The sequence below is a fragment of the Methanobrevibacter sp. genome, assembly GCF_045114555.1.
Lineage (GTDB): Archaea > Methanobacteriota > Methanobacteria > Methanobacteriales > Methanobacteriaceae > Methanobrevibacter.
Window position 1 is genome coordinate 1 of the sequence record NZ_JBGUKT010000014.1, and the last position, 57671, is coordinate 57671.

Below are 57671 nucleotides of genomic sequence, written 5' to 3' on the forward strand. Positions count from 1 at the left end.
AGTTCATCAACGATTTCGTTGTTTTCATGATCGGGACTGTCTACAGTAAGCAAAGCTTCATGCTTGAATGGGTCGAACTTTTCTCCCACTGCAGGAATCTCTTCTACACCTTCCTTTTCTAAAGTATTTTTCATTTTAGAATAAATTAATTCCAAACCTTCTCTAAGTTCCTCTTCATTGTTTGAGTTTTCAAGAGCTCTTTCCATATCCTCATAGATATCCAAGAATTTTACAATAAGACCTTCATTTGCATATCTTATTAGGTCTTGCTTTTGTTTTTCCCCTTGTTTTCTAAAGTTATCAAAGTCTGCTTGAAGTCTTTGAATATGGGATTTAAGCTCTATGATTTCTTCATCTTTCCTCTCAAGGTCTTTGGTTAATTTATCTAATTCGCTGTCTTCACCTTCATCCTCTTGTGAAGACTCTTCTTTAGATTCAGAAGGGCTTTCTTCTTTTTCCTGAAGTTTGGATTGATCTTCCTCATCAATTTCTTCTTCAGATTTAGTTTTATTTTTCTTAGCCATTTATTCACCTTTAATGAATTTATCATAAAGTATTATAATAAGAGAAAGAGAGCGATAAGCTCCTTTAATATTTTGACTTTAATCAAAGAATTTAGATTTGTTTTTCTATCATATGGGTTAATAGAAAAGTGTTTTATGATTTTTAGATTTAGGGTGTGGACTTAAATCTAATTAAATCTTTGTTTATAGTGTGATTTTTTTAAGAGGATTTTGAAATGTTCTTTGATTTGTGTTTATCCAGTTTGTTATTATTTATTAGAATTTTATAGGTTTCTTATAATAACTTTTTGAGTTTAAGCTATTTATCAAGTGAACTTTGATTTTTTGATTTGTTTAAGCTCTATTTTTAATAAATAACCATTGGATTTAGATTTTATTTTGTCAATTTATATTAAAGTAACAAAATGTTATCTTTCTCTATACTTATTATAGTAACAAAATGTTATATAAAGATTTCGGTTTTTAGTAACAAAAAGTTAATATAATACTTATGCCCATATTTTAGTATAGAGAGATTAATATGAAAATATTAATCTGAATCTGTATAGAAATATCAATAAATATAATATTATATTACTTTTTTAAAATGATGGAGGTCAAAATATGGAATATAACCAAAATCAGCATGACGATGTTGATATGGAAGCGATTCTTGATGTTATGGGATGTAAGACTAGACGTGATATCATGGATCTCTTAAGGGAAGAGCCAAGATTTGTTAGTGAAATATCTCAAGAGCTCCAAATAGGTCAGAAAGCTATCATTGAGCATTTAAGGGCTATGGAAGATGTCGGTATTTTAACATCTTCAACAAAAAAAGTGGTTAGAGGTCGTCCTCGTAAGTATTATGATATGCCAAATGATGTGAATGTGCATATTACAATTACTAAAAACTCATTCAATGTATCTTTTTCTGAAGATTTATTAAATCCTCATAATGATATCAAACAATTGCCTTCTGGTGATGAATGGTCTAAGTTATTGGATATTGAAAAGAGAATAGATCAAGGTCATACAGAAGCTATTGAGGAATTGAAAGCCCAAATACGTTTATATGACAACTTAAAGGAAAGAGCAGAATACATTTTAGAAAGAACTTATAATAGATATTAGATTATTTTAAAAATATTGATAAAAAATAAGTATTATAATATCATATTATAATAATTTTTATAAAGATATTTTAATAATATAATGTTTATTATATTTTTATTGTCTTTCTCATTTCACTCTTTTTTACTCTTTTTATAAAAAAGAATAAATAGTAAAAAATAGAATTATAAATAAAATATTAGTTTATATTTTATTTTATCTTATTTTCAATCAGCTTATTTTCAAAGATTCTTTAAATTTACTCCAGCAACTATTGCTTGTCCTAAGGATACTGATCCGTCTCCAGGACATGAGTTGATGTGTTGGATAAATTCAAATCCTTCTTTTTCTATTGCATCCTTGATATGTGATGTGATTGCCTCGTTATAGAACACTCCACCAGTTGCACCAATTGTTTTGATTCCTTTTTCTCTAGCAGATTCTATAGCAAGCTTTGCAAGTCCAATGCTTACTGCCTTTTGCCCTGCGACAGCTATCTTATTAAGGTTTTCTCCCTCTTCAATCTTGTCTACAACATATCTCATTATTGCTGTAGTGTCAAGAATCATTCTTTTCCCGTTTTCATCTTCGTATTCCTTGATGATAATTGGGAAATCCTCGAGAGTGTCATCTTCCTTGTAATTGTATGCATAAGATTCCAATTTCATGGAAGCTTCTCCTTCGTAGCTGCGTTTGTCACATATGTGAAGTGCAGTTGAAACGGAGTCAAGAACTCTTCCAGTACTTGTATTAATTCCAACATTGAGATTGGTTTCCAATTGCCTGAACAGGCTTTTTATTTCAATTGCCCCATGCTGGAATGAGTCTATGTAGTTATTGTTCAATAGTTCCTTTACATAGTCTTCAGTGTACTTTTCACTTTCGTAGTCACTGTTAGGATTAGACAATATGGCGGCCATCATTCTCACAGGATATTTGGTACATAAGTCTCCGCCAGGCATCTTCTGAGGCATTAGGGAAGCTGTTCTTTCATATTCTCTAATGTTTGTGTATAGTATTTCTCCTCCCCAAGAGTTGCCGTCTCCACCATATCCTACTCCATCAGCAGCTATTATGATCATTTCATCATTTGTGCAGTCTTTATTATGATGGTCATTCAATAGTGATATTCCATGAGCATGATGATGCTGTACTGGAATAAGTGGGCAATCGTATTTTTCAGCGTATTCCTTTGCAAGTCTTGTAGTGAAGAATTGTGGATGCAAATCGCAAGCTATTGCATCAAAACTGTCTGTTTTTGTAATCCTCATCATATGCTTGATTGCTTCTTGCAGGAATTCATAGGTTCTGTACTTGTTTGTATTTCCAATATGCTGTGATACATATGCCTTTGAATTCTTAAGGATTGTAAATGTAACATCAAGTTCAGGGCCAAGTGCAAGAATATTGAGATTATCAAAATCAGGATTAAGATTTGTGTATTTTCCCTTCAAGTCGTAAGGTTCCGGTGTGTATCCTCTTGAACGTCTGATGAATGCAAGCTCATTGTTTCTGAATCTTGCTACAGAATCATCACATCTATTCAATATTCTTCTGTTGTGAATAAGGTAATAATCAGCTATTGTATCGAGGTTTTCGAGTATTTCCTCATTTGTAATCATCATTGGCTCTCCAGGAACGTTAGCTGAAGTCATGATGTAAGCTGGAGTTTCAGTATGATTGAATAAAAGATGATGTAATGGAGCATATGGCAACATCACTCCAATGTTATGCAATCCAGGTGAAACTGACTGTGCAAAATCATAGCTTTCACTCTTCTTAAGGATTACAATAGGTCTTTCTTTTGACAATAATGTTTCCTCTTCAGCATCTGATACAATTGCATATCCTTTAACTGTTTCAATGTCTGGGCTCATCACTGCAAATGCCTGATTTTCTCTCCCTAACCTTTCCCTTAAAAGGCTTACAGTATCCTCAAGCATTACATTTGCCACTAAATGTGTTCCTCCAATTCCCTTGATTGCAAATATCTTTCCTTCATCGAGTAGTTTTGCGGTTTCTTCCAATGGGTCTTCACAATCAACCTTAACTGGAGTTTGATTGTCATTCTTATACAATTCCAAAGATGGTCCACAGACTTCACAACAGCTTGCTTCTGCATGATAACGTCTGTCCAATGGGTTTTTATATTCCACTTCACATTCATCGCATAATGGGAAATCGTCCATTGTGGTTTTGTCCCTATCATAAGGAACGTTTTCAATAACTGTAAAACGAGGGCCGCAATCTGTACATGCATTGAATGGGTAATTGTATCTTCTGTTGCTTGGATCGTTTATCTCTTCCAAACACTTATCGCAGATTGCCAAATCAGGTGGAATGACAGATGTTCCTGAGAAACTGTCTGAACTTTCCTTGATTGTAAAATCAGCATATTTTTCATCATCTGCAAGCTCTTCAGTTTCCAAATTGTTTATTTTAGCTATTGGAGGAAGTTCATTTTGGAGTTTGAATATGAAATCAGCTATTTTGTCCTCTGAACCTTGGATAATAATCTCTACTACATTCCCCAAGTTTCTGACATAACCTGAGAGTTCCAATTCAGTAGCTATCCTATATACGAAGGGTCTGAATCCTACTCCTTGCACAATCCCTTCTACCAATACCTTTTCTGTTTTCATGGTCACCCTCTAAAATAAAATCATAAAAAAATAAATAATCCTAATCAAATAAAATATAATTTATAATCAATATATTAATTATATATTATAGTAATTATAAATCTTTTTAATATAATATTTTCTATTAGGATTAAGATTTAATAAAATTTAAAAAATTTATTTCAATAAATTTTATAATGTTTGTGATAAAATGAAAGAAATTCTTAAAAGTCTTGCTGAAGGTAAAATTTCAATTGAAGAATGTGAGACTCTTTTAAAGGCTGAAAGCATTCGCCAATTAGATGATGTGGCTCAAATTGACACTTCCCGTAAGGATAGAACCGGATTTCCAGAAGCTATTTTAGCAGATAGCAAGGATTATGATGATCTCTTGACTATTATCAAAAGATTTTTTGAAAAGCAGGAATCTGGCAATGATTCATTTGATTTTAAAAACAATATTATCATTACAAGATTATCTAAGGAAAGATATGAATCATTGGAAAAGGATTTGGATTATCTTTTTGAAAAGGGAATTAAGTTTGATTACAATAAGAGAGCTAAAATTCTAATTATCTATAAGGATTCTTTAGTAGACTTCAATCCGGAATATGGCAAGGTAGGGCTTTTGACTGCAGGAACCTCTGACATTCCAATTGCTGAGGAAGCGAAAGTCATCGTCGAACAGGGAGGATGTGAAGTCATCAGTTCCTATGATATCGGTGTTGCAGGAATCCATAGGCTGTTTCCACAGATTGCACATATGGTTGAAGAGGATGTCTGTGCATTCATTGTATGTGCAGGAATGGAGGGAGCATTGCCTTCAGTAGTTGCAGGATTGGTGGATGTTCCAGTCATTGCGGTTCCAACATCTGTAGGTTATGGAATTGGTGCAGATGGAAAGGCAGCATTGTATTCAATGTTGCAGTCCTGTGCTCCAGGATTATCTGTTGTCAATATAGACAATGGATTTGGTGCAGGAGTTTGCGCTTTGACCATTGCTAAAAATATTGCTAAGAAGGTAAGAATGTCTAAGGAATAGACATTTTTTATTTTATATTTTTTTAAATTATTTTTTATTATCAATTTTGATTATTCAAGTGATTATTTTAATATTTTAATTATATTAATTTTGTATATTGGTGTTTGTATTGATTTTTAGAGACTTCGATCCGGAAATTCATGATGTTTATAAAGTGGCTGAACTGATTTATGATGTTGATTATAGAACATTCAAGCATGTTTTCAAATCAAAGGAAGAAGGTGTGGAAGCCATTAAAAACAGATTGCTTTTGATTGATTTTGCAAAAGATGCTGAAGCGGATGAAAATGATTTGTTCTATGTCTTCTTTGATGATGAAGACACAGAGGAAAAGGAAATTATTGGAATGTTCAATGGTGGAAAAGGAGTGCAGCATTCTCTTTTTGGAGATATAAAAAATCAATTCAAAACTCTTAAGTTTTCTGAAGCATTAGGTCTTTCCAAAGTATCTTTCATGGACAATTTCGTTTTGGTTGATGTTGAGGATGATGACTTTTACATTTGTGAATTGGCCATTTGCTCTAATCAAAGGGGAAAAGGCTATGGAACTGAAGCTTTAGACCAATTGATTCAACTTGCAAGGGATTTGGATTGCAAAAGAGTTGTTTTGGATGCTGACTTTAGGAATGATGGTGCATTCAGGTTATACAGTTCTAAAGGATTCAAGATCTTCAACAGAAAATCATTTGGCGTTCCTGGTAAAAAAAGAGGGATGCGGAATATGGAATTGGTTTTAAAGTAATTATTATCCTTTTTTTAACTATTTTTTATTTTTTTTATTTTCATTTGCTCTTTAATAGATTTTATATAGTTTTAAATCTAAAATAAATATAGGACTATTTTTATAAAATTTTAAATTTAGGTGGATCATGTATACAGATATAGAGTTATTCGCAGGGGCTGGAGGTTTAGCTTTAGGGTTAGAAAAAGCTGGTTTTCAGCATAAATTGCTTGTTGAAATTGATAAAGATTGTGTTTCAACTTTAAATAGGAATAGGCCTAATTGGAAAGTTATACATGATGATATCAGTACTGTAGATTTTAAGAATATTAAAGCGGATGTTGTAAGTGGGGGTTTTCCATGTCAAGCATTCAGTTATGCGGGTAAAAAATTAGGATTTAATGATACTCGTGGAACATTATTTTTCGAGTTTGCTCGTTGTGTAAAAGAAGTACAACCAAAAATATGTGTTGCAGAAAATGTTCAAGGATTAGTACACCACGATAAAGGCAGAACACTTAAAACTATGATTTCCGTTTTAGAAGATTTAGGATATAATATCCAATATAAAGTGTTAAATGCTACTAATTATGGAGTGGCTCAAAAAAGAAAAAGAATGTTTTTAATTGGCACTCAAGATGGATATTATTTTGAATATCCCAAACCACAAAAACAAATTCCTACATTAAGAGATGCTCTTAAAGACGTTCCTAAATCTGAAGGTTCAAGTTATCCTGATCATAAGAAAAAAGTTTTAGATTTAGTTCCACCAGGTGGTTGTTGGATAGATTTGCCTGAGGATGTTGCTAAAGATTATATGGGTAAAAGTTATTATTCTGGTGGGGGTAGAAGAGGTATGGCTAGAAGAATCTCATGGGATGAGCCATGTTTAACATTGACCACTTCCCCTGCTCAAAAACAGACTGAAAGATGTCATCCTGATGAAACAAGACCTTTTACAGTAAGAGAGTATGCAAGAATTCAATCTTTTCCTGATGAATGGGAATTTGTTGGAAGTGTTTCATCCCAATATAAACAAATTGGAAATGCAGTTCCAGTAAAATTAGCAGAAGCCGTCGGAAAACAGATTATAAAAGCATTAAATGGTGAAACCTCTAAAAAAGAGGTTCAATCCAAATTATTTTAATCTTTTTTAAAAATAAAATCTCTAAAACGATTTAATAAATCTTCATCTTCAGAGGATAATTGTAATTTTTCTTCATCATAGCCATAATATTTAACTAATATATCTTTAATAGCTATAGGTAAAGCTTTATGAGTTTTTTCAAGAGATTCTGGGTCACCTGTAACTAGTTCATAAACTTTTTTTCCACCTATTCTCCTAATCCTTTCATCGGTATTTTCATGATATTGCCATAATCTATCTTCATTTTTATAATTTTTACTGACAATATATCCCCAGTAAGCTACTGCATTTGGATTCTCTTCAATAACTTTTTTTAATTTATTAAAAACAGTTTTTCCAGAACCACTATTTGTAGTATTTACCTTATTTTTAATTTCTATGAAAATTGTTCCTTCTTCATTCATCAAGTCTAATCCTGTTTTATGCCCTTGTTGTAAATCGATCCAACCATCAACATGCCCTAATATGTGTTGATGGAATTCGCCAATTGCCATTTCGGACTTTTTTCCTCTTTGTCTTATGATTTCAGCTTCTTTCCATTCACTTAAATTTAAATTGTTAATATAAACATCATATAGTAATTTGAATTCATCAGTTGTATTTTCAGAATGTTTTAATATCTCTTCATTACTTTCGTATTCTGGAACAAGCATATATTTTTCTATAACAATTTTCACTTCTTTTAAAAAATCTTCATCGGATATAAAATCTACATATTTATTTGCCATATTAACCCTCTAATAAATATTTAATATTTTTATTTTATTTATACATATTATTTTCATTTTCTATTTCAAATAATCTGTTTTTCAACTTTTTCAATTTTTTATCAAATTAAATTTATTCGTAATTAATCAAACTAGTTATTCTTTCATAAAAAAAAGAAGATGATTATTGAAAGAATTATTTTCTTCTTCTTTCAAACTCTTCTAGAATTTCATCAAATTCCACTCCTTTGTATGCTAAAAGGAGCAATGTATGAAATATCAAGTCAACAGATTCATAAACCAAATTCTCATCATTTTTAGAAGCGATGAGAGTTTCTCCACATTCTTCAGCTATTTTTTCAAGGATCTTGTCCTCTGCCTTCTTATCGCTGTCTTTCATAATGTTTGAAGTGTAAGAGTCTATTGGTGAATCTCTGCGACTTTCCAATACTTCGTAAACATCTCTTAAAATCTTGTCATTTGCCATCAATTCACTTCCTAAGTTATACTTAGTGCTTTTGTTGGGAATTTTTAATAGTTTCAGTTATTGCAATCAATGGATGTTGGTCATCATCAATGATTGTTATGTCATTAAATGAATCCAATCCTTGTTTTTCAGCGGTTTTTTCCATACCCAATTTAATGTCCTTATGGAAATCCACAACATAGGAATCGATTTTGTCCAATCCTAATTTTACAGAAGCCACTGCTCTATGGTGTCCATCCACTAAAATGTATCTGTCCCCAGTTTTAACTACAATTGTTGGTTCTGCCAATCCTTTTTCAAGTTCATAGGTTCTTCCTTGCAATTCATCTGCATAAACCCTATCCTGTGTAGGTCTTATTTTCTCTACAGGAACTTGCTCTCTTGTTAAAGTGGTTTTAATGTCATAGAGCTTTTCCATGGTTTCCTTAAATGCATTGACTTTAGTTGGAGTTGATCTTTCAATATGTGACCTTACAATATCTGTGTTGGTCATGATTCCTTTTACATGTCTTTCCTTATCAACAACTGGAAGTCTTGAAATACCATGTCTGAACATAACTCTTGATGCATCGTTGATATGCATATCCTCTCTTGCAACGATTACATCTGTGGACATTATTCCACTGACTTGATCAGTTACCCAATCCTTTAGCAACAAGTCGTATGCAGTGATAATTCCAACGATTTGTCCGCTTTCATCAACAACAGGATAACCGTCGTGCTTTGTTTGTTTCATTAATTTAATAACATCATTATTGAGAGTATCATATTTTACTGTAAATACGTCTTTTGTCATATAGTCTCTTACTGTTGCCTTTTCTGTATCCATATTCACCCTCCTATATTGTAATTAAATTTTGATAATATAAAGAAAAAATTGAAGAATATTTATTCTTCAAGCAATTCTTTTAAGATGTTTACAGTTTCTCTTGGGTCAGCTTTTCCTTTGGTTAATCTCATTACTTGACCCATCAAGAAGTTCAATGCACCTTTTTCACCATTGTGGTAATCATCTACAGCTTTAGGGTTTTCTTCAACCGCTTGTTTAGCTGCAGCTTGAACTTCATCATCTTTAACTACACCAATCAATCCTAACTCTTCAGCTATTTGTTTTGGAGTTTGCTTGTTGTTTGGCATTTGTTCAATGATTCTTTGACCTGCTTTGGTGGTGATTTCTTTATTTAAGAGCATATTCAAGAATTCAATCAAGTCATCTGCCAAGATTCCACTTTCTGCAAAGTCAAGTTTATTGTAAGTCAATACCCTTTTAAGTTCGTCTCTCATCCATTTAGCTGCGAATTTAGGGTCAACTTCTTTAGCCACTTCTTCGTAGCATTGAGCCAAATCAAGTTCTGAGGTAAGCACTTTTGCAGATTCCTCATCGATTCCATATTCACTAACGAATCTTTTCACTTTGTTGTGTGGTGCTTCAGGCATCACATCAAGAACCTTGTTGATTTGGTCGTCACTGATTTTCATTGGTGGCAAATCAGGATCTGGGATGAATCTGTAGTCATCTGCATTTTCCTTATCTCTCATTGAAACGGTAATCATTTGTGATTCTAAGAAAGCTCTGGTTTCCTGTTTGACTTCACGACCTCTTTTTAAGAGGTTTTTCTGTCTGATCACTTCAAAGTTCAAAGCTTTGTATGCACCTTTAATGGAGTTGATGTTTTTCATTTCCACTCTGTTTCCACCATTTATGGAAACGTTTACATCTGCTCTCATGGTACCTTCTCCACGAGCCCCTCCACTGTATTCCAATACTCTGATAAGTTCTTTTAAGAAGTTACGAGCTTCTTCTGGAGAGTGCATATCAGGTTCAGTTACGATCTCGATAAGTGGAATTCCAGAACGGTTGAAGTCTACAATACCTCTATCCGGTTTGTATTGTCCAGGGTCCTCTTCCATGTGAATTTCTCTGATTCTTACACCATTCAATTCCCCTTCGTAACCTATTGGAACGGAAGTTTTCTGATATCCGCAAGGCAAATCAGGGTAGTCATAGTGTTTTCTCATGAAATAAGTAAAGTTTTTATCAATTTTACAGTTAAGCATCAATGAAATCATTAAAGCGTTTTCAATAGCTTTTTCATTGGTTGGAAATGGTTTAGCACCTGGTTGGTTTAAACATACTGGGCAAACGTTTGTGTTTGCTGGTGCTTCTTGATAGTTTGTTGGACAGTTACAGAATAACTTTGAATCAGTTTCAAGTTGTACGTGAATCTCAAGTCCACACATCATATTTACGTCTATATTAATCCCTCCAAGGATTTTTAAATATTATGTTAATTGTTTTTTTAATTAAATAAGAATAAGTAGTTAATAGAAATAAGCAGTTAACTTAATAAAAGTTATTTAAAAGTTATGTTAATTAACTATAAATTCATATTATGTTAATTTATGTACTATTATATTTATAAAGATTTTCTTTATATAAAATATTATAATAAAAATTAGATTTTAAAAGTATTAAAAATAAGAATTATATAATTTGTTTATTATTTAAATTTATTTTTCAAGGAATCCTTAATGTATCTTTTTATGTATTGATCCAATTCTGGGTTGATTTCACTTTTTTCAGGACCTAATTTGCTTTTATCTGTAAATGTTCCCTTGAGAGTTCTTCCAGTCCATTTAACTTCTTCTTCAACTCTTTTACCATATTTGGTTCCAAACATTTTAAAGAGTGGGAACTTAGTGATTCCATTAGCTCCACTTAAGATAAGGATTCCTATATTCGCTAAGTTGTCAGTCCATGTTCCACAGATGATTTCCAAATCCGGAAATTCAAGTCTTATTGTAGAGACTACTTTAGCGTAGTATAATGATGCCGGTTGGGAACTGTTTACATACTCAGTTTCTGGATGAGGATTTAAGGAATAAAAGATCACTCTATCTATTTTATGTTCTCTGATGTAGTCCTTAAGGTATTCTATATCTTCAAAGCTTTCTCCAAGGCCTAAAATTATTGTAATTGCTTTTTTGAATCCTAAATCGCCTGCCTTATCCAACATATCACTGATTTGATCCAATGGCTTGCTTGGGCAGACAGTCTTCTGAAACTCTGGATTTGCAGCTTCAACAGCCCCTGTGATTCCTTTTATCTCAGATCCATATTCCTCCAATTCAGAGGTGATTCCGGTGTTTAACCAAACTCCGTCGCCAGTTATTGAATGTATGTTTTCAGCTATTGACTTGATTTCTGAGGTAGTGAATGATTTATATCCTCCAGATAGGAATTCTATATTCCAACCAAGTCTGCTGCACATTTCCGCTTCTGCCAATATATTGTTCACTCTGCGTTTTGCTTTAGTCGGATCCTTGATTTTGTTTTTTTGAGTGCTCATATAACAGAATTTGCAGTCTCCCTTATCACACCACCATGATAAAAAAACAGCTCTTTCTAAGCTTATCTCATCATATCCCTTTTTTAAGCTAAGATTGTTTGCTTTGGTGATCAATTCAAGTGTTTCAATGCTGTTTATATCATTCATGGTTTCGCCTTTTCTTTTTTGCTTTTGTATTTCTTGTTTGTCCTTCTTGTCTTTAATATTTATATTTATTCTTATATATTAAATTTATATATTAAAATTTGTAAATAATGAATATGGTAGGGAATATAATATTTTTCTAGATTATTTTTATAGAAACATTTATATACTATGTTAATCAACATAATATTACTGTATTATTCAGTATGTATTTTTAAAACTATGATTTGCAAGCATGGGTTGTTTTGCCGTCGTAGCTCAGTAGGTAGAGCGTTCGGCTGTTAACCGATTGGTCACAGGTTCGAGCCCTGTCGACGGCGCTTATGGGCCCATAGCTTAGCCAGGTAGAGCGCTCGGCTCATAACCGGGATGTCATGGGTTCGAATCCCATTGGGCCCATTGTATAATCTAGTTTTATTGCATTCGTATTTTTTGCTCCGATGGTGTAGTCCGGCCAATCATTTCGGCCTTTCGAGCCGAAGACTCGGGTTCGAATCCCGGTCGGAGCATTTTTTATATTTGAAAGATATTTGGGAATCTCCTTCCCTCTCTTTGTAGCGGGGGTGTCCGAGCGGCCAAAGGAGACAGGCTTAGGACCTGTTGACGCAGGTCTACCAGGGTTCGAATCCCTGCTCCCGCATATTCTTTAATTTTTTTAGTTTTTATTCCTATTATGGTATTCGTTTGCCGGGGTAGGGTAGGCGGTCATCCTACGGGACTGTGGATCCTGTGACTCGGGTTCAAATCTCGGCCCCGGCCCCATTTTTAAACTTTTTTATTATTTTAACTCTTTTTAAACTACTTTTTCATTGATTATTTTACTTGTTAAAAAGTTTATTTGTTCCAATTTATTTCGTATATTACTTTTCAAATGCTCTAACTGCTTTTATTTATATCTAAAGAAATAAACTAAATATAATTAGGTTACATTTTAATTAGATTTCATTTTAATTAGATAATATTTTAATTAGATTAGATCTTAATTAGATTACATTTTAATTAGATTATAATTAATTTAGGTTACATTTTTAAGTGGGTTTTAATATGGCTAAAAAAGGTTCAGCTGAGGAAAGAGATTTAGTTCATAAATTATGGGATAGGGATTTTGCAGCTATGAGAGCTCCAGCATCTGGTGGTGCTACTAAAAAGCCATTGCCTGATGTTATAGCAGGAAATGGTAAAATTTACTTAGCTATTGAAGTGAAGACAACTACTAAAGATAAGATATATGTTGATCATCCTCAAATTGATGCTTTAATTGAGTTTTCAGAGACTTTTGGTGCAGATCCATACCTTGGTGTTAAATTTAAATATACAAAATGGTTTTTCTTATCTCCTGATTTAATTGAGAAAACTAGAAATGGTAATTATAAGGTAGAAAAGAACTACTGTTTGGAAAAGGCATATGAGATTGATGAAATCTGTGGCTTTGACAAGCAAGTCAAATTTTAATATTCATTAAACATTCTATTCTCATTTTTCTCTTTTTCATTTTTCTATTTTCATTATTTCAAAAATTCTTATTTTATTTTTTTATTTCATCAATAAGTTTATATATTATTAAAACATACTTTATAATACTGTATTATTATTTATGCCAAGATAGCTTAGAGGCGAAGCGGTTGGCTGCAGACCAATTACACGGGAGTTCAAATCTCTCTCTTGGCTTTAGGTTAACATATTGCATATGTTAATCTATTAAGTATGGGGTTATGGTGTAACCTGGCATCATCTGGGACTCCAGTTGTCTTTGAAGAAATACGCGTAGTCTGATGATCAGTATACATTGGTTATGTGATGACCAATTGGAGTACTGAGGCAAGAGAAATCCTAGGATCGGGGTTCAAATCCCTGTGACCCCATTTTTACTTAATTTTACTATTTTTATAAACTATTTTTACTTAATTTTTTACTATTTTTAATAAACTATTTTTATAAACTATTTTTACTTAGATTTTTTCAGTTTTAAGATATTTTATAGTCTATTTTAGGTAATTTTTTCATTATTTTTTATTCTTTTTCTTATTTTTCAGTGTATTTTAGGTAAGTTTATTTACTATTTCTTAAAGAATATTTAATAGATTTTAAATTAATTTTTTAAGTGATATTATGGAAAAAATCAATAATGTTTATTGTATTGAAGGAGTAATGGCTGATTCCAATTCATATTTGATAGATAACACTGATTCAGATTCTGAATATAATTACATTTTAGTGGATGCTGGAACTGGACAGAGCAATTCAAACTTATTTTCAAAAATCAAAGAGATAGGCATTGAACCTGATGATATAGACTTGATTGTAAACACTCATTGCCACTATGATCATGTTGGTGGAAATGACTTCTTCCCAAATGCTAAAATAGCTATTCATAAGATTGATGCCATTGCACTCAGAGATCCTGAAAGTGAATTGACCGTTTCCTCATTATTCGGTTCAATTGTCAGAAGGCATGATGTGGATATTGAACTTGAAGAAGGAGATAAAATAGCTAATTTTGAAGTTATAAACACTCCTGGGCATACCAAAGGTGGAATATCATTATATGATGGTGAGATTCTTATTAGTGGAGATACCATTTTTTCAAATGGTGGAGTAGGTCGTATGGATATTGGTGGAGACCCTAATGACATGAGGGAGTCATTAATGCGTTTAAAGGAGTTGGATGTTGAATATTTGCTTCCAGGTCATGGCCCTTGGGTAAAAAACGGCAATCAGCATATCGAAATGTCTTGTATGATGATGGGAATAAGATAATAATTATTTTATTCCTTTTTTTATTGAAAAAATAATTAGTTTTAATATTTACGAATGAATACTTCATTCATAAAAAAATAGTGGGATTGGGGATTTAAAATCCGAATAATCCTCCAGCGCCCATAAATTTCTTTTCAGCTTTTTCAAAGGCATTCCTTTTTACAAGAATTGAAATCTTATCTCCGTTGCTTAATATGTCATCCGGTTGAGGAATTTCCAATTCGTGATTGTCATTATTCTTAGAAATGATAATGTAATCCTTGGTAGGAGAGAATTCAGAAACTTTCTTTCCAAATACCTTTGGATTTTTAATTGTCATATCTAAAATCTCTGCATTACCTGCACCAAATGCCATTAAGTCAGCTACATTTGGTCTAGTAATAACTTTCTCGAGGAATCCTGCTGCAGTTCTTTCAGGACTGATTACCTTATCAATTCCAACTTTCTTAAATGCCTCTTCGTGGTCAGGGTTACTTACTCTTGCAATGATTTTTCCATCAGTGTATTCCTTGACAAGAATACAGGATAATAAGTTTGATTCATCATTACCGGTAGTTGCTACAAAAACATCTGCCTCTTCAATATTCGCTTCTTCCAATGTTTTTGTATCGGTTCCATTACCACAAATGACCATTGCATCCAATTCCTCTGAAGCATGATCACATAAGTCATCATTGCTTTCAATAATTGTTACATCATAACCATGAATGATTAAACGGTCTGCAAGGGAAAGCCCTACACGACCTCCGCCCATAATCACAATATACATAACAAACACCTAAAAACTTTTTTCAATGAATAAAAATTACTATAATTTTTTTAAAAATCACTAATATTTATAATCATTAATTATGTTGTAATTTTCAATATTTTTTATGAAAATTAACATATTGTTTTAATATCTTAATTTATATTTATAAATCTTTCGTAATGTTAGTTTTTATTTATTAAAACAATAATAAAATAAGTGTTTTCAGGTGCTTTTAAGGCGCTTTTAAAGTGAAAAATGGTATTTTTTATTCAATTGGACCATTTTTCTTTATGTTCTTAATTCTTCTCTTTGGATTTATTAATCCGCTGATGGTTCTAAAGACCACTAAGACAGGAATGATTTCTAATCTGCCAATCCACATTAAGAAAATCAAGGTCAGTTTCACTGGCATTGGCAATCCACCAAATACAATTCCAGTACTCAATCCGTTATTGCTTTGAATGGAAATAACGTCAAATAATGCTGTAAATGGATCATATCCATAGAGAGTCATTATTATCCACCCACATACCAAGAACATTAGGAATATCACTATATATGCAGATGCCTCTTTTATCTCCCTTTCATTGATTTTCTTTCCTCCAATTCTTGTATTGACTACTCTCCCTTCTGGTGAAACAAGGTTGGTGATAGTTAAGTTCATTCCTTTAAGTACGGTAATTACCCTAATAAGCTTTAAACCACCTCCAGTAGATCCAGAAGAACCACCAATAAGCATTAAAACCATTAAAACAATAAGTGAAGCGCTGCTCCATCTTGCAAGTTCATAAGGAGGAACTACATTTGCACCGGTAGTTGTGATTGCAGAAACAATGGTGAACAATTCCTCGATAGGCACCATTTTATTTGTAACTAAAATGAATGCGCTTGCAATAAGAATCAAGCAAATAAGCAATTGGAATTGCACATCCTTTAAGACAGATTTTCCTTTAGTCTTGACAATCTTATAGTGGATGGAGAAGCTTGTTGCGCCTAAAATCATTAAAGCCATAGTGATTATGTAAACCAAGCTGTTTTGATAGAATCCTACATTTGCGTTTTTAATTGACATTCCTCCAGTGGAAATGCTGGTAAATGTAAGATTTATTGCATCGAATATTGGAAGTCCTGCCAAAATAAAGAGGATTATTCCTGCAGCGGTGTAAATCAAGTAAATTTCCAAAGCTTTTCTTAAGGTATTTGCAATGTTCGGCTTGATCTTTTCCTCTCTTGCCTCTGATTTGTATAATCTTGATGCAGCAGTACCTGCTCTGATTAGAATTCCGATAAATATGATTACAATTCCCAATCCGCCTATCCATTGTTCCAAACTTCTCAAGAATAAGATGGATTTAGGTAAAATTTCAACGTTTACAAAAAAAGTCATTCCACTACCTGTCCATGCAGACATGTTTTCAAAAAGCGCATCGACAAAGGGGATATCTAATGAAAGGGTCATGATTGAAGCTCCAATCATTGAAGCCCATAGCCATGCAAAGGAAGATATCAGCATTCCATGTTTCAGTCTAAGCTTGTTGTAATTCTTGAATTTTTTAGTAAAAGCAGTTCCTAAAAGGAATGAAATAAAACAAGGAATGAAAAAAGCGCTAACTTTAATGTACTCTCCGTAGATTAATGCAACTAGAATAGGGGCTAATAAAACGATACCTAATCCTTGCATTATGTATCCTAAATAATGGAGCACTACCAATAAATCAGCTTTAGAAATATATTTCCTTTTCATACAAATATTGATTATACTTTTGTATATTTAAATATTATTATAGGTTAGTTTTTATATATTCAAACTATGCTAGGTTAAGATATGTTTTGGGGCTTATTTTTGTTTTGTTAGTTTTTATATATTCAAACTATACTAAGTTAAATATATAATTTTAAATAAAAGATTTATTAAATATTTTATTATTGAGATAATTTTTTTCATTGAATAACATGATTTTTTTTAAAATCATCTCACTTATTAGAAAACAGTAGCTGATAAAATGAAAAACAAGAAAGTCCTTATATTCTTATTATTTGGTTTGGTGATAATGGCTGTTATGCTGTACTTCATTGGTATAGATGAGGTCATTGAAGCACTTAAACTATCTAATTTATGGCTTGTCTTATTAGCTATTGTTATACAGATCTTTACTTATTTTTTATACACATGGAGATGGAATATCATCAACAAGACAGCTAATATGGATTTGGGAATAAAAAAATCACTCCCTATGGTTTTAGTTAGTTTGGCGGTAAACAACATCACTCCAAGCGGTCGTGGTGGTGGAGAACCTGTAAGGGCTTATCTTTTGGCAAAAGAGGGGCATTTTAAATTTGAAGACACTTTTGCTACTGTTATTGCAGATAGGGCTTTAGACACATTTCCATTTGTCATACTCGCTATCTTAACAATTATAGGAATAATCTTAACTTTTTCATTGGATATTAAATTGATTGCTTTTTTAGTGATTTGTGTCACTCTAATCACTGCAGCGGTTATTCTATTGATTTATGTTTGCATCAATGAGGCTTTTGGAGTAAAGCTCACTTCATGGATCATTAAAATCGTTCGCAGATTATATAAGAAATTCAATGAAGGTACTGAGCAAAGAATTATTGAGGCAGTTAAAGTCTTCCAAGCTAGAATGAATGCATTGCTTAGAGATAGAACCATCTTATATCATGCTCTCCCATTATCCTTTGTCATTTGGATTTTTGAAATATTGAGGGTTTATGTAGTCTTTTTAGCGTTTGGTGCCAATGTCAGTCCAATCATCATTGGTGAAGTCTTTATTTTAGCATCATTTGTAGGTATGATACCACTTCTTCCTGGTGGTCTCGGTGCAGTAGATGGTATAATGATTCTCTTCTATGCAACCGCAGGTATTACCGCTTCCATAAGTGCAGCGGCAACTGTTGTTGAAAGACTGATTTCATTTTGGATGACAACATTTGTAGGATTGATATTCCTTACAATGTTTGGAACAAGTGTTTTAGATAAGGCATTTGCACTTGCTGGATCGAATAAGGATGATGAAAAAGATACGAAATCCATTGAAGAATCATCTGAGGAAAATGAGATAATTGATGATGCTGATTCTAATGAAGATAAAGCTCATCTTGAAGTCTTGGAAGGTGAAGAATCAGAGGAAGAAGCTGTTCTTGAAGTTTTGGACGATAAAGAAAAAGAAGTTTTAGAAGAAAAAGTTCAAAACTAAAAATCAATTTAATAAAAAAAGTTTTTAGAGCTAAATATTAGCTCTATTTTTTAATAATTTTACTATTTTTTAAAAGTTTAATTAGGGATTACAGTAACATTATTCTCATAAGTGCATCCTTGATATTTTCCATCACCTGCATATGTAAAATCACCATACCAGTTCTCATTAGGTGCATCCTGCAGATATTCGGCATTTTCAATAAAGAATTCACCGTTTTCATCCGTTTGTGCGGCCACCAATGTTCCCATTTGATATCCTGGCTTATGATATGTAATTGTTTTATTTGCTACTGCTTGACCATAGGAATCAATCAATGCTCCCTTAAATGATCCCCCTTCTTCAATTTCAGTAGCATTCACTATCATGAATGTAGCCACATCATTGTTGAACTGGAACCAAAAGACACCAGCGCATATTGCAAATGCAACCAGTAGAATTAAAAAATAATAGCTTTGTTTTTCCATTTAGACACCTTAATTTTAGTTTTAACATTATAATTAAATTATAATCAATTACTATATTAGAAAATATTTTAAATAAAGTTTACTTTTTATTTAAGAAATGTTTGCAATCAAATAGGAAACTTTATTTTAATGAATTAATATATATTTAATTATTAGTATAAATTAGATAACTTAATTTTTTTAAATTAATCTCGAGATTTTAATTTATTCTAATTCAATATTTAAATATTTAAATGGTGAAAAAATGGAAATTAACGGTGTAGAAATTAAAGATACTTACGCAGAAGGTTTCGGAATTAAAGTAACTAGAATCTTAGTAACTGCAGCAACTCCAAGACTTGCAAAAATCGCAGCAACTGAAGCAACTGGTTACGGAACTTCTGTAATCGGATGTCCTGCTGAAGCAGGTATTGACTGTTTTGTACCAGCTGAATGTACTCCTGACGGAAGACCTGGTTACGCAATCATGATCTGTCAAGGTGGTAAAAAAGCACTTGATCACGAATTAATGGAAAGAATCGGTATGTGTGTATTAACCGCTCCTACTGCAGCTGCATTCAACTTACTCGAATCTGAAGAAACATTAAAAACCGGTAACAAACTCAAATTCTTCGGTGACGGTTACGAAAAAGAATGCTGCATTGACGGCAGAAAAGTACACTCCATTCCTATCATGTCTGGTGACTTCTTAGTAGAATCCGAATTCGGTTACAAAGATGGTGTAGCTGGAGGAAACTTCTTCATTTTAGCTAAAGATGTAATGGCCGGAGTAAAAGCAGCTCAATTAGCTGTAAAAGCAATTTCCCACGTACCTGGTACTATTACCCCATTCCCTGGTGGTATGGTTGCTTCCGGTTCCAAAGTAGGATCCAACAAATATTCCAAATTCTTAAACGCATCCACTAACGAAAAAATGTGTGTAACCTTAAAAGACCAAGTAGACTCTGACATCAGACCAGATGCAGACGGTGTATTTGAAATCGTTATTGATGGTGTAGATGAAGAATCTGTAAAAGCAGCTATGAAAGCAGGTATTATGGCAGCTTGTACTGTTGACGGTGTACTTGAAATCAGTGCAGGTAACTTCGATGGTAAATTAGGTTCTTACATCATGAAATTACACGAATTATTTGAATAATTCTGTAATTCATTAAAATTTAATTAATCGATACATTAATTATTAAAAAGTAGTTATAGTATTGATACTTTGAGATAATTTTATTATCTCAACTTTTTTTCTTTTTTTATTATATTTATTTTATCATTTTTTAACGAATTTTTTGAAATTGCATTACAATTTATTAGGTAAGGAATGGTCTGAATGAAGGAATATTTGCAAGAGACAAAAAGCATTGATTATATGAATCCACATATTCAAGAAAAGGTTCAAAAATTAAAAGATCAATCATGGGATGATGCAGATTATATTAAAAGGGCTTATGTTTTTGTAAGAGATGAAATTCCCCACTCATGGGATATACAAACAAATATAGTTTCAAGGACAGCCAGTGAGGCATTAATAAATAAGACAGGGATATGTTGGACAAAATCATGTCTTCTTGCAGCACTTCTTAGAGCAAATGGAATTCCATCAGGAATCAGCTACCAACTCCTTACAATAGCTGAGGATGATAGTTTAGGCCATATTGTTCATGCATTGAATACGGTTTATATTGAAGATTCAAATAAGTGGATTAGGCTTGATGCTCGTGGAAATGTCGGAAATGATGGTGATGAGTTTAGTTTAGAAAAGGATTGCTTGGCTTTCTCACCTAGAAGCGAATTTGGAGAAATTGATTATAACGACAACAATCCTGATTTGGATGAAAGACTCGTTAATAAACTTGAAGAAACTGGGAATCTAATGGAAATGAAAATAGATTTTGAGTTTTAATTAGTTGAGATTATAAAAAAGAGTTAGAGTTTACTCTTTAAATTGTTTAGTAAACTCATTTATTTCATTAAAGCTTAAGTTAACTCCCAAAATGATTCCTTCATTTTCAAGTTCTTTAATAGCCATATTTAAAAAGAATTGATCAGGGCCAGATACCCAATGGGAATGAACTTCATTTACTGTGCTGTAAAGTGTTTCCAAGGATTCTCGAACATTTTTATTTGAATTTATTTTTTCAATGAATGCATCCTCTTCACTTTCATCTAAAACGCCAATGGTTCTTGAAACAGGGGTCTTGATTCCATGGAAATGGTATTCAATATTTTCAAGATGACAGTTATATTTTCTAAGGATGTCCAATTCCTTTCCAATGAAATCGACTCCATGCCTTTCAGTGATATGAACTAGATTAGGTTGTACAGCAGCAAAGTAGATGTCAGTTCCTCCACTTGATTCAGGGGAGATAACCTTATTTGCACCGGCATGCTTTAATCTTTTAATGCTTTCCTTTTTACTTGCCCTTGAAACGATCCATGCGTCATTATACAATTCCCTTGTTGTAAGGACGATAAATAGATTATCAACATCACTTCCAGTTGCAACTATCACACCTAATGATTTGTCTATATTAAGTTTTTTAAGTGTCTTGTCTTCAGTAGCATTTCCATTAAGCAAGATTACATTTTCATTCTCTTCAATATCCTCTAATTTTTCCTCATTTTTTTCAATAATGAGTACTTTTTGGTTTCTTTTCATTAATTCTTCATAAACTGCAGTACCTACTCGTCCAAATCCACATAAAATATAGTGATTTTGCATGTCTGCTAATTTCCTTTCCATAATTCTTCCACTCCTCATATCTTGAAGGTTTTGTGTAACCGAACTAATGATAAATGTAACGATATAAGCTAGAATCCCTACTCCTGATAGTGCTAATGTGACAGAAAAGATCTTTTGCAATGGAGTTATTGGGATAATATCTCCATATCCCACTGTAGCAAGGGTTATTATAGTGTAATATATTGAATCGTATATGTTCAATTCCATAATGTACATGGATCCTAAAATTCCATATAATAATATAATAACAATAATGAGCACTGCATAAATCCCTGTTCTGTCTCTTCTAGAATAATTGTATATGATTTTTATGCCCTTCATTATTAACCCTCATTGGATTCCAGTTTTAATTTTTTTAAAAAGTTCTTTATTTTAAATTTTATGTGCTGAATTATAGCACAGACTTTTTTTAATTTTCTTTAATTTTTCAGTTATTGTCCTTATATTTAATTATTAGTTTGATTATATAATATAATATTTATGTAATTTTTTTAAATAGTTCTAATTTTTATAGGAATTTTTTTAAATGATTAAAAGGTGAAACAATGGATCCAATTGACATGATGACAACAGACTATAATTGTGAGTATTTAGGGCTTTCTCGTTTGTGCTTGATGGAAAATGCAGGTAAATCAATATCTGATGAGGTAGCTACCCTTTCAACTTTCAAGTTTTCAAAACCTGTTAAGATTATAATATTTACAGGCTCTGGAGGAAACGGTGGAGATGGTTTTGTAGCTGCAAGGCATTTGTTGAATAGGGGCTTTGAAGTCGAAGTCTACTGCTTGAATGCTCTGGAAGAGATTAAGTCTGATGATGCATTGGCCAATCTTGAGATTCTCATGAACATGGAACCAAGGCTTTCACGATTGTCTGTTGATTTCATTAGGGATTCCAGTGATTTGGACAATCTTGGTTTTGACTCAAATAGTGAATATATTGTGCTGGATTGTCTTCTTGGAACTGGAATCAAAGGAAAACTCAGAACAAAGGTAAGAAAAACCGTAGAATTGATTAATGAAATTAACGGATTGAAAGTAGCTATAGATGTTCCTTCAGGTTTGGATCCATTGACTGGAGAAATATCAGACATTGCTGTTGAAGCTGATTATACTGTAAGTTTTCATAAGATCAAGACTGGTGTCAAATTGGCAGGTGAGGAAAAGACAGGTGGAGTAATCACCTGTGATATTGGAATTCCAATTGAAGCTGAATTGTTCGTTGAAGGTGGAGATTTACTCAGGTTAAAGAATAGGTCAAAAGACTCCCATAAAGGCAATAACGGTAAGGTCTTGATTGTTGGAGGAAGCAAAGATTATTATGGCGCACCTGCTATTTCAGCTAAGGCAGCTATTGCAACAGGTGCAGATTTAACTTACATTTACACCCCTCAAAATGCTGCTCTTGCCATAAAGTCACTATCTGAAGATTTTATTGTAAAAGAGGCAAAAGGGGATTACTTGTCACTTGAAGATTTGGATGATATTTTGGAACTTGCCTCTAAAGTTGATGCAGTTCTATTAGGTCCTGGTTCAAGTCAAATGGAAGAGACACGCAAGCTATTCAATGTATTGGCTATGAAGATTGACAAGCCATTGGTATTAGATGCAGATGCATTGAAATTAGTGGATTTAAGCATTGTTTCTAAAAAAGAGGATTTGATAATAACTCCTCATTTATCTGAATTTAAGTCATTCTTTAAAAATGTTTCAAAAGAGGATTTGAATAACTTGGAGAAATTTTCTCAATTGGATGATAAGGAGAATTTGGACTTTAGAAAAGTCAACGACAAGATTGATGCTATTCATAAGATTACAAGAAATATTGAGGGTTCCGTTATCCTAAAGGGGAAATATGATTTCATCTTCAATGGAAATAGATTGAAAATCAATAGAACCGGCAATCCTGGAATGACTGTTGGCGGAACTGGAGACGCATTGGCAGGAATTTGCTTAAGCCTACTCTCTCAAGGATTAAGCAGTTTTGATGCAGCGCTACTTGCTCCATATCTTAATGGAAAAGCTGGAGATTTGGCTTATGAAGCTCAAGGATATGGTTTTGGAGCACAGGATTTGACACAGTATTTAGGTGCTGTTATGAATGGTTTAATTGAATAAATAAATTGAATATTTTTTTCAATTGAATGATTAGGAATATTCGAGTATTCCTTTTATTTTTATTTTTATTTTTTTATCAAGTGATTAAATTGAGTGATTTAGTAAAAGCTATTTTTAGAAACAGAGCGAATAGATTCATTGCTGAAGTGGAAATTGATGGAGAGATAGTCTGGGCCCACTTGCCGAATACAGGCAGATGCAAGGAGCTATTGATTGATGGTGTGACTGTTTATCTTAAGCCAAGCGATAATCCAAACAGGAAAACAAAGTATTCTCTCTATTTGATTGAAAACAACGGTGCGCTTGTTGCCATGTATTCTCAGGAAGCAAGCAAGATTGTCATTGATGCCATATTGAATGGAAAAATCAAGGAATTGTCAGGATACGATATTGTCGAATCTGAAAAGACTATAGGCAATTCCAGAATTGACATTTATTTGGCTAATTTGGATGAAAACGATAATCCCATTGATGAAACATATGTTGAAGTAAAATCAGTTACATTAATCAAGGATGGAATTGCACAGTTTCCGGATGCCCCTACTGAAAGAGGCAGAAAACATTTGGAAGAGCTTATTTCACTTGAAAAAGAAGGAATCCGGTCAGTTGTATTTTTCTTAATCGAGCATCCAAATGGAAACAGCTTCAGGCCTAATTGGGAAAATGATCCAAAATTCTCTCAAACTTTGAATAATGCATACAATGAAGGTGTTGAAATTCTCGTCTACAAAACAGAAAACACCTTAGAAAAAATAGAATTAGTCGGAAATTCACTAAAATTTAATTTAGAAAAATAAACTTAATTTGATAAACTTATGATATAAAAATCGCTAATTTTGCTTAAAATTTAAAAATAATGAAAAATAGTTTAAAGAAAAGCGAGAATAATATGCAAAGGTTTAATTTTTAAAAAAAACATATGTAAAGGGGGTGATATGTAATTGAGTACATATTATTCTCGGATTATTATTTATTTTTTCATATTTATATAGTTTTTGCTTAAAAATATATTTTTTATTATAATTTAAAAAAATAAATTAAATATTTAATTCTTTTTTTATTTTTCATCATATTTTTTAAACAATCTACTATTTATTATAATCCTTATCATTAAAAAAATAGGAGATTTTTTAATTTTTTTAAAATAGTTAAAAGTTTACTTTAAAAAATAGGGCTTGAATTGGATTAAAAACAAAATAATTAAAATAGAAAAAAAAGAAGAAAAATAGATAAATAAATTATCTATTTAATTTTTGATAGTTAGCAGCTTGAAGACCGTGGTACTTAATCATACCCTCGATTTCTCTTTGGTCTGTTTCCTTATCTTCAAAGGTGATTTGTTCAATGCTGTGTAAGCTGAAAGGTGATTTTCTGCTTAATGGCTGAATGGAACCTTTGAATAATTTCATTACGACTTCTCCGCTAACTCTTCTTTGCATATGGTCGAAAGCTTGGTCGAGGTCTTCTCTTAAAGGCTCTTGCCATAATGCTTCGTAAACTAAATCAGCATATAATGTGCTCATGTAATCTGCAAATCTCAATTCATCTACAGTTAAAACTAATTGTTCTAATGCCTTGTGAGCAGCAATCAATAATTTAGCACCTGGAACTTCATAGGTTTCTCTACTTTTAAGACCAATCATTCTGTTTTCGATGATGTCAACTCTACCTACACCGTTTTCACCAGCAATTTCATTTGCCTTGTTGATTAAGTCTACAAGTCCCATCATTTCTCCATTGATAGCTACTGGAACTCCTTCCTCGAATTCAATGCTTACTTTGGTAGGAGTGTCTTTAGCGTCTTCTGCAGATTTGGTCCATTCATAGATTTCTTCAGGCGGCTCATTTGCAGGGTCTTCAAGAACATCCCCTTCAATAGCTCTTCCCCAAAGGTTTTCATCAATACTGTAGATTTTATCATAGGATAAGTTTAACCCATGCTCTTTTGCATAAGCAACTTCTTCAGTTCGGGTCAAATTCATTTCTCTGATTGGAGCAATGATTTTAAAGTCAGACATGGATCTGATGATAGCTTCAAATCTGAATTGGTCATTTCCTTTACCGGTACATCCATGTGCAATTGCAGTCGCACCTTCTTTTTCTGCAATTTCAATGATTTTCATTGCAATTAAAGGTCTTGCAAGTGCAGTGCTTAATGGGTAACCTTCATATTCTGCATTTGCCTTGATTCCTCTTGCAATGTATTCATTTGCAAATTCATCTTTTGCATCAATGATATAGTGTTTGCCTGTATTGATTTTGTCTGCGGAATTTTGTGATTTTTGCAATTCTTCTGCAGGTTGTCCAACATCAACACATGCAGTAACTACTTCATAATTATATTCTTCTTCCAATAATTTAACACATACAGTAGTGTCTAATCCTCCACTGAATGCAAGAACGACTTTTTCCATATTATCACTTTTTCATTTAGTAAATTAAATTAAATTTATTTTTAAATTTCATAATTAATATGCAATTCATTATAATTTAAGTTTAAATTATACTTTAACTTTTGTTTTTTATTATATATAGTTTTTAAGTTTAAATAAAATAAAAAATAAATAAATTATTGATTTAAAATACTTATTTTTTCGAAAATAAGAAACTTATTTTTTAAGGCAATTTAAGGCGATTTGATGAATGATTTAAATAAAAACAATTTAGAATTGGAGATTATTTCTTCTGGAAGCGGAGGATTCATATCTGCTAATAAGAATATATTCAACTGCATCAATCTGTCAGACAATTCTAAATTTATCATTAATCAAGCCATTAAGGGAACTCCTATGCTTAAGATTGGAGATGGATCCACTAAAGTCATGCTTGTTGCAGGAGTTCATGGAAATGAATTGGCACCGCAAATCGCTGCTTTGAACCTAATTGAGCATATTTGTGATTTGGATTTAAATGGAAAGTTAAATGGCACTGTTTATGCCATACCCTTTGTATCTCCAAAGAGCACTATGGAAAATTCAAGGTATCTTGATGGAGTTGACTTAAATAGGTCTGCCCATTTGCCTCATACAGTAACAAACACTATTCTAAAAAAGGCTAAGGATTTGGACGTTTCGGCTATAGGTGATTTCCATTCATCTGCACCTAATTCCAATCCTGGAAAAGAGGGAATCTTTTGCACTAAAGTCCCTTGCTCTAAAAGCTATTTCATAGCAGAGCATATTTCCGAAAAGGTAGGCTCTGAAAAGATCTTATACCCAAGTGCGGGTGTTCCATTTAAGGGGGCTCTTGAAGATGAGGCGAATCTGATTCAGATTCCTGCAGTAACCTGTGAGGTTTTATCTGCTATTGGCTATTCAAATGAAAAAATCTGCAAAAGGTCCTATTTGCAGATGAAAGCATTTTTAGAATACTTTGATATAATTGAGTAATTCTGTAATTTTTATTTTTCATAATTTTAATGGATGTTTCCATTCCTATTTTTCTTATTTTAATTATTTTTTTTATCCTATTTTTTTTAATCGTAAACTATTTATCATTATTACTTCTCAAATGCTCTCATTTAGTTTATATTAGCTTAAAATCTAATATTTAATAAACATACTTGCATGGAGTGTTATAGAGTATGTTAATAAAATAGGATGTGTTAGTATTTCCTCTTATAAAGGCCATACGATATTTGCATTTATTCTTTCTCTATTCATGTTTTATGACCCTTTGGCTATTGCATTAGCGGTAATCTCAGCAAATATTCCAGACTTTGACCATGAGTTCAAAAGGAATCATGTTCTTTCAATCATAGCTCTTGGAGCATTGATTTCATTATTTCTGTATTTCCTGGGTTTGCCTTACTATTTGGGTCTAGTGATTATTTTTCTTGGAACCATATTCCTGGTTTCAAGTCATAGAGGATTTACCCATTCTATTTTAGGAGCATTTCTAATAACCGTTTTCCTGTCATTATTTTTGTTCTTTGGAATTGGATTGTATTCCTATAACCTTGATTTCAACAATTCAAGAAACATTATGATATTATTGATATTGATAATTGCATTGGCATTGTTGTTTCTTAATAAAAGATTGTCTCCTGTATTTTTAGTGGCAATTGCGGTTTTGGTGGTAGCGGTTAATTTGGGATTAATTCCTCCATTAAAGATAAATTTGACATTGCTTGCATTTTCAATATTCTTTGGCTTATGCAGTCATATTGTATTGGACTCTTTCACTCCCTCTGGAGTAAAGGCATTCAGCCCATTTAGAGACAAGGAATACCATAAGAAATTCGGTGTTTCACTGTTTTTGATTTTAATAGGGATGTTTATTTTATTGTTTCCTAACAAGCTATTGTTTTACCTTAATTTTTTATCTCTTTAATCTCTTCCTTTTCAATAAATTTCTCACTGATTTTCGCTTATTTTTTAATATTTTTTTTATACTTAGTATTACTATGGCAGTTTATCAATGAATTTTCATGAAAATTATAAAAAGATTTATAATAAATAATCATGATAAATAATAGTATTTATAATATAATAAAAAAATTAATTTTTTTACTATCATTATATATAATTTATATGGTGCTTTTATTGCATATTTTTCTGCGCAGGATTTTGTCATAAAAGTGTCATGAATATTTATGATAATTTATCATGATTTGTTATGATTGGTTAAAAAATTTTAACTCATTTTATGCAAATTTTTGACTTATTGTAAATATTAATATAATTTAAAACATTATGGGGTTATTTTAATGTTTTTAAGTAGAATTTATTATGCGATTGCTTATTTAGTGGTTCTTATTTTAGAGATTATCAAATCTACAATAGATATGGCTTTAAGAGTCTTTAAGGTGGATGGCTTTGAGCCTATTGTGATTGATATTGATACTGAACTTAAAAGACCAATATCCCAAACAATTTTGGCCAACAGTATTACCTTGACTCCTGGAACCTTGTCTGTAGACTTGGATAGTGAAAATCAAGTCATAAAGGTAGCAGTTATTGCTCCGAGGGATGTAAAGGATATCATTCCATTTGAACCTTATATCAAGGGAATGCTAGAATAATTTCTAAAAATCATTTTAAATTCATTTTAAATTCATTTTAATGATTGATTATGATTTTTAAAATGATAAAAATGATAAAAATAAGCGATTTAATTTTCAAATTTATGTTTATTGTGTAAATTTATAATCATAGAATGTGATGATAATGGATATTTTATTGATTTCTGAGTGTTTTTTAATAGTTGCATTGATTGTATTTCTAATTGCAACATTGAGGATTATTACATATAAATCTATATCTATGGGACTTATAGGTACTTCTTCATTCACTTTAGCACTTACTTTGCTACTTATAACAGTCGGTACAATACATAATATCGGATTTTTCAAGGATATTGCTCTAGCATTGCTTCTATTGGGTATTGTTGGAACAATAGCTTATGCAGCAGTTATGAGGAGGGCTTAAATGATGTTTGGAATTGATCCAGGAATAATCAATATGATTCAATCAATCCTGCTTGTCATTTCTGCACTTCTGATATTGATTGCAGTAGTAGGTGTTTTAAGAATTGATAGAAACTTAGATAATGTAGTCTACGCTAGAATTCATATTTTAGGTATTGTTGACGTTGCAGGAATAATAGCATTCCTTGCTTTAGGTCAGCCTTTATTTGCCCTAATTTATTTATTCCTAGCGCCATTATTGGCTCATGCATTAGCTAATGCTTATTTCCATAGTGAAGATACTCTTAATAATCCAGTACTTAATCCAAACCTTGAAGAAACTTCTGAAAGGGAAGAAGATGAAATTGATTTAATTGATGAAGTGCTTCTTGAAGATAATTTGGATTTAAGTGATGATTCAAGTATTGATGAAAATTTAGATGAAAAAAGTGAGGATGATGGCAATGATTGAATATATAGTGATTTTTGTTGCAGTTTTAAGCGCTATTATCGCACTTTTACAAAATGACTTGCTTAAGGCAGCTATTTTAACTGGTATCTCTGGTTTTTGTGTAGCGTTCTTATTCCAGATCTTGCTTGCTCCAGATGTAGCTTTAACCCAAGCTATTGTAGAGGGGGCTATTGTACCGGTATTTATCGCATTGGCTGTTTTAAAAACTAGAAGGGAGGAGGCATAGTTATGATGGATATTCAATTGGCTTCTTTATTCGCTTCTGGTGCATTTATAATTATTGGACTATTTGCAGCAATTTTCATTGATAATCTAATTAAGAAAATCATTGGTATTGCTTTTATTGAGGAAGGTGTAAACCTATTCCTGATTTGCTTAGGATTTAAAGCAGGTGGAGTCGTGCCTATCTTCTTGCCTGGCATGACTGCTGACTGGTTTGCAGCAAATGCAGCATATCCTTTGCCTCAAGCATTAGTTCTTACAAGTATTGTAATTGGTGCAAGTACTTTAGCAGTGATGTTGGCTTTGGCTATGGTTTTATACAGAAAGCATGGAACCTTAAGCGTATCTGAAATGATGGGGGATGAAAAATGAATTACCTGATTCCTTTAATGGTTGTCATTCCAATATTAGCTGCTTTAATCGTTAACATATTTGGCGGAAAGGACAAAACAGTTAAAGCCATTTCAATTGTAGTGGCTATTGCAATTCCTGTAATTGCAATTATTGCGGCAGTCGGCATCCAATACTTCGGTGGTCACGACCCAGCGCTTCTTGCAAGTTCACTTCCATCAAACTTGGTTGGCACTCTTGTAGCAAGCTACAATACTGGTATTGTCTATGTCTTTGAAAATATTGAAAGGATATTCATATTCCTAATGGGCATCGTTGCATTCTTGGCAGTATTGACATACTTCTCTGAGAAAAAGGAAGTGTCTGGCCCTTACTTATACCTTATCTTTATGGGTATAGCATCTGTAACTGCATTGATGTTATCCAACGATATTTTCAATATGTATGTTTTCTTTGAAATTACAGCTTTAACCCAAGTTGGTATCATTATAGCTTCAAGCACTGAAGACAATTATGAAATCGCTTTGAAATACTTGATTTTAGGTGCAATAGGCGGACCAATGCTATTGTTAGGTATTGGATTCATTCTTGGAACAATCGGTTCAGTAAACATCAACGATATTATCTTTGCAATAAGCAACAACTATGTAAACCCTTATGCTCCAAGCTTAGTGATTGGTTTTGCCTTGATATTGTTCGGATGGTTATATTCAGCAGGATTGCCTCCATTCCACACTATCAAATCAGCTGTTTACTCAAAAGCAAGACCTAACGGATCTGCAATATTACAAGGATTTTCCGTATTGTGCATGCTTGCATTCGGTATTGCAATGTACAAGATATTTGCATATATCCCTTACTTCAACACAGCAATAATCGTATTTGCTATTCTTGCAATGGCTTTAAGCATTGCAATGTCTGCAATGGAGGTAGACTTTAGAAGAATGATAGCATTCCTTGCTGTAGGGGAACTTGGTTTCATTGCATTAGGTTTTGGTATAGGAACACAATATTCAATTGCAGCGGCATTGTTCCAGGCAGCAAATGAAATTGTCATAACTGCATTGCTCTTTATCGGATTCGGTACTGTATACTACCTCACAAAAACATCCGATACAAGAAAGTTAGGTGGATTGATTGCAGTTGATTCAAAAATGGCAATAATGGTATTGCTTGGAGGATTCGCTTTAGCAGGTGTTCCACCATTCAATGGATTCCAAAGTAAATTGATGCTTGTGCAAGCTGCATTGGATGCAGGATACACTGAACTTGCAGTTCTTGCTATCATCGTAAGTGTTGTAATATTCTTCACATTCGTTAAAGCGTTCCATACAGTATACTTGCAGCCTAAGCCAAAAGACTTGAAGTTTGCGCATGACAAGATTCCAAAGGCTACTGTATTCTCTGTAGCTGTATTGCTTATAATCTGTTTGGCTTTAGGTATTTTCCCAAATATAGTAACTGATGTATTCATTCCATTTGCAGGAGGATTGATCTAATGGCTTTATATCAAAAATTCCTTGATTCAATTAAAGGACTTAAGTCAAGTTTATCTAAAGACCCTACAACTATGGATAATGTTTCAGGAGCAATAGCTGCTGAATTCCTAATATTCGTTTCATTGATTCTTGCAGCATTATTCCTAAGGCATGTCAGTGTAGTTGCTTCAATTGTTGTAGTGCTTTTAGTTGCAATTTTATTCTTTACAAATATGCCTCTTGCAGGAAAGATAAAATCCGAGCAATCAGATTCCTTGGAAAAAATGACATTCTATGTTGTTGTAGCTCTTGGAATTTTAGTTGCAGTAATTTATTGGGGGTTAAAATATGTCTGATAAAATTACTAGTCTCAGATCTTTAATCATGGCATTGGCAGCAATTATTTTTGCATCTACATTATTCGATGCAATCTATGGATTCAAAAGCTTGATTCAACCGGGAATCAGTTTGGTTTACAATGCCATTGGAACACAGCTTGCTCCAAACATGGTTACTTTGGTTGTATTCGATTGGAGAGCTTTTGATACTTTAGGGGAATCATTGATTCTAGTGACTGCAGTGCTTGTTGTATTGCTTGTATTCGGTAAAGGAAAGATTTTAGACAAGAACATAAATGCTGATATGAATGAAGGGGATGATGAATGATGGCTGAAGGAAAAAAATCTCCAAATTGGAATAAGAATGACAGCAGCCCGATATTGAAGATTATGGCTCTTCCAATAGCTATTGTGATTATCGCTTTAGGTATCATGACCATTTTAGGAGGACATATCACTCCTGGTGGAGGTTTCCAAGGTGGAGCTATGATTGCAGGGGCAATCATATTCTGTGTTATTGTTTATGGTGTTGATGGAACTCCATTGAAATTGTCTCACAGGTTCATTTCCACTTTAGAATCAATCGGTGCATTGGCTTATGTATTGATTGGTTTGGCAGGGCTTGCATTGACAGGCTCCTACCTTTATAATGTAGGTGGAAACCTTTATGGACAAGTTCCTCAAGCTATTGCAACATTATTCTCATATCCTGATTTGACCCATGCAGGAATCGTGCCTTACTTGAACATTGCAGTTGGACTCAAGGTTCTTGTAGGTTTAAGTGCAGTGGTAATTGCATTTTCACAATTTAAGAAATTAGCGGAGGAAGAGGAATGAGTATCGCTAATATTGTAATCGGACCGGTTATCATTGCAATCATATTCGGATTCATTGTAGGTTCAAGGGTTCACTTGAATCTGGACAATAGCTTTAAGTTTACAGCAAGTGGAATTTTAGCCCTTATAATTGGTGTTCTGATAATGTCTTATGGATTAGGACAATTCCCTGTTTATAATGATTTGCCAATTGCTACCACCTTTTTGGGAGCGGTCATTGGCGTATTGATAGGCAGTGCATTATTAGGAGGACGAGCGAAAGGAGATCATTAGGTATTGGGATTATTAATGGTCTTACTTATTATTAAGGAGAAGAATCATGTATTTAACAACTAATAAGTGTGATGGACAAGGAGATTGTATAAGAAATTGTCCAAGTGAAGCAATACGCTTTGTAGATAATAAGGCTTTTAGCTGTATGTGTTGTGGTGCTTGTTTCGAAGCTTGTCCAAATCATGCTATATTCAAGAACAAATACGGAGGATATGTTGTAGATAGGGCAAAATGTAATGGTTGTGGAGTTTGTGAATTCACTTGCCCTATAGAAAGCATACATCTTGATGATGGAATAGTTAAAGGTATCTGTTCACGTTGTGGTGTTTGTGAAGATGTCTGTACTAAAAAGGCAAGAGTGGATACTGATAACCTTGTTCTAGACAAGCAGAAGGTCTTGCTTAATTCATTGAAAATGGTTGCAAACACTGTCGGATTCGGTGCAGGAGTCAAGAAGATAGAGAGCATGAAACTTCCTGTAAAATCCGATAAAACAGCAGACAGGATTTGCATCAGCACCGATAGCGAGAAATGTGTGAAATGTGGAAGATGTGCATACTACTGTCCTACCAGATCAATTGAAGTCATTATACAGGATGAAGGATACTGTGTAGGATGCAAGGTATGTGAAGATGTCTGTCCTACAGGTGCCTTGAAAGACGGCGAGTATGATAAGAGCATTTGTACCTTGTGCTTGGCATGTGTTGAAAACTGTATCAATGATGCATTATGTGTTGATGACTTTAAGATAAAAAGAAGCATTAAGGATGACACCCTGTATTCAAATGCTGAAGGAAGCATTGTAAGTTGTCTTAATTGCGGATTATGTAAAGAGACATTTGATAGCCCAGCACTCATTAGGGATGAAAATGCCTTGAGATATGACCCTTCACTTGATGAGGATACTGAAGAGAATAAGGCTAAACGTCTTGAAGCGATTTACAACTGTCCGGTTTCATCATTGACAGAAAGTGAAGACAATAAGCTCTTTGGATACTGCGTATCCTGTGGAAAATGTGTTAATGAATGTAAGGAAGAGGCAAGAAGCTTCCAAGTAATCTCTTGGGATGGAGAAGTCAATGATGACTGCATTTCATGCGGTATATGTGCTGAACTTTGCCCAGAGGATGCAATAACCCTTCAAAGAGGAGCAATCAATGTTGACTTGGATAAATGTATCATGTGTGAAACCTGTGCAATTCACTGTCCTAAGGATGCAATTCCAAAAACAACAAGCGTCAAGTATGAAATCTCTGGAGGATTCAATTACATTGATGAAAACTTATGTGTAAAATGCGGATTATGTAAGGACATATGTCCAGAGGAAGCGATTTATACAGTTGAAATTCCAAGTGATGAAGTAAATCTCGGAACAAAGAACAAGAATCTTAAATTCGTTGTCGATGACGATAAATGTATTTACTGTGGAGCATGTATGAATATCTGCCCATCTAAGTCATTTATTTTCGAAAGAGAGTTTGAAAGGGTGAATTAGGAGTTTGGTAATTATGAAAGATGTATTGAAGATTATGCTTAATGGAGCTTACACTAATTTCAAAAGAATTCTCTTTGCTGCAGACAGAGTGACTGACATGGAACTCCGCAATGCCATCTTGACAGGAACAGTTGAGCCTGACAAGAAGGTGGATGAGGAAGCATGTATCGGTTGCGGAGGTTGTGCAAATGTCTGTCCAACCGGTGCAGTTACAATGAAACCTCTGCAAAACCCTGTAAAGCTTAAGGAAGGATGGGTAAAGACTGAAGTTCCAGAACTTGACCCTTTAAAATGTGTAGTTTGCTATTGGTGTCATGATTTCTGTCCAATCTATTCATTCTTTGAAGAGGCAGGAACCATTCACCCTGGTAATGTCGGTGAAATCAATGTTGACACAAGCGAATTGTTAGAGGAACCTATCAAGATATCCCATGACAAGATTGCATTTATTGCACAATACTTATCCGACAAGTCATTATTGTCTGAAAATATTGTTCAAGAGGATGAAAAAATTGAAAATGTCGGTGTAGCTCTTGAGAAGGTATCCAAGATAAAGGACATTCAAGATAACATTAATGAAAAGTATGAGAAAGATGTTCAACGAAGTGCTGAATTGAATGAAGAGGATTCAGATGATGAGGGAGGTGAATAGATGAGTCTTAAAACACTTTCAAGGTCAAAAGCAATCCATATTATGTTGGTTTATACTGGTGGATGCAATGGCTGTGATATTGAAATTGTAAATGCAGTTTTATCTCCTAAATTTGATATAGAGCAATATGGTGTCTTTTTAACATGGAACCCTCGTGAAGCTGACATTCTTGTGGTTACAGGACCGGTCACTCATGACAATAGAAAGCCATTGGAGGATATCTATAATGCCATTCCAAATCCAAAGCTTGTTGTTGCAGCAGGCGCATGTGCAGTGATGGGTGGTGTCTATAAGAATTGTCATGGAGACATTCCTTCAGAGGAAATCGAAGGGCCTGTTGAAAATGTGATTCCTGTGGATGCTAAGATTCCAGGATGTGCTGTAAGGCCTCAAGATGTATTGGCAGGAGTAGTTGCATCTTTGCCGCATTTATTGAATGCGGATTAATAGGTGGATTTAAGAGATTATTTTTATTTATTCATTAAAGGGATGATGAAATGGAAGAAAAGAAAGCTAAAAAGCAGGAAATCATAGAAACTGAGATTCAAATGGGTACAGTTCACCCTGCTGCTTTAGAACCTTATAGGGTTAGATTTTTCGTAGAAGATGAGATCATTAAGGATGCGGAAATCACAATTGGTGTAAACCACAGAGGTATTGAGCGTATTATGGAAGGTCTTCCAGTGGAAAAGGCAAATATGCTTACAGAAAAGATTTGTGGTATCTGTTCAAATGCACATACATGGAACTCTGTAAGAACTGCTGAGAAAGGTCTTGGAGTTGAAGTGCCTGATAGAGCTGTTTATATTCGTGTAATCGTTGGAGAGCTTGAAAGATTGCACAGTCACTTATTGTACTTAGGTCACGGTTGCGAAACCTTGGCTCATGAAACATTCTCCATGAGAGTTTTCTTCATTAGGGAAACCATTATGGACCTTTTGGGAATGATTGGAGGAAACCGTGTCCAATACGGATGTTCCATCATCGGTGGTGTAAGGCCAAGATGTGAATTGGATGACAATAGAATCCGTAGGATATTGGATGGAATGGACTTGGTGGAAAAGAACGTTGCAGACTTTGCAGACAGATTCGTTCATGATTCAATTGTACTGTCAAGGATTACTGGCACTGGTTACATTCCGCAGGAACAGGCTCTTAAGTTAGCTGTATCTGGCCCTACATTACGTGCTACCGGTGTGAAAAGGGACTTGAGAACAGACATGTATGAGTATGATAACTTCGATTATGACATTATCACTCAAGATACCTGTGATGTTAAAGCTCAGCTTCTTATGAGAGTCTTTGAAATATTTGAAGCAATCAAGATAATTCGCCAAGCCATTAGGGACTTGCCTGAAGGAAAGATCACTGACAGGTCTTGGGAAATGGTGGATACCGGCTTGATTGAAAGCTATATTGAAGTTCCAAGGGGAACATTGTATCACTCCTATGCAATTGAGGATGGAAGAGTGCGTCATTCTATCATTAGGACTCCTTCCATGAGTAATATTGGAGCTATGCAATACGCATGCATTGACAATCATATCACTGATGGCCAGTTATGTATTGTACAGTGCGATCCATGCTTTACATGTTCCGATAGGGCAATAGAGGTTTATGATACAAATAATAACAAGTTGGATAAATCAATTTTGAAATCCAATATTCATTAAAATCTAATTATAATTGGGTCAAAAAATTGAAATCCAATATTCATTAAAAATTAAATTATTCAAATTTACGTTTAACGGTTAATTAAAAATTATTATGAGGAAAGAGAAATGGCTTATGAAATATCACTTATTTCAATTTTAGAGGTTATCCTAACACTTATCATAGCTTTGTTCATAGGTGTTTTGATTCCTGGAATTGAAAGGAAATATGTTCAAGCAAGGATTCAACAAAGAATCGGGCCTCCAGTTACAAGTCCTGGGCTATGGGCATCAATAAAGTTCCTGTTCAAGGAGAACATAAAACCTAACTCTCCAGCACCAGGATTATATAAGGCAATGCCTATTCTTTGTTTCATTGCAGTATTAGCATTATTCTTGGCATTGATGCCAGAGAATTATCAGTTCATGGCTTTTGCTAGCTTAATAGCTATTGTTGGATTCTTAAAAGTTGAAGAAATCGCTTATGTTTTGATGGGTTCCTTATCCAAATCAGTAATGAGTATTAACTTAAGGTTCCCAGACCATGTAAAAGGTGCTGAAAGACAAGGATTGCTTGTATCATCCATTGAAGACATCAGTTCAAACAGATCACTCAGGATGATTATCTTTGGTTCATTCCCATTGTATTTGGCTTTATTCATACCTGCAGCATTATCCAAAAGCATTTACTTGGCGGATATTGTAGCTTATCAGCAAGCTAACGGTCCGTTCCTATTCACTTTAGCAGGTATTATCGGAACTGTAGTGTTCTTTATTGGATACATGATTCTATTGAATGAATATCCATTCTCCTACATCAAGGCTAAATCTGATGTAATTGAAGGGCCATATATGGAACTTGCTTCAAAATACCGTAGCTTTGTATACATAACCAGAGGATTCCTGATATTCACTTTAGGTTTAATGTACTGTGTACTGTTCTTAGGTGTTGCACCAGAACTGTTCTCACTTAAATTCATTGTATGCATTATTGTATCTGTCTTGCTTCCGGTCATTATGGCAATTGTCAGTGCATTCTCCCCAATATTCACCAACAGGCAATTATATCCTACAATATTGGTGACTTCTGCACTCGGAGTATTGGCTATGGTCATTGCATTATTCTAAATTTTAACGTGGTGATTTTATATGAAATTTGTAATCAGACCTTATCATATCATGAGTCTTGGAGGATACATTGTGGAATATGATTTCCCATACAGGGATTTGATTATTGTCAATGAAACCGCTGAAGAGATTAAGTTTGAGATTCCAGTATTTGATGGATCTTATATTGAAGAGTATGAAAAGTTAGGTCTTAAGGTCATTCCTGTCAGCGAACATGACAGTTATTTAAACTTATATAAGAAAGCGCATGCTGAATTAGATGCGTTAAAGGCTAAATTGGATTAATTGGGGATAAACTTCATATTTTCCTCATAAATAGAAATCTTTAAAAAAATTTTTATCTTCAATTAATCTTTTTTAGCATTTTATATTTTTGATTTTTATTTTGATTTTAAGATAATCTTTAAATAATTGAATATTTTAAGTATTATTAGGTAATATTATGAATAGTATTTCTTTAACAATTACAACTAAAGAAGAGAAAGGAGTTCTTGATGAGATAACCGACATTCTTTCAAGTCATGGAATCAATATTTCCTATGTTCATCTATACGTAAATGATGATGTCGGAACATTGAATCTTGAGCTTGATCATGTTGAGAAACTCGATGAATTAATCGAAGACTTAGAGTCTAAGGACTTTATTTTAGACATTGAAATTCATGGTTCCTTAAATGACATCTTCGGTAAAAGGGTTCTTATTTTCGGTGGGGGAGCTCAAGTATCTCAAGTTGCAGTTGGTGCTATTACAGAAGCAGATAGGCATAATATACGTGGAGAGCGTATAAGTGTGGATACTATTCCTTTAGTTGGCGAAGAGAATATTGCAGAAGCAGTTGATGCAGTAAACAGATTGCCTCGTGTTGGTGTGCTTGTTCTTGCAGGGTCCCTGATGGGCGGTAAGATCACTGAAACTGTAAGAAAGTTAAAGGAAAAGCATGAGGACTTGATTGTCATCACTTTGAATATGCCTGGAAGCGTAACAGATGAAGCTGATTTGATTGTTACAGATCCGATTCAGGCTGGCGTAATGGCTGTTATGGCAGTTGCAAGCACTGCAGTATTTGATGTAAAAAGATTAGCAAACAATAATAAGTTCTAATTATTTTTCTTATTCTTCTTTAACATAAGATTTATTAGTCTATTTGACTAATATTATTCTATACTTTTATTTTTGATATTTTATCAGGAATTCTTATTTTATTATTATATTTTATTTTATGGATGTGTTTTGAATTACTAGAAAGGAAAAGTTTGTACATGGTTTAAGGTTAGGTATTCCAATCACATTTGGATACATTCCAATGGGAATTGGATATGCCGCTTTAGCTATTAAGGCAGGGCTGACTCCATTTGAGACAGTTTCAATGTCTGTACTCATTTATGCAGGTGCCGGACAGATCATGATAGCGACCATGTTGTCTCAAGGGGCAACTCTTTTCAATATTGTCTTGACTTCATTTGTGCTTAATTTCAGATATTTTGTAATGAACACATGCATTTACAACAAGGTTGATGACGCTTCCCTTGCTGTAAGAATCCCTTCGTCACACCTTGCTGTTGATGAAGCCTTTGCAATGTTCATGCTAATGGAAGAGTCTTCAATATGGACTTATATAGGTCTTGCAGGAATTGCATGGCTCTCTTGGATTTTTGGAGCAATCATTGGTGTTATAGTCTTGAATGTGCTTCCTATAATTGTTGCTAACAGTTTCAATATTTCCTTATATGCTCTATTTGTAGCATTATTGGTTCCTGCAGTTAAGGAAAGCAAGGAATTGGCTATTTTAGTTGTAATAACCGCTATTTTAAATGTTGTATTGCAGTTTTTCATTGGAACTTGGTCATTGATTATTGCTATTCTTTTAGGTGCTCTCATTGGAATGTATATAGTTGATGATGATACTGTTTTAGGGGATGCCTATAAGACAGGTGATGAGACTTGTAGCAATAAGGAGGTGCAACAATGAATATTACTTTGCTTATTATTCTTTGTGCACTTGTTACCTTCATCCCAAGGGTAATTCCAGCAATCTTTATGGAAAGATTGAATTTCTCTCCAAAATTCGAGAAATTCTTGAATCTGATTCCATACACTGCACTTGCTGCACTTATTTGTCCTGGTGTCTTGACTGTAGACCCTAACTTATGGTACATAGGTCTAATTGGAGCGGTAATTGCAGGTGGACTCGCATGGAAAAAGGTACCTCTTGGAGCTATTGTTATTTTAACTGTGATTGTTTTAATTGCAGTTTACTTAATTGTGCCATTTTTCCCAGTTTTAATTTAATTCTTTTATTTTTTAAAGAATTCTTTTTTTACTTTTTTAATTTAATTCCATTTTTCAGCTATTGTCACATAGCTCTTTATATTCACAGTTTTCACACTTTTTCAATCCAGTTTTAACTGTAGGTATTTCACCGTTTTCAACTATCTTGTTCACACTGGTCAAGACTTTAAAAAAGCTTTTTCTTGCATCTGTATCTATTATTACAGCTCTTCTATCAGCTATTTTCAAGTAATCAATGTATGCCACTGTAACATATGTGTTGAATTCCTGTTCTATTAGGAGAGCATTGGCTATTGCTTCCATGAAATCACCATCCCAGACTCCATTTATTGGAGGATTTGATGATTTCAGTGATATTGGGAAGTAATTTCCCTTTTCTACTTCGATTTTATCGATAACTCCTATTAAATCTAAACCGATATCTCTTATTAGATAGTTATACATGCTGGTTGGAAAAAACAGGTTTTGGATTTCGCTTCCATCCTTATCAAGAACTTTCATGGATTGGGACACTTTTAGAGAAAGTATTTTGATATTTAGGTTTATTTCATTGATTAGTTCCCTTTTCAATTCATTTAGATTATCGTTCTCTTTCTCTTTCTTTTCTTCATCAATGAATTCTATCTCTTCATCCTTTTTCAAGTTGCTTTCATCTATATCTTCTTTCTCATTTATCTCTTCGATAATTTCAAATGTAGTTTTAACTTGATTGCTTATTCCAATTGAAAGTCTCTTTTCTATTTCATTCTCATTCATGTCCTTCTTTATGTGTCTTAAGTTTTTATGAAGAATGTCTTGTATGTCTATTCTAAGATCCTTTAATGTTTTTGAGATAAAATAATCCTCTTCCACATCTTCGTCAATATTGCTTTGGAAATACAATTTCAAAGGACAGAACATATAACTTTTGATTGTAGATACGCTTATCATATTTTTAACTCCATATTATTTCTGTGGATAAGTCTTTGTTTTTCATATAATAAATAATATGCAGTTATTTTTGATTATAATTTGTTAAAAATAGTTTATTTTATGAAATAATTGTAATTTTTGATTTTTATTAGAATTTGAGTGTTTTTAATTAATTTTTATATTAAGTTGAAAAATTGATTTTAGGTTGTAATTTTTTATACATTTTAATTACAAAAACGATTAATTAAAATGATGGTTGTTAATTGAACACTATTAATTTTAATTCATTTTTTAAAAATAGTTTAATTTATATTAAAATTATAAAAATAGTTTTGAATGTAGGTAGATAAATTAGTTAAAAATAGTAAATAATAAAAAATAAAATAAGAAATCCAGTTAAACTGGACTTTCTCTTAATTTGATTTAATTATGTACTGGACTCTCTCTAAGTTTAATATATTCATTTAAAGATTCTCTAGTAGTTCCAACAAGAATTCTATACTTTTCAAACTCTCCATTTTTAAGTACTTTTTCTATTTTTCCTCTTGCAACCACTTCTTCGCCATCGATGACTTCTCCAGCATAGGTGTGTGTTAGAGATGCTAACTCTGAGATTTCAATATCTGGTCCTTCAAGGATTTCAACATCTTCTATTGTGTATACTGCAGGATTGTCAAAAGCTCCTAATGCACTTTTGATTGTGCAGTTAACTTTCGCAAATCCTTCTGGTTCGTATACTGTATCTCCCCATGTACCTTCGATTTCGTCGTAGTTTCTTGTTGCTAAAATGTCGAATAAGGTTTCTCTGATGAGTCCTCTATTGCTTTTACGTTCTTCATACCAAGCGAACTCTTCTTTGGTTAGACTGTCATCTTTTATTCTCTTATCATATACAAAGTCCCAGAAATCATCATTGATTCTGTTTAGTGTGATTGACTTGTCTAACTCGTCTATGAAAACAGCTTTGTCCTTGTTATCCTTGTATGCCTTGATTGCATTTCTATGGTTTTCAAGGCCGTAGACTACAAAGTCAAGGTCTGAAGTTCCTGCCTTTTGAAGTCCTGGCAAGATTGATCCTGAGATTCCAAGGTCATCGTAATCGATTCCTGCTACGTAATGGAAGAAGTCTGAAAGGTCAAATAATTTGCTTAAGAGTTCCTCTTTATAGTCAAGTTCTTCACCATTTGTCACTTTAGTGTTGATTTCGTCATAATAGGTTTCTCTAAGCCCTTTCAATCTTTCTTCCGGCTTGATGATTCTTTCAACCTTATCTATAGGAACTCCCATCATTTCAACGTTTGTAACGTCACAGAAGTATAAGTAATCTGGGTGATTTTCTCTTAAATATGCATAAGCCTCTTCAGATCCAACTTTAGAATATCTGATTCCATCCTTTTCCCTATCTCCATTCTCATCAGGAATGTATCTTAAAAAGCAGATAATCCTGTCTTCAGGGTGAATGTAATTGGTTGAAGCAAATAATAATCCATCTGTACTTATGATAAAATCTCTTGTTCTTACGGTTTTTTTAGTTTTGTCCATTTTAATCCCTAAATGTAATTCTTAAATTATTTTTATTAATATTTATTATGTATTCTTATTATTAATAAAGTATAATAATTTTGTTTAATTTATTTGATTTTTAAGTAAATTTTTAAATACTTTTTAAGTTAATAAAAATTAAATCGATAATAATATTAACTATCAAAACCTATCTAATATTGTAGTTAGTTCTATGTCATTTTTTCAAATTTTTTATTTGGATTTCTAGAAAGTTTTTAACGATAAAAAGCTTGTATGAAGGAAATAATGGCATACGAGAACTTCCAACAAATCCATAATTTCAAAAATAGATTATGAATCGTTTATTATTGTAACGGCGTAATTATAGACTTTATTTCTATATTGTTAAATTGGATGTGAATCTATGAGGTTTTTCAGACTCTTATGAATCTAATAATCAATTGGATTTGTCATCTGGTTAATGGTATTTCCCAGAGTTCTATAACTTGATTGTTATGATATGATTCGTAATTTAGACCTGGAAGAATTATTAAATCCGGAGGTGTCGTAATGAAAGACAAAAACACTAAAAACTTGAGAAAATCTATGAATCGTGGTTCTGTAGAACATGAAACAAAAGTAGCTGATAATGAGGGCGAAATCATGACTCTTGCTAAAAAAGATGTCATTAGCATTCCTCCAACCAAGACCATTAAGGAAGCTGCTGAAATGATGATAGAACATGGATTCAGAAGATTACCAGTAACCCATCCTGGCTCAAATAAACTTTTGGGTATTGTAACTGCTATGGATATTCTTGACTTCCTTGGTGGAGGAAGCAAATTTGATATAATAGAAAAGAAACATGATGACAACTTCTTGGCAGCAATCAATGATCATGTAAAAGAGATTATGACAAGAGATGTTATTTCTATCAGTCCTAAATATTCTATTAGAGAAAGCGTAGATTTAATGACCGAAAACGGCATTGGATCCTTACCTATTGTAGATAAAGAAGAAAAGTTAGTGGGAATAGTCACTGAAAGAGATTTCGCATTAGCGCTTGCAGGTTCATTGACCAATGAAACTGTAGGTGATATCATGATTAAGGATGTTATCACTACCACTCCTGGAACTCCTATTGAAAGCTGTTCCAAAATTATGGTAAGAAATAACTTAAGAAGAATTCCTGTTGTTGAAGAAGATAAATTAATAGGAATTGTCACTTCAACCGATATCTTAAGATTCTTTGGTGATAAAGAAATGTTTGCTTCTATGACCTCTAATAGTGGTTTAGATGTTTTAAAAAGAAAAATTTCTGAAATCATTAAACCAAACATATTAGTAACTGAATCTAGTGTTAGATTAGGAGATTTATGTGAATTATTAGCTGAAAAGAACATTGGTGGTGTTCCTGTAGTTGATGATGATCAACTTGTAGGAATTGTCACTGAAAGAGATATTTTAAATACAGTTCTTAAAGAATAATTAGATTTATTTCTAATTGGATTATTAGTTAATTCCTTTTAAATAATCCATTTTCTTTAAGTATTTTTGTGATTGCTCTTCTTTATGAAGACCAATCAGGTAGCTATTGTTGAACTTTTAAGAGATAGCTATTGGTAGGTTAGTTTATATCTTTGATTAGATACGCTATAGATTATTGAAATCCAAATCGATCAATTCATTTGGATTCTTTCTAATAGCTATTTCATTGGATTTTATCGTTGGTGTTATTATGAAAATCAAAAATATAATGTCTGAAAATGTGGTATCTATTGATAAGAATTTAAACATATGTGATTGTCTAAGAATGATGTATAAGGATAACTTATCTAGAATACCAGTCACTAGTACCAATGAAAATAAAAAAGTTTTAGTCGGAATTATCTCAGAAAAAGATATAGCTAATAAGTTAGGCTCCGCTAAATATGGTAATATGGCTCCTTCACATTTCCACGTATCCACTGTAATGGTCAAGGACTTGATTACAGTTGATGAGGATGATGATGTGACTGAAGTGGCAAAAATCTTGATTGACAAGAATATCGGTGCCATTCCAGTTTTATCTGATGGTGAAATGGTTGGAATCGTAACTAAATCTGATTTCATATATTTATGCAAAGCTAAAGCATATGAAAAGATTTCAGTTAAGGATATTATGACAACAGATATTATTTCAATATCTGCAGATGATCGTTTAGTTCACGCAAGAAAAGTTATAATGGACTCAGGTGTCGGACGTTTATTACTTACTGAAGACAATGAGCTTGCAGGAATTATTACTTCAAAAGACATTGCAAAAGCATTTGTTTCATTCAGGAAACACACTCCTGACAAGTATCAATCCTCTCAAATCAAAGAGTTGATTGCAGGAGATTACATGTCTGCAAATGTGGAAACAATCTCACAATATGCAACAGTTCCACAGCTTGCTGATGCAATGTTGGAAACTGGTTATAATGGTTACCCTGTAGTTGATGATGAAGATCAAATTATAGGAATTGTAACTCAATCAGATTTGCTAAAATTGATTTATGAAATGGAAACCCAATAGAGACTGTTTCAAGATTGATTTTGGTTTTAAGCATAAGTTTTCTTATGCTTTATTTTTCTTTTTTCTATTTTTTATTTAAATTTTAATTAATTGTTCTTATTTTTCTATTTTGTACTATTTTTATGCATTATTTTGAATTTACTTAGGTTATTTAAGTTTTTTTACCATATTGCTTTTTATACTATGATTAATATATAAAAAATAGTAAATAAATATCATTTTTAAATTAAAATTATTTAACTGGAGTTTTATTATGATAAATGATAAAGTTGCATTTTTAGGACCTCAAGGAACATTCTCTCACGAAGCTGCATCATTGGTCAGTGACAATTTGATTTCCTACTGTTCAATACAGCAGGTGATGGGTGCTGTAGAAAGAGGGGAATGCGTATGCGGTATTGTACCGATTGAAAATTCTATTGAAGGTCCAGTTAGCTTGACTTTAGATTCCTTGATTCATAATTTTGACTTGAAGATCAAAAACGAGATTGTCATTCCAATCAACCATAATTTATTGGCTGCTAAGGAAATGACTGTAGATGAAGTGGAAAATGTCTATTCACATTCACAGGCTTTAGGCCAATGCCAGCCTTATTTGGAAAGGCATGGAATCACTGCTCATTATACATTAAGCACTGCTGCAGCTGCTAAAAGGGTTGCAGAAACCGGTGAAGATGCAGCTATTGGAACATTAAAGGCAGCGGAACTCTATGGATTGAAGGTTATTGATACAAACATTCAAGAGAATTTCAACAATGAAACCCGTTTTGTTGTTTTGGATAATGAGGATTCTCCAATCACTGGAAATGACAAGACTTCAATTTCATTTTCATTGTTTGAGGATAAGCCAGGGGGACTTTACGAACTTTTAGCTCTATTTGCAGAAAATGATGTAAACTTGACTAAAATTGAATCCAGACCTTCTAAAGAGGGATTAGGTCATTATATATTTTTCATAGATCTTGAAGGGCATAGATTGGATGATGATATAGGACGTATTTTAAAGCATTTAGAGGAAAACACTTCATTCTTTAAGATTTTAGGTTCTTATCCTGTATTTAGTGAAGATTTATTCAAATAATCTTCTATTAAATCTATTTTTATCCATTAGAATTTTTTTAAACTTCAATAATTTTTCAATATTTTTCTATTTTTTAACTTGCATTTAGTATAATTTATTAAATATAAACTTCATATATTAATAATATATAAATACATAAATATATAAAATGAAAAAAGTTTGATATTTTTAATGTATAATATTTATTTATTCAATCGATATAAGGAGTAAAAGTATGAATCCAGATAGAAAGAAACTTATGCAGATTTTAGATAATCTTCAAAGAGATTATGAAGCTGGTTTGATTTCTGAAGAGAAATACCTTTATTTATCTGACCAGTATAGGCATAAGATTGAAACTATTGAAGTTAGTGATAGAATTCGTGCGATGCAAGGAAAAGAAGAAACTCCTTCCTCAATCAGATCAAGACATGATGATTCTCAGAAGTATCGGGAAGAAAAGGAAAAGTTAGTTAGAAAATACATTCATAATCCTGAGACTTATACAGTATCAAAAAAAGAAGAGGAGTCTTCAACTACCAGTCCATGGTATATTGCATTGGCAGTTGTATTTTTGCTTGTGGCATTCGGTGCTGGAATTACTTTTGGAATGTCCAGCATAGGTTTAGATGGGGATGTTGGAAATATGCTATCTGCTAGTGCAACTATTAATGACACTGCTTTTCCTGAAGTCAAGGTAAACAAGTCTCTCAGTTACAATTATACAAAATCTTACTCAAATACCACTAAATATGGTTCTTCAGATGATGATTCAAGTTCTGATTCCTCAAGTTCCTCATCAGATAGTAGCTCAAGTTCTAGTTCTTCCAGTTCCTCAGGTTCTGGTGGCAGTTCTAGTAGTAGTTCTGGTGGTGGTTCTTCTAGTGGAGGATCTTCTGGCGGTTCTTCAGGAGGAGGTTCATCTGGTGGTGGCTCTTCTGGAGGTGGCTCTTCAGGTGGTAGTTCTGGAGGAACTGACGAGTAAATTTATTGATGGTGCTACTATTATTTTTTTGGAGTTATAATATGAAAAAAATTATTGGTATCGGATTAGTATTAATTATATTGATTGTAGGTGTTTCATTTTTCATAAATAATCCTATAGGCAATAATGATGGAGATGACCTTTCACAGCAATCAGTGGATTATTCAGAAAATGGAATATCATTATCAATGCCTGGGAATTGGGTTTCTGCAAAATCCAACTCTAATGAAACAGTTTTAGCGGTTGCAGACCCTGATGCAAAGGATTCCTCAGGTTTTAATAGTATTAATGTGAATATTGAAAAGAAATCAAATGCAAGATCCCTACAATCTGAATTCACTTCCAATTACAATACATTGGCTCGTAATTCTGATTTTAATATTTTATACATGGGTAATGTTTCATTCAATGGTGCAGCTGCTATGGAAGCGGATTACACTTCTGTAGCAAACAATCAAACAAAACAGCATAAAGCTATTTGGATTCAAAAGGAATCTGACATTTATGTTATCTTATGTTCTGCACCGGAATCTGAATTCGATAATGTTGTAGGCACTTTTGATTTCATTATTAACAGTGTTCAATTATAATAGTGATATTTGATAAAAATTCACTATTTTTATTTTTTTAGATTATTATAGACTATAAGATTTTAATTATTTGTTATTGCAAAATTTTAAATGTTTATTTAAATATTTTAGATGATTTATTACAAGATTTTAAATTTATTGAAGTGATTTTATGGAAATTGTTTTATGCGTTACTGGCAGTATTGCAGCAACCGAAACCATTAAGTTAGCAAGGGAATTTAGAAGGCAAGGCCATTCTGTTAAGGCATTCATGACTACAGAAGCTACTAAAATTATCCATCCAAATGCTTTAGAGTTTGCTACTGGCCAAGAAGTTGTATTGGAATTGACTGGAAAGATAGAGCATGTGAAATACTCTCAACAAGATTTGATTTTAGTTGCTCCAGCTACTGCAAATACCATTTCCAAATTTGCATATAAGATTTCTGACAATCCTGTTAACACCCTTTTGATAACTGCTCAAGGGCATGACGCCCCTATTGTCTTCGTTCCTTCAATGCATGATTCAATGTATGATGCAGTAAGTGAAAATGTTGAAAAGCTAAAAGGAGAAGGAATTAAGTTTGTCAATCCTCGCATTGATGAAGGAAAAGCCAAATTCCCAGCTATTGAAGATATAGTCCTTGAATCTGTAAGGGCGGTCAATTTGGATAGGGTAAATAAGGGCATTGCAGATGATGAAGTGTCTAATATTGCAGGTAAAAACATATTGATCAGTTTAGGGGGAACCTTTGAGGAAATCGATCCTATAAGAGGAATTTCCAATAGGTCTTCTGGAAGAATGGGTTTGGAATTGGCTAAGGAGGCATTCATCAGAGGCGCTAATTTAACTGTTTTAGCTGCACATCATGAAGTTTCAATTCCAAAGGCATTTAATATAGTTGATGCAGAATCCACTACACTTATGAATGAGAAAATAGATGAGTTGATTCCTGATTTTGATATTTTCATAGCTACCGCAGCTGTTTCTGACTTTACTCCAATCAGCAAGGAAGATTCCAAAATATCTTCATCCTACAATTTATCTTTAGAATTTGAGCCTGTTGCAAAAATCATACAAAGAATCAAAAAGATCAATGAAGACATATTCTTGATTGGATTCAAGGCGGAATACAACATTTCAGAAGAGAAAATGATTGATTGTGCTAAGACTCAAATGAGAGAAGCAGGAACTGATTTGGTTGTAGCAAATGATGTTTCCCATGATGGATGCGAATTTGGATCTGAAACCAATGAGGTAATCCTTGTAAGTGATGAAGTCAAAAAGGTTTCATTAAATTCCAAAAAAGAAATCTCCAAATCCATATTTGATGAGATCTCTAAAAAATTGAATTAATTTCAGACTTTAAAAGTTTGATTCAATTTTTCTTTTTCTCATTGCTATTTTTATTTTAATTTTTTATTTTTCAATTCTATTTTTTTTGGATGATCATATTCTCATTATTTTTTATTCGTTATATAATTTTTTTCTCATATTCTTCCTTGTTTTTCTATAAAAAATTTAAATATTTTTTCTTTATTTTTTTTTAATAGGATATTGTGCTCTTATTTAGATAATAATTAAAAAAAGTATTACTTCTTTATAAAAATTAGTAGTTCTTTCTTATTTTTGAAAATAAAGAAAAATTAGAAATATTTTTTAAAATTTTGATAAAAATTTAGTAAAAAAGAGTTAAAAATAGTTTATTTTGCAAAAAAAGTTCAATCCTCTAAGCTATTTAATTATGGAGTGTTTTTTATGAGTGAATTAACCTAGAGGATATTTTTATGAACTCTTTTTTTATTGCATTAGCAAATATATATTTGTAATATTCTTATATAAAAAGCTTTCAGTAGTAATACTTTTTTGAGATTGTTCGTTATTATGCTAAATTCTTATTTTTACTTAAAATTACTAATAATTATGTTAATTTATTCTTAGATTAATTTTTAAAATTGTATTAGTTTTATTTCTTATTTTCAGTAAATTTTAATCTATTTTTTTTAAAAAATCTAATGTATATTTCTCTTTTGAAATCAAATTTTTTGAAAAAAGTAATACTTATAAAATAAGGGTTTTTAGAGCTTAGAATTGATATCTATTCTTTTAAATTTCTTGAAATATCTTTATATAAAATATATGTTTTATTTTTTTGATGATTCTTTATATTTTTTGATAAAAATAATTATCTGAAAAGCTAAATTTTTATTTTATAATTTCAATAACAAAATGGTGGTTTCAGATTAAAATAGCAGTTATGTATGGTTTTTGAAAAATGTTTTTTATCAAAAATGAATATATGTTCTTTTAAAAAGATTTCTCCACAAGAAAAGCTATATGGTCCTTTTCATAAGGTTCTAATTTAATCTTTTCCAAAATGGAATAACCATTCTCTTTTATTTTTTTAGCTTCATCCTTGAATATTTTTTTAGGCTTTTGAATAACATCAATGCTTCTTGCTTTTATGGTAATAAGCCCTTGTCCATCTTCCTTTAGGAATAAATCCATATTGTCCATGAAGAGTTCGCTCTGTTTTTCCTGAGCCACATCACAGTAAACCAAGTCTGCTTTTTCCACTTTGTTCAAGTAATATTTAGGTTTGGTAGCATCTGCAAGGAGAGGCACGATATTGTTTCTTTTTTGTGATAATCTGACCAGTTTTTTCATGCTAACTGGTGAAAACTCTACAGCATAGATTAAGCCTTCATCGCAAATGTCAGATATGTGTGAAACAGTTGTTCCTGTGGAAGCGCCTAAGTATAATACTTTAGAATCATTGTTCAAGTCGAGCCTTTCCAATCCATTCAATAATGCTGCCGCTAATTTGGATCTTCTTGGATTCCAGATTCTGTACTCTTCATCTCCCTCTTGGATAAGTCTTTCATCATAGACTTTAATCCCTGGACGTAAGTTTCTGGTAGCTATTTCACCATCTTTGTAAAATATGTTCATTTTTTCACATCTTTATATGAATTTGATAATTTGGAATTTTAGATTTTTAGATTTTTAATATTGGAAAATTTAGGTTGCAATCAAAAGTCAATTGCTTATTTTCTTCTTTTCTTTTTATTCTTCTTGTTTTTCTTGCTTCCTTTATATTTCTTGCTTTTTCCTTTCCCTTTGTCCTTTTCGGCCTTTCTTTCCTTTGCCCTTTTTTGGCTTGTCTTTTTAGGGAATGGATTTTCCTTTTCGATTTGCTCAACTTTTTTAAGATAATCTTCAGCAATGCTTGGGTCATACTCTCCAGAGAACACATCCTTTCTCACAGCGAGTGTAATCTTCAAAGCTAAGTTTCTAGCTATTTTTCCTCTGTTCCACCATTTAGCGCCACGAACGCTTGGGTGTTGGAAGATCAATCCATGTTTTGGAGGACGTTCTCCAGTTTTCAAATGTCTGAATATTGCCTTTTCAGCACCCATTATTTGAATAACACTTGCCGGATAAGTTGCTAATCTTTTAATGCTTCCGATATGTGCAATTAATTTGGCGCCTAATGTGGACCCCAATAAGTCTCTTAAGTTTGGAGCAATAGATTCCATTTTAGAATCGATATAATTTTCAAGTTCCTTTCTTGACTTTTGAAGTGAATAGATGGATTCTGCAAAACTCTTTAACATGGCCAAATCGGATTCTTCAATGTCAGCACCTGTGCTTTCTTCAATTTCTTCACTGAAATGCTCATTGAAGTTTTCCAAAATATCCTCTCTGTTTTCACTTTCAGCAATTAGCTTTATGTAAGTCTCATTATTGCTTATTGTATCCATTTCAGGGAAATAGATTGTGTACCAGTCACGAATACGTTCAACCAATTTGCTGATTGATTCATCAATGTCATCTACAGAGTTAATTGCTTGGATCAATAGCTTGTCCTCTTCCTGTGAAGATTTTTTGATTTTGTGGATTGCAAGCTTTTCATAAATCTGAATGATTTCATCCTGACTTTTTGAAAATCCTATTTCTTCAAACACATTTTCAATATTGTTTCTTAAGTGTTCTCCACCTTTATTAGGAGTTTTCACTTCAATATTTCCATAATTTTCAAGTTCCTTGTATTGGGATTTCCTTTTGGTGGTTTCTATAATGATCTTATCTCCACTCTCTGAATTCAATTTCATTCCATTAATGAGTTCGATCTCTTCGTTTAATATCTCATTTTCCTCTATTTTAATGAGATTGGAAACCACTTCATCTTCTTTGAATAATTTATAATCAGCAATTTGAAGGTCTTCATCAAATGCAATAAATCCTGCAATACATTGTGTTATATAAAATTCCATAATCTTATTTTAATTTTTTTATCTAATATATTTTACATTATTTTAGATAATTTTTCCCCATTTTTGTAAAATTTTAAAAAATTTTCCTTTATTTTTCACTTTCAAATCAAATAATTATATATCATATAGTTTTCATATATTAAAATAGTATAAAATTATATTATAATTATAAAAATAATTATGAAAAATTATATTTATAATTAAAAGATTAAAACTTAATAATTTTAAGATCATATTTCAGATTTCATGTTTTTATTGGAGGTTATTCATGTTAAAAACTAAGTTATGTGGTGTCAGGTTAAAGAATCCATTGATGCTTGCAGCAGGAGTATTGGGGAGCCATGCATCTTCCCTTAATTGGATTTTAAAATCTGGTGCTGGTGCAGTTGTATCCAAATCATTTTCAAAGGAACCTAATGATGGTTATAAGAATCCCACTACAGTTGCTGTAGAGGGAGGAATCATTAATGCTATTGGTCTTTCAAGTCCTGGAGTTGAAGCTTTCATCGATGAATTGGAAAGGGTTGATCGCATAAAGGGCAAGTCAATCGCTTCAATTTATGGTGCAACTCCTGATGAGTTTGCATATGTTGCAGGAAAGGTAGAGGACTTGGTGGATATGATTGAATTGAATGTGTCCTGTCCTCATGCAATGGAAGGTTATGGTGCATCCATTGGACAAAACCCTGAATTGACTAAAAATGTTGTAAAGGCAGTCAAGGATGCTGTTGATGTGCCTATTCTTGCAAAATTGACTCCAAATGTAACTGACATTTCAGAAATTGCAGTTGCAGCTGAAGAAGCTGGAGCAGATGGATTGACATTGATCAATTCCTTAGGTCCTGGAATGAAAATTGATATTGTAACTGGAAATCCAATACTTGCAAACAAGTTTGGTGGAATGAGTGGGCCTGCAATTAAGCCAATAGCTGTTCGTTGCGTTTATGATGCATTTGCCGCAACTGACATTCCAATTGTTGGTGTTGGTGGAATACGCAATTATGCTGATGTTATAGAGTTCCTCTATGCAGGTGCAAGTGCTGTTCAAATCGGAACTTCAATCATGTATGAAGGTCCTGAAATATTCGGAAGGATTACAAGTGATTTGGAAGAGTTTATAGAGGAAAGTGAATTTGATTCAATTAATGATATGGTGGGCTTTGCTCATAAGGAGCCATAGTTTTAGTGGGTGATAGAATGAATGTACCTCAAGTTTTAGAGATTAAAAAGATTATAGAAGAGACTCCTACAATCAAGACTTTCATTTTTGATTGGACTATGGTTGGTGAAAATATTCCAACTCCTGGTCAATTTGTAATGGTTTGGAATTTCAAGGATGAAAAGCCAATGTCCATTTCCTACATCGATGTCGGCAAGGGCGAGCTTGGAATAACAGTTAAAAAAGTTGGAGAGTTTACTGAAAACTTGCATACACTTAAGGAAGGTGACAAGTTAGGTCTTAGAGGTCCGTATGGAAACGGGTTTGACACCGATTTAAAGGGCATGAGAGTTTTAGCTATTGGTGGTGGAGTTGGAATGGCTCCTATAGCTTCATTCACTGAAGCTGCATTGAAAAATAAGGCTCAAGTGGATGTTGTTTGTGCAGCACAAACCAAGGATGAGCTATTGTTCGATGAACGTTTAAAAGCTAAAGGTGCAAAGGTTTATACTTGCACTGATGACGGATCATGTGGGTTTAAAGGATTCGCAACTCATAGGGTATTGCAATTGATTGAGCATAAGGAGTATGACTGGGCTGTTGTATGTGGTCCTGAAGTTATGATGAGACCATTGTATGGTAGCTTAGAATCCAATATGATTGAAGGTGAATACTCTATGGAACGTTATATGAAATGCGCTATAGGTGTTTGCGGTCAATGCTGTGTAGACAATACCGGTTGGAGAATATGTGCTGAAGGGCCTGTTTTCTCATCTGATCAGGTTTCTGAAATCGTTGAGTTCGGTAAATTCCATAGAACTGCATCTGGAATGAAAGAGTATTTCTAAATCAATTAACGTTTCAATATTATTTAATTTAAAAAAATATTAACAATAATTTATTTAATGATAACATGTTTAATCTTAGTGAAAGCAAATATGGCCTACATATAATGATTATAATAATTTTCTTATTATTGTCATTATTTACAGTCATGCCGGTATTGAATATGATTTTGCTTGGAGCAATGATTGCTTATGGTATCACACCAGTTGCCAATAGGATTCAATCAAAAATCAAGATCACTTCAATTTCAATATTCCTGGCGATAATAGTGGTAATCATTCCATTGATACTATTGTTCATATACGTATTTTGGGAAACAGCAGTTTTTGCGAATATGTTTTTCGCTTCCCATAATCTTTCTGTAAGTTCCGGGATTGATTTGAATTTGGCTATTAACACATTTGTCCAAGCATTGCCTGTGGAACTTCAAGGATTAGTTAAACCTTACTTAGGGCTATTGACTAGTGGAGTGCATGAAGCCTTAACTTACATATTCAATTATGCCATAAGGTTCATAAGGAATTTTTCAGATGTGCTGGTTCAATTGTTTGTCCTAATCTGTTCCATTTATTATTTCACTCGTGATGGCGATAAGGTTATGGAATATATTTTCGTATTCATTCCAAAAGAGCATAGGGCTTTCTTTGAAAGAACCTTGGATGATGTTGCAAATGTTCTAAAATCCATCTTCTATGGTCATTTCCTGACAGCTATTGTTATCGGTGTTATGGGAGGTATAGGTTATTATCTCTTAGGATATAAGTTTGCATTGTTTTTAGGAATCATTACAGGTATTGCACAGCTGATTCCTATCTTCGGTCCATGGATAGTTTATTGGGCATTGGCAATCTATGCATTCTTTGTTGCTGGAGACATAGTTCAAGGAATCCTTACAATATTATGGGGATTCGTATTAAGCTTGAGTGATATGTACATTCGTCCAATGCTTGCAAGCAATTATGCTGACATGCCTTCCTTAATCCTTTTGGTTGGATTTATGGCAGGACCTTATGTATTTGGAATTGTTGGTTTCATATTGGGTCCTTTGATTTTGGGAATTGCATATGCAGTTATCAAGTCCCTTAAGGAAGAGTTGGAAAAGGATAAATTAGAGAGAGAAATTGGAAAATAATGAATCTGATAATTATTAATTATTATAAAAAATTAGGTCGATAGGATGGTAAAAAGAAATATTGTTCTTTTAGACATTGATTATATCACTCATGATGAAAAGCCCGTCGTGAGATTATTCGGTAAGGTGAAGGGAGAAAAATCCAATGACTTGATTGCATTGGATGACAGTTTTGTCCCTTATTTGTATATTTTGCCTGTAAATGATATTGATGAATGTATGAAGGATTTAGTAGAACTTGAAAAGGAAGAGGAATTGGAGTTTACAAAAATTGAAAAAGTCCTTAAAAAGGATTTCCAAGTTCCTACCGAATTCATTAAAATCAGCTTTAACCATCCTCAAGATGTTCCTAAATACAGAGACAAGATTTGGGATTTGGACTCTGTAAAACAGCTTAGGGAACATGACATTCCATTCTATAGAAGATATCTTATTGACAATGGTTTGGTTCCTATGGCTGAATTGGAGTTAGAAGGGGAAATTATTGACTCATTTGAAACCATAGACAGTGATAATGATTCCCTTGAAATCCTTAAATTGAATGAAGCTCCTAAAACTGCAAACACTGATTTCCAAGAGTTCAGGATGATGAGCTTTGACTTGGAAGTTAGAAACCCTCATGGAATGCCTAATCCTGATGAGGATGAAATAATCATGATTGGAATCGACAGCAATGTAGGAGTTAGAAAAGTCATTTCCACTAAAGGTGATGAGTTTGAGCATGACCCTGAAATGTACTTTATAGAAAAGGTTGACTCTGAAAAGGAAATGATCGAATCTTTCATCAAGACTGTCAAGGAAAACAATATTGACATTATCATAGGGTATAACTCTGATGTCTTTGACTTCCCTTACCTTAAGGATAGAGCAAAGATATGGGGCCTTGATTTGGATTTAGGTGTTGATGGATCAAGCATCAAGTTCATTAGAAGAGGCTACAATAATGCAGCTACATTCAAAGGACTTCTTCATGTTGACTTGTACTTGGTAATGAGAAGATACATGTCTCTTGACAGATACACTTTAGAGAGAGTATACTTTGAGTTCTTTGGAGAGGAAAAGATAGATGTTCCTGGAGACAGGATTTATGAATTCTGGGACAATGGAGGCAAGGAACTTAAGAACCTGTTCAAGTATTCCTTGGATGATGTCGTATCCACATTGAAGATTGCTCAGGAAACATTGCCTTTGAATTTGGAACTTACCCGTATAGTAGGACAGCCTTTTGTTGATGTAACCCGTATGGCAACCGGTCAACAAGCTGAGTGGTATTTGGTTAGAAAAGCTTATGAAGTTGATGAGGTTGTGCCGAATAAGCCTAACATGACTATGAAAAACATCAAGGAGAGAGGCAGCAACTCCGGAGGTTATGTGAAAGAGCCAGAAATTGGTTTGCATGAGAATTTGGTTCAGTTCGACTTCAAGAGTCTGTACCCTACTTTAATCATTTCAAAAAACATTTCTCCAGATGTTTTGGTACATGACAATTCATCTTATAATGCCAAATTTGAAGACTTTGAAGATTATGAAACTGGCTATGATGAAATAGATAATCTTAAGGAAGAGGAAATCTCTTCTGCGATAGATGATGATGAGGAATATTATATTTCACCAGAACACTTCTTCAAGTTCAAGAAAGAGCCTCAAGGATTTATTCCTTCAGCTTTAGAGGATATTCTTAATGAAAGGTTTGCTGTTAAGAATAGGATGAAGGCAACTGATGATCCAATCCTGAAAAAGAGTTTGGATGTTCAGCAGCAAGCATTGAAACGTTTGGCAAATACAATGTATGGAGTTTATGGATTCTTGAGATTCCGTTGGTATTCATTTGAATGTGCCCAATCAATTACTGCTTGGGGACGTCAGCATATTAAAAAGGCAATGAAAGAAGCGGAAGATTATGGTTTCAAGGCAATTTATGCAGATACTGATGGTTTCTATGCAAAGTATGTGCCTGAAATGAAAAAGGAATAGAAATTTAAATTTTATCAAAATAAAAATTATATTAAATCTATTAAAATTTTATTAAATCTATAAAAATTTATTAAATTTATTAAAAATTTATAATCTATTAAAATTTTATTAAATCTATAAAAATTATATTAAATTTATTAAAATTTTATATAATTTCTATTAAAAATTAAAAATCACATTTATTGAATAATTAATTATAATAATTTAAAGGAAGTATGAT

General features: G+C 32.9%; 58 protein-coding genes and 7 tRNA genes. 49 read left to right on the top strand and 16 right to left on the bottom strand.

All coding sequences use genetic code 11. From position 1 onward, the window contains the following. A partial coding sequence (locus ACJMLB_RS02435; protein WP_405323358.1) for a nucleotide exchange factor GrpE occupies nucleotides 1–524 on the bottom strand: 524 nt, incomplete at its 3' end. A gap of 603 nt (nucleotides 525–1127) precedes the next feature. Between ACJMLB_RS02435 and ACJMLB_RS02440 the strand changes: the two genes are divergently transcribed. Beyond that, a complete protein-coding gene (locus tag ACJMLB_RS02440; RefSeq protein WP_405323360.1) occupies nucleotides 1128–1637 on the top strand; it encodes an ArsR/SmtB family transcription factor in 510 nt (169 codons plus the stop codon). A 221-nt stretch (nucleotides 1638–1858) separates the two neighbouring features. On the opposite strand, the gene hypF is transcribed toward ACJMLB_RS02440, so the two are convergent. Next, a complete protein-coding gene (hypF, locus tag ACJMLB_RS02445; RefSeq protein ID WP_405323363.1) occupies nucleotides 1859–4258 on the bottom strand; it encodes a carbamoyltransferase HypF in 2400 nt (799 codons plus the stop codon). Nucleotides 4259–4448: 190 nt separating this feature from the next. Here hypF and larB point away from each other — a divergent pair, with 190 nt between their 5' ends. The 3 genes from larB to ACJMLB_RS02460 all read left to right on the top strand — a co-directional run bounded on the left by larB (nucleotide 4449) and on the right by ACJMLB_RS02460 (nucleotide 7147). Continuing rightward, a complete protein-coding gene (gene larB, locus ACJMLB_RS02450) occupies nucleotides 4449–5279 on the top strand; it encodes a nickel pincer cofactor biosynthesis protein LarB (RefSeq protein WP_405323365.1) in 831 nt (276 codons plus the stop codon). A 109-nt stretch (nucleotides 5280–5388) separates the two neighbouring features. Then, entirely contained in the window at nucleotides 5389–6021 is a 633-nt protein-coding gene (locus ACJMLB_RS02455) for a GNAT family N-acetyltransferase (protein ID WP_405323367.1), read from the top strand. Nucleotides 6022–6148: 127 nt separating this feature from the next. Continuing rightward, nucleotides 6149–7147, top strand: a complete 999-nt coding sequence (locus ACJMLB_RS02460) for a DNA cytosine methyltransferase (protein WP_405323369.1) — start codon at nucleotides 6149–6151, stop codon at nucleotides 7145–7147. Here ACJMLB_RS02460 and ACJMLB_RS02465 read toward each other — a convergent pair. The 5 genes from ACJMLB_RS02465 to ACJMLB_RS02485 all read right to left on the bottom strand — a co-directional run bounded on the left by ACJMLB_RS02465 (nucleotide 7144) and on the right by ACJMLB_RS02485 (nucleotide 11838). Beyond that, nucleotides 7144–7875 (bottom strand): Eco47II family restriction endonuclease, encoded by a 732-nt coding sequence (locus ACJMLB_RS02465; protein ID WP_405323371.1) that lies wholly within the window; start codon nucleotides 7873–7875, stop codon nucleotides 7144–7146. The two genes, ACJMLB_RS02460 and ACJMLB_RS02465, sit on opposite strands and share 4 nt — an antisense overlap. A 175-nt stretch (nucleotides 7876–8050) precedes the next feature. Further along, nucleotides 8051–8341, bottom strand: a complete 291-nt coding sequence (gene hisE, locus ACJMLB_RS02470) for a phosphoribosyl-ATP diphosphatase (protein WP_405323373.1) — start codon at nucleotides 8339–8341, stop codon at nucleotides 8051–8053. Nucleotides 8342–8363: 22 nt separating this feature from the next. Beyond that, on the bottom strand, nucleotides 8364–9170 hold the full coding sequence (locus ACJMLB_RS02475) for a CBS domain-containing ParB/RepB/Spo0J family partition protein (RefSeq protein WP_405323375.1): 807 nt from the start codon (nucleotides 9168–9170) through the stop codon (nucleotides 8364–8366). Between the two features lie 59 nt (nucleotides 9171–9229). Then, nucleotides 9230–10585 carry an Asp-tRNA(Asn)/Glu-tRNA(Gln) amidotransferase subunit GatB gene (gatB, locus tag ACJMLB_RS02480; protein WP_296855652.1) on the bottom strand — a complete coding sequence of 452 codons (1356 nt, stop codon included), beginning with the start codon at nucleotides 10583–10585 and terminating at the stop codon, nucleotides 9230–9232. A 257-nt stretch (nucleotides 10586–10842) separates the two neighbouring features. Further along, on the bottom strand, nucleotides 10843–11838 hold the full coding sequence (locus ACJMLB_RS02485; RefSeq protein ID WP_405323378.1) for a radical SAM protein: 996 nt from the start codon (nucleotides 11836–11838) through the stop codon (nucleotides 10843–10845). Between the two features lie 244 nt (nucleotides 11839–12082). On the opposite strand from ACJMLB_RS02485, the gene ACJMLB_RS02490 reads away from it, so the two are divergent. From ACJMLB_RS02490 to ACJMLB_RS02530, 9 genes are all read left to right on the top strand, one after another. Then, a tRNA-Asn gene (locus tag ACJMLB_RS02490) sits at nucleotides 12083–12155 on the top strand. A 5-nt stretch (nucleotides 12156–12160) separates the two neighbouring features. Further along, nucleotides 12161–12234 (top strand) — tRNA-Ile (locus tag ACJMLB_RS02495). Nucleotides 12235–12269: 35 nt separating this feature from the next. Then, nucleotides 12270–12344, top strand: a tRNA-Glu gene (locus ACJMLB_RS02500). 48 nt (nucleotides 12345–12392) lie between these two features. Beyond that, nucleotides 12393–12475 (top strand) — tRNA-Leu (locus ACJMLB_RS02505). A gap of 46 nt (nucleotides 12476–12521) precedes the next feature. Then, nucleotides 12522–12597, top strand: a tRNA-His gene (locus tag ACJMLB_RS02510). 282 nt (nucleotides 12598–12879) lie between these two features. Next, complete coding sequence (gene hjc, locus ACJMLB_RS02515) at nucleotides 12880–13287, top strand: Holliday junction resolvase Hjc (protein ID WP_296869410.1); 408 nt, start codon at nucleotides 12880–12882, stop codon at nucleotides 13285–13287. A gap of 144 nt (nucleotides 13288–13431) precedes the next feature. Continuing rightward, nucleotides 13432–13503, top strand: a tRNA-Cys gene (locus tag ACJMLB_RS02520). 38 nt (nucleotides 13504–13541) lie between these two features. Further along, nucleotides 13542–13697 (top strand) — tRNA-Trp (locus ACJMLB_RS02525). A gap of 247 nt (nucleotides 13698–13944) precedes the next feature. Further along, complete coding sequence (locus ACJMLB_RS02530) at nucleotides 13945–14592, top strand: MBL fold metallo-hydrolase (RefSeq protein WP_394349910.1); 648 nt, start codon at nucleotides 13945–13947, stop codon at nucleotides 14590–14592. 94 nt (nucleotides 14593–14686) lie between these two features. Here the strand turns inward: ACJMLB_RS02530 and ACJMLB_RS02535 are convergent, their stop codons facing one another. Together ACJMLB_RS02535 and ACJMLB_RS02540 are read right to left on the bottom strand one after the other, a co-directional pair. After that, complete coding sequence (locus ACJMLB_RS02535) at nucleotides 14687–15361, bottom strand: TrkA family potassium uptake protein (RefSeq protein ID WP_296855656.1); 675 nt, start codon at nucleotides 15359–15361, stop codon at nucleotides 14687–14689. A gap of 247 nt (nucleotides 15362–15608) precedes the next feature. Continuing rightward, the gene (locus ACJMLB_RS02540; protein WP_405323382.1) at nucleotides 15609–17087 is read right to left on the bottom strand and encodes a TrkH family potassium uptake protein; all 1479 of its coding nucleotides are present in this window, start codon (nucleotides 17085–17087) and stop codon (nucleotides 15609–15611) included. A 259-nt stretch (nucleotides 17088–17346) separates the two neighbouring features. Between ACJMLB_RS02540 and ACJMLB_RS02545 the strand changes: the two genes are divergently transcribed. Continuing rightward, nucleotides 17347–18564 carry a UPF0104 family protein gene (locus tag ACJMLB_RS02545; protein WP_296869406.1) on the top strand — a complete coding sequence of 406 codons (1218 nt, stop codon included), beginning with the start codon at nucleotides 17347–17349 and terminating at the stop codon, nucleotides 18562–18564. 77 nt (nucleotides 18565–18641) lie between these two features. Here the strand turns inward: ACJMLB_RS02545 and ACJMLB_RS02550 are convergent, their stop codons facing one another. Continuing rightward, the gene (locus ACJMLB_RS02550) at nucleotides 18642–19031 is read right to left on the bottom strand and encodes a hypothetical protein (protein ID WP_296855660.1); all 390 of its coding nucleotides are present in this window, start codon (nucleotides 19029–19031) and stop codon (nucleotides 18642–18644) included. Nucleotides 19032–19275: 244 nt separating this feature from the next. On the opposite strand from ACJMLB_RS02550, the gene fhcD reads away from it, so the two are divergent. Both fhcD and ACJMLB_RS02560 read left to right on the top strand, forming a co-directional pair. Then, nucleotides 19276–20169, top strand: a complete 894-nt coding sequence (fhcD, locus tag ACJMLB_RS02555) for a formylmethanofuran--tetrahydromethanopterin N-formyltransferase (RefSeq protein ID WP_405323386.1) — start codon at nucleotides 19276–19278, stop codon at nucleotides 20167–20169. 183 nt (nucleotides 20170–20352) lie between these two features. Then, nucleotides 20353–20925 carry a transglutaminase family protein gene (locus tag ACJMLB_RS02560; RefSeq protein WP_405323388.1) on the top strand — a complete coding sequence of 191 codons (573 nt, stop codon included), beginning with the start codon at nucleotides 20353–20355 and terminating at the stop codon, nucleotides 20923–20925. Between the two features lie 30 nt (nucleotides 20926–20955). Here ACJMLB_RS02560 and ACJMLB_RS02565 read toward each other — a convergent pair whose 3' ends face one another. Next, a complete protein-coding gene (locus ACJMLB_RS02565) occupies nucleotides 20956–22086 on the bottom strand; it encodes an NAD-binding protein (protein ID WP_405323391.1) in 1131 nt (376 codons plus the stop codon). 224 nt (nucleotides 22087–22310) lie between these two features. On the opposite strand from ACJMLB_RS02565, the gene ACJMLB_RS02570 reads away from it, so the two are divergent. After that, nucleotides 22311–23882: an NAD(P)H-hydrate dehydratase gene (locus ACJMLB_RS02570; RefSeq protein WP_405323394.1), complete on the top strand. Its 1572-nt coding sequence runs from the start codon at nucleotides 22311–22313 to the stop codon at nucleotides 23880–23882. An 89-nt stretch (nucleotides 23883–23971) separates the two neighbouring features. Beyond that, on the top strand, nucleotides 23972–24679 hold the full coding sequence (gene sfsA / locus ACJMLB_RS02575; RefSeq protein WP_405323396.1) for a DNA/RNA nuclease SfsA: 708 nt from the start codon (nucleotides 23972–23974) through the stop codon (nucleotides 24677–24679). Between the two features lie 441 nt (nucleotides 24680–25120). Here sfsA and ACJMLB_RS02580 read toward each other — a convergent pair whose 3' ends face one another. Beyond that, a complete protein-coding gene (locus ACJMLB_RS02580) occupies nucleotides 25121–26296 on the bottom strand; it encodes an argininosuccinate synthase (protein ID WP_292786614.1) in 1176 nt (391 codons plus the stop codon). Nucleotides 26297–26521: 225 nt separating this feature from the next. Here ACJMLB_RS02580 and ACJMLB_RS02585 point away from each other — a divergent pair, with 225 nt between their 5' ends. The 21 genes from ACJMLB_RS02585 (at nucleotide 26522) to ACJMLB_RS02685 (ending at nucleotide 40476) form a co-directional block, all read left to right on the top strand. Further along, nucleotides 26522–27271, top strand: a complete 750-nt coding sequence (locus ACJMLB_RS02585) for a succinylglutamate desuccinylase/aspartoacylase family protein (RefSeq protein WP_405323398.1) — start codon at nucleotides 26522–26524, stop codon at nucleotides 27269–27271. Between the two features lie 244 nt (nucleotides 27272–27515). Continuing rightward, nucleotides 27516–28214: a metal-dependent hydrolase gene (locus ACJMLB_RS02590; RefSeq protein WP_405323443.1), complete on the top strand. Its 699-nt coding sequence runs from the start codon at nucleotides 27516–27518 to the stop codon at nucleotides 28212–28214. Between the two features lie 376 nt (nucleotides 28215–28590). Continuing rightward, nucleotides 28591–28905: a Na+/H+ antiporter subunit E gene (locus tag ACJMLB_RS02595; RefSeq protein ID WP_405305611.1), complete on the top strand. Its 315-nt coding sequence runs from the start codon at nucleotides 28591–28593 to the stop codon at nucleotides 28903–28905. Between the two features lie 145 nt (nucleotides 28906–29050). Further along, nucleotides 29051–29311 carry a monovalent cation/H+ antiporter complex subunit F gene (locus ACJMLB_RS02600; RefSeq protein WP_405323401.1) on the top strand — a complete coding sequence of 87 codons (261 nt, stop codon included), beginning with the start codon at nucleotides 29051–29053 and terminating at the stop codon, nucleotides 29309–29311. Next, nucleotides 29312–29761 carry a cation:proton antiporter gene (locus ACJMLB_RS02605; RefSeq protein ID WP_405323402.1) on the top strand — a complete coding sequence of 150 codons (450 nt, stop codon included), beginning with the start codon at nucleotides 29312–29314 and terminating at the stop codon, nucleotides 29759–29761. After that, on the top strand, nucleotides 29754–29987 hold the full coding sequence (locus ACJMLB_RS02610) for a DUF4040 domain-containing protein (protein WP_394349909.1): 234 nt from the start codon (nucleotides 29754–29756) through the stop codon (nucleotides 29985–29987). Before ACJMLB_RS02605 ends, ACJMLB_RS02610 begins: the two co-directional genes overlap by 8 nt. Nucleotides 29988–29989: 2 nt before the next feature. Then, the gene (locus ACJMLB_RS02615; protein ID WP_298536979.1) at nucleotides 29990–30355 is read left to right on the top strand and encodes a cation:proton antiporter subunit C; all 366 of its coding nucleotides are present in this window, start codon (nucleotides 29990–29992) and stop codon (nucleotides 30353–30355) included. After that, nucleotides 30352–31833, top strand: a complete 1482-nt coding sequence (gene ehbF / locus ACJMLB_RS02620) for an energy conserving hydrogenase EhbF (protein ID WP_405323404.1) — start codon at nucleotides 30352–30354, stop codon at nucleotides 31831–31833. Before ACJMLB_RS02615 ends, ehbF begins: the two co-directional genes overlap by 4 nt. Next, a complete protein-coding gene (locus ACJMLB_RS02625; RefSeq protein WP_405323407.1) occupies nucleotides 31833–32168 on the top strand; it encodes an energy-converting hydrogenase B subunit G EhbG in 336 nt (111 codons plus the stop codon). The genes ehbF and ACJMLB_RS02625 overlap by 1 nt, the downstream gene beginning before the upstream one ends. Then, nucleotides 32161–32478, top strand: coding sequence for an EhbH (locus tag ACJMLB_RS02630; RefSeq protein ID WP_405323409.1), 318 nt, complete (start codon nucleotides 32161–32163; stop codon nucleotides 32476–32478). The genes ACJMLB_RS02625 and ACJMLB_RS02630 overlap by 8 nt, the downstream gene beginning before the upstream one ends. Then, a complete protein-coding gene (locus ACJMLB_RS02635) occupies nucleotides 32475–32987 on the top strand; it encodes an MnhB domain-containing protein (protein WP_405305617.1) in 513 nt (170 codons plus the stop codon). Before ACJMLB_RS02630 ends, ACJMLB_RS02635 begins: the two co-directional genes overlap by 4 nt. Next, nucleotides 32984–33259: an energy-converting hydrogenase B subunit J gene (locus ACJMLB_RS02640; RefSeq protein ID WP_405305618.1), complete on the top strand. Its 276-nt coding sequence runs from the start codon at nucleotides 32984–32986 to the stop codon at nucleotides 33257–33259. The genes ACJMLB_RS02635 and ACJMLB_RS02640 overlap by 4 nt, the downstream gene beginning before the upstream one ends. A 46-nt stretch (nucleotides 33260–33305) precedes the next feature. Next, nucleotides 33306–34754 (top strand): 4Fe-4S binding protein, encoded by a 1449-nt coding sequence (locus tag ACJMLB_RS02645; protein ID WP_405323413.1) that lies wholly within the window; start codon nucleotides 33306–33308, stop codon nucleotides 34752–34754. A gap of 13 nt (nucleotides 34755–34767) precedes the next feature. Further along, nucleotides 34768–35406: a 4Fe-4S binding protein gene (locus ACJMLB_RS02650; RefSeq protein ID WP_405305620.1), complete on the top strand. Its 639-nt coding sequence runs from the start codon at nucleotides 34768–34770 to the stop codon at nucleotides 35404–35406. Continuing rightward, nucleotides 35407–35853: an NADH-quinone oxidoreductase subunit B family protein gene (locus ACJMLB_RS02655; RefSeq protein WP_405323416.1), complete on the top strand. Its 447-nt coding sequence runs from the start codon at nucleotides 35407–35409 to the stop codon at nucleotides 35851–35853. A 50-nt stretch (nucleotides 35854–35903) separates the two neighbouring features. Then, nucleotides 35904–37079: a nickel-dependent hydrogenase large subunit gene (locus tag ACJMLB_RS02660; protein WP_405305621.1), complete on the top strand. Its 1176-nt coding sequence runs from the start codon at nucleotides 35904–35906 to the stop codon at nucleotides 37077–37079. 108 nt (nucleotides 37080–37187) lie between these two features. Continuing rightward, nucleotides 37188–38186 carry a respiratory chain complex I subunit 1 family protein gene (locus ACJMLB_RS02665; RefSeq protein WP_405323419.1) on the top strand — a complete coding sequence of 333 codons (999 nt, stop codon included), beginning with the start codon at nucleotides 37188–37190 and terminating at the stop codon, nucleotides 38184–38186. Between the two features lie 21 nt (nucleotides 38187–38207). Continuing rightward, a complete protein-coding gene (gene ehbP / locus ACJMLB_RS02670; protein ID WP_405305623.1) occupies nucleotides 38208–38471 on the top strand; it encodes an energy-converting hydrogenase B subunit EhbP in 264 nt (87 codons plus the stop codon). 157 nt (nucleotides 38472–38628) lie between these two features. Next, entirely contained in the window at nucleotides 38629–39288 is a 660-nt protein-coding gene (locus tag ACJMLB_RS02675; protein ID WP_405323422.1) for a DUF5612 domain-containing protein, read from the top strand. A gap of 181 nt (nucleotides 39289–39469) precedes the next feature. Beyond that, the gene (locus ACJMLB_RS02680; RefSeq protein ID WP_405323446.1) at nucleotides 39470–40156 is read left to right on the top strand and encodes an AzlC family ABC transporter permease; all 687 of its coding nucleotides are present in this window, start codon (nucleotides 39470–39472) and stop codon (nucleotides 40154–40156) included. Next, on the top strand, nucleotides 40153–40476 hold the full coding sequence (locus ACJMLB_RS02685) for an AzlD domain-containing protein (protein ID WP_405323425.1): 324 nt from the start codon (nucleotides 40153–40155) through the stop codon (nucleotides 40474–40476). Before ACJMLB_RS02680 ends, ACJMLB_RS02685 begins: the two co-directional genes overlap by 4 nt. A gap of 54 nt (nucleotides 40477–40530) precedes the next feature. Here the strand turns inward: ACJMLB_RS02685 and ACJMLB_RS02690 are convergent, their stop codons facing one another. Continuing rightward, the gene (locus tag ACJMLB_RS02690; RefSeq protein ID WP_405323427.1) at nucleotides 40531–41406 is read right to left on the bottom strand and encodes a Dna2/Cas4 domain-containing protein; all 876 of its coding nucleotides are present in this window, start codon (nucleotides 41404–41406) and stop codon (nucleotides 40531–40533) included. A 405-nt stretch (nucleotides 41407–41811) separates the two neighbouring features. Continuing rightward, nucleotides 41812–42930, bottom strand: a complete 1119-nt coding sequence (locus ACJMLB_RS02695) for a DNA polymerase subunit beta (protein ID WP_405323429.1) — start codon at nucleotides 42928–42930, stop codon at nucleotides 41812–41814. A gap of 531 nt (nucleotides 42931–43461) precedes the next feature. Here ACJMLB_RS02695 and ACJMLB_RS02700 point away from each other — a divergent pair. The 6 genes from ACJMLB_RS02700 to coaBC all read left to right on the top strand — a co-directional run bounded on the left by ACJMLB_RS02700 (nucleotide 43462) and on the right by coaBC (nucleotide 49419). Beyond that, complete coding sequence (locus ACJMLB_RS02700; RefSeq protein WP_405323432.1) at nucleotides 43462–44379, top strand: CBS domain-containing protein; 918 nt, start codon at nucleotides 43462–43464, stop codon at nucleotides 44377–44379. 250 nt (nucleotides 44380–44629) lie between these two features. Continuing rightward, the gene (locus ACJMLB_RS02705; protein WP_405288609.1) at nucleotides 44630–45448 is read left to right on the top strand and encodes an HPP family protein; all 819 of its coding nucleotides are present in this window, start codon (nucleotides 44630–44632) and stop codon (nucleotides 45446–45448) included. Between the two features lie 253 nt (nucleotides 45449–45701). After that, nucleotides 45702–46529: a prephenate dehydratase gene (gene pheA / locus ACJMLB_RS02710; RefSeq protein WP_295605959.1), complete on the top strand. Its 828-nt coding sequence runs from the start codon at nucleotides 45702–45704 to the stop codon at nucleotides 46527–46529. A gap of 214 nt (nucleotides 46530–46743) precedes the next feature. Next, a complete protein-coding gene (locus ACJMLB_RS02715) occupies nucleotides 46744–47493 on the top strand; it encodes a hypothetical protein (protein ID WP_295605961.1) in 750 nt (249 codons plus the stop codon). Between the two features lie 41 nt (nucleotides 47494–47534). Continuing rightward, nucleotides 47535–48083 (top strand): PsbP-related protein, encoded by a 549-nt coding sequence (locus ACJMLB_RS02720; protein ID WP_295605963.1) that lies wholly within the window; start codon nucleotides 47535–47537, stop codon nucleotides 48081–48083. 151 nt (nucleotides 48084–48234) lie between these two features. Then, nucleotides 48235–49419 carry a bifunctional phosphopantothenoylcysteine decarboxylase/phosphopantothenate--cysteine ligase CoaBC gene (gene coaBC, locus ACJMLB_RS02725; RefSeq protein ID WP_295605965.1) on the top strand — a complete coding sequence of 395 codons (1185 nt, stop codon included), beginning with the start codon at nucleotides 48235–48237 and terminating at the stop codon, nucleotides 49417–49419. A 951-nt stretch (nucleotides 49420–50370) separates the two neighbouring features. Here the strand turns inward: coaBC and ACJMLB_RS02730 are convergent. Continuing rightward, nucleotides 50371–51015: a fibrillarin-like rRNA/tRNA 2'-O-methyltransferase gene (locus tag ACJMLB_RS02730; RefSeq protein WP_405305627.1), complete on the bottom strand. Its 645-nt coding sequence runs from the start codon at nucleotides 51013–51015 to the stop codon at nucleotides 50371–50373. A 95-nt stretch (nucleotides 51016–51110) separates the two neighbouring features. Beyond that, nucleotides 51111–52340 (bottom strand): NOP5/NOP56 family protein, encoded by a 1230-nt coding sequence (locus tag ACJMLB_RS02735; RefSeq protein ID WP_296855689.1) that lies wholly within the window; start codon nucleotides 52338–52340, stop codon nucleotides 51111–51113. 268 nt (nucleotides 52341–52608) lie between these two features. Between ACJMLB_RS02735 and ACJMLB_RS02740 the strand changes: the two genes are divergently transcribed. The 4 genes from ACJMLB_RS02740 (at nucleotide 52609) to ACJMLB_RS02755 (ending at nucleotide 57451) form a co-directional block, all read left to right on the top strand. Then, nucleotides 52609–53520, top strand: coding sequence for a dihydroorotate dehydrogenase (locus ACJMLB_RS02740; protein ID WP_295605970.1), 912 nt, complete (start codon nucleotides 52609–52611; stop codon nucleotides 53518–53520). A gap of 17 nt (nucleotides 53521–53537) precedes the next feature. After that, nucleotides 53538–54347 carry a dihydroorotate dehydrogenase electron transfer subunit gene (locus ACJMLB_RS02745; RefSeq protein WP_295605972.1) on the top strand — a complete coding sequence of 270 codons (810 nt, stop codon included), beginning with the start codon at nucleotides 53538–53540 and terminating at the stop codon, nucleotides 54345–54347. Between the two features lie 65 nt (nucleotides 54348–54412). Next, complete coding sequence (locus tag ACJMLB_RS02750) at nucleotides 54413–55477, top strand: AI-2E family transporter (RefSeq protein ID WP_295605974.1); 1065 nt, start codon at nucleotides 54413–54415, stop codon at nucleotides 55475–55477. A 45-nt stretch (nucleotides 55478–55522) separates the two neighbouring features. Then, nucleotides 55523–57451, top strand: a complete 1929-nt coding sequence (locus ACJMLB_RS02755; RefSeq protein WP_295605976.1) for a DNA-directed DNA polymerase — start codon at nucleotides 55523–55525, stop codon at nucleotides 57449–57451. Nucleotides 57452–57671: the final 220 nt, after the last annotated feature.

Bases quoted from the DNA above. Each gene is read 5' to 3' on its own strand.
- ACJMLB_RS02740 (WP_295605970.1), top strand. From the start codon at position 52,609: ATGTTAAAAACTAAGTTATGTGGTGTCAGGTTAAAGAATCCATTGATG.
- ACJMLB_RS02720 (WP_295605963.1), top strand. From the start codon at position 47,535: ATGAAAAAAATTATTGGTATCGGATTAGTATTAATTATATTGATTGTA.
- ACJMLB_RS02530 (WP_394349910.1), top strand. From the start codon at position 13,945: ATGGAAAAAATCAATAATGTTTATTGTATTGAAGGAGTAATGGCTGAT.
- ACJMLB_RS02460 (WP_405323369.1), top strand. From the start codon at position 6,149: ATGTATACAGATATAGAGTTATTCGCAGGGGCTGGAGGTTTAGCTTTA.
- ACJMLB_RS02700 (WP_405323432.1), top strand. From the start codon at position 43,462: ATGAAAGACAAAAACACTAAAAACTTGAGAAAATCTATGAATCGTGGT.
- ACJMLB_RS02440 (WP_405323360.1), top strand. From the start codon at position 1,128: ATGGAATATAACCAAAATCAGCATGACGATGTTGATATGGAAGCGATT.
- ACJMLB_RS02690 (WP_405323427.1), bottom strand. From the start codon at position 41,406: ATGATAAGCGTATCTACAATCAAAAGTTATATGTTCTGTCCTTTGAAA.
- ACJMLB_RS02560 (WP_405323388.1), top strand. From the start codon at position 20,353: ATGAAGGAATATTTGCAAGAGACAAAAAGCATTGATTATATGAATCCA.
- ACJMLB_RS02540 (WP_405323382.1), bottom strand. From the start codon at position 17,087: ATGAAAAGGAAATATATTTCTAAAGCTGATTTATTGGTAGTGCTCCAT.
- ACJMLB_RS02685 (WP_405323425.1), top strand. From the start codon at position 40,153: ATGAATATTACTTTGCTTATTATTCTTTGTGCACTTGTTACCTTCATC.
- ACJMLB_RS02595 (WP_405305611.1), top strand. From the start codon at position 28,591: ATGTTTTTAAGTAGAATTTATTATGCGATTGCTTATTTAGTGGTTCTT.
- ACJMLB_RS02645 (WP_405323413.1), top strand. From the start codon at position 33,306: ATGTATTTAACAACTAATAAGTGTGATGGACAAGGAGATTGTATAAGA.
- ACJMLB_RS02640 (WP_405305618.1), top strand. From the start codon at position 32,984: ATGAGTATCGCTAATATTGTAATCGGACCGGTTATCATTGCAATCATA.
- ACJMLB_RS02475 (WP_405323375.1), bottom strand. From the start codon at position 9,170: ATGGATACAGAAAAGGCAACAGTAAGAGACTATATGACAAAAGACGTA.
- gatB (WP_296855652.1), bottom strand. From the start codon at position 10,585: ATGATGTGTGGACTTGAGATTCACGTACAACTTGAAACTGATTCAAAG.
- ACJMLB_RS02730 (WP_405305627.1), bottom strand. From the start codon at position 51,015: ATGAACATATTTTACAAAGATGGTGAAATAGCTACCAGAAACTTACGT.
- ACJMLB_RS02545 (WP_296869406.1), top strand. From the start codon at position 17,347: ATGAAAAACAAGAAAGTCCTTATATTCTTATTATTTGGTTTGGTGATA.
- ACJMLB_RS02535 (WP_296855656.1), bottom strand. From the start codon at position 15,361: ATGTATATTGTGATTATGGGCGGAGGTCGTGTAGGGCTTTCCCTTGCA.
- ACJMLB_RS02655 (WP_405323416.1), top strand. From the start codon at position 35,407: ATGAGTCTTAAAACACTTTCAAGGTCAAAAGCAATCCATATTATGTTG.
- ACJMLB_RS02580 (WP_292786614.1), bottom strand. From the start codon at position 26,296: ATGGAAAAAGTCGTTCTTGCATTCAGTGGAGGATTAGACACTACTGTA.
- larB (WP_405323365.1), top strand. From the start codon at position 4,449: ATGAAAGAAATTCTTAAAAGTCTTGCTGAAGGTAAAATTTCAATTGAA.
- ACJMLB_RS02605 (WP_405323402.1), top strand. From the start codon at position 29,312: ATGATGTTTGGAATTGATCCAGGAATAATCAATATGATTCAATCAATC.
- ACJMLB_RS02550 (WP_296855660.1), bottom strand. From the start codon at position 19,031: ATGGAAAAACAAAGCTATTATTTTTTAATTCTACTGGTTGCATTTGCA.
- ACJMLB_RS02570 (WP_405323394.1), top strand. From the start codon at position 22,311: ATGGATCCAATTGACATGATGACAACAGACTATAATTGTGAGTATTTA.
- ACJMLB_RS02615 (WP_298536979.1), top strand. From the start codon at position 29,990: ATGATGGATATTCAATTGGCTTCTTTATTCGCTTCTGGTGCATTTATA.
- ACJMLB_RS02745 (WP_295605972.1), top strand. From the start codon at position 53,538: ATGAATGTACCTCAAGTTTTAGAGATTAAAAAGATTATAGAAGAGACT.
- ACJMLB_RS02625 (WP_405323407.1), top strand. From the start codon at position 31,833: ATGGCTTTATATCAAAAATTCCTTGATTCAATTAAAGGACTTAAGTCA.
- hjc (WP_296869410.1), top strand. From the start codon at position 12,880: ATGGCTAAAAAAGGTTCAGCTGAGGAAAGAGATTTAGTTCATAAATTA.
- ACJMLB_RS02735 (WP_296855689.1), bottom strand. From the start codon at position 52,340: ATGGAATTTTATATAACACAATGTATTGCAGGATTTATTGCATTTGAT.
- ACJMLB_RS02600 (WP_405323401.1), top strand. From the start codon at position 29,051: ATGGATATTTTATTGATTTCTGAGTGTTTTTTAATAGTTGCATTGATT.
- ACJMLB_RS02485 (WP_405323378.1), bottom strand. From the start codon at position 11,838: ATGAATGATATAAACAGCATTGAAACACTTGAATTGATCACCAAAGCA.
- ACJMLB_RS02650 (WP_405305620.1), top strand. From the start codon at position 34,768: ATGAAAGATGTATTGAAGATTATGCTTAATGGAGCTTACACTAATTTC.
- ACJMLB_RS02635 (WP_405305617.1), top strand. From the start codon at position 32,475: ATGATGGCTGAAGGAAAAAAATCTCCAAATTGGAATAAGAATGACAGC.
- fhcD (WP_405323386.1), top strand. From the start codon at position 19,276: ATGGAAATTAACGGTGTAGAAATTAAAGATACTTACGCAGAAGGTTTC.
- ACJMLB_RS02715 (WP_295605961.1), top strand. From the start codon at position 46,744: ATGAATCCAGATAGAAAGAAACTTATGCAGATTTTAGATAATCTTCAA.
- ACJMLB_RS02665 (WP_405323419.1), top strand. From the start codon at position 37,188: ATGGCTTATGAAATATCACTTATTTCAATTTTAGAGGTTATCCTAACA.
- coaBC (WP_295605965.1), top strand. From the start codon at position 48,235: ATGGAAATTGTTTTATGCGTTACTGGCAGTATTGCAGCAACCGAAACC.
- ACJMLB_RS02695 (WP_405323429.1), bottom strand. From the start codon at position 42,930: ATGGACAAAACTAAAAAAACCGTAAGAACAAGAGATTTTATCATAAGT.
- ACJMLB_RS02755 (WP_295605976.1), top strand. From the start codon at position 55,523: ATGGTAAAAAGAAATATTGTTCTTTTAGACATTGATTATATCACTCAT.
- hisE (WP_405323373.1), bottom strand. From the start codon at position 8,341: ATGGCAAATGACAAGATTTTAAGAGATGTTTACGAAGTATTGGAAAGT.
- ACJMLB_RS02705 (WP_405288609.1), top strand. From the start codon at position 44,630: ATGAAAATCAAAAATATAATGTCTGAAAATGTGGTATCTATTGATAAG.
- ehbF (WP_405323404.1), top strand. From the start codon at position 30,352: ATGAATTACCTGATTCCTTTAATGGTTGTCATTCCAATATTAGCTGCT.
- ACJMLB_RS02610 (WP_394349909.1), top strand. From the start codon at position 29,754: ATGATTGAATATATAGTGATTTTTGTTGCAGTTTTAAGCGCTATTATC.
- ACJMLB_RS02465 (WP_405323371.1), bottom strand. From the start codon at position 7,875: ATGGCAAATAAATATGTAGATTTTATATCCGATGAAGATTTTTTAAAA.
- ACJMLB_RS02565 (WP_405323391.1), bottom strand. From the start codon at position 22,086: ATGAAGGGCATAAAAATCATATACAATTATTCTAGAAGAGACAGAACA.
- ehbP (WP_405305623.1), top strand. From the start codon at position 38,208: ATGAAATTTGTAATCAGACCTTATCATATCATGAGTCTTGGAGGATAC.
- ACJMLB_RS02630 (WP_405323409.1), top strand. From the start codon at position 32,161: ATGTCTGATAAAATTACTAGTCTCAGATCTTTAATCATGGCATTGGCA.
- ACJMLB_RS02750 (WP_295605974.1), top strand. From the start codon at position 54,413: ATGTTTAATCTTAGTGAAAGCAAATATGGCCTACATATAATGATTATA.
- ACJMLB_RS02675 (WP_405323422.1), top strand. From the start codon at position 38,629: ATGAATAGTATTTCTTTAACAATTACAACTAAAGAAGAGAAAGGAGTT.
- ACJMLB_RS02585 (WP_405323398.1), top strand. From the start codon at position 26,522: ATGAATGATTTAAATAAAAACAATTTAGAATTGGAGATTATTTCTTCT.
- pheA (WP_295605959.1), top strand. From the start codon at position 45,702: ATGATAAATGATAAAGTTGCATTTTTAGGACCTCAAGGAACATTCTCT.
- ACJMLB_RS02660 (WP_405305621.1), top strand. From the start codon at position 35,904: ATGGAAGAAAAGAAAGCTAAAAAGCAGGAAATCATAGAAACTGAGATT.
- hypF (WP_405323363.1), bottom strand. From the start codon at position 4,258: ATGAAAACAGAAAAGGTATTGGTAGAAGGGATTGTGCAAGGAGTAGGA.